This is a genomic window from Bacillus sp. LK2, from assembly GCF_001043575.1.
Lineage (GTDB): Bacteria > Bacillota > Bacilli > Bacillales > Bacillaceae_G > Bacillus_A > Bacillus_A paramycoides.
Genome location: NZ_LDUK01000055.1, coordinates 1 through 40,713, shown reverse-complemented (window position 1 = coordinate 40,713; position 40,713 = coordinate 1). Strand labels below are relative to the sequence as shown.

34 protein-coding genes, 1 pseudogene and 2 other annotated features are annotated in these 40,713 nt (G+C 35.2%); of the genes and pseudogenes, 8 read left to right on the top strand and 27 right to left on the bottom strand.

Annotated elements, in window-relative coordinates:
• Nucleotides 1–36 precede the first annotated feature (36 nt).
• A complete protein-coding gene (trhO, locus tag VK90_RS24540; RefSeq protein ID WP_048375958.1) occupies nucleotides 37–996 on the bottom strand; it encodes an oxygen-dependent tRNA uridine(34) hydroxylase TrhO in 960 nt (319 codons plus the stop codon).
• 488 nt (nucleotides 997–1,484) lie between these two features.
• Here trhO and VK90_RS24535 point away from each other — a divergent pair, with 488 nt between their 5' ends.
• Nucleotides 1,485–2,780 carry an Nramp family divalent metal transporter gene (locus VK90_RS24535; protein ID WP_048375956.1) on the top strand — a complete coding sequence of 432 codons (1,296 nt, stop codon included), beginning with the start codon at nucleotides 1,485–1,487 and terminating at the stop codon, nucleotides 2,778–2,780.
• Nucleotides 2,781–3,017: 237 nt separating this feature from the next.
• The gene (locus VK90_RS24530) at nucleotides 3,018–3,548 is read left to right on the top strand and encodes a GNAT family N-acetyltransferase (protein ID WP_048375955.1); all 531 of its coding nucleotides are present in this window, start codon (nucleotides 3,018–3,020) and stop codon (nucleotides 3,546–3,548) included.
• A 68-nt stretch (nucleotides 3,549–3,616) separates the two neighbouring features.
• Here VK90_RS24530 and VK90_RS24525 read toward each other — a convergent pair whose 3' ends face one another.
• The 6 genes from VK90_RS24525 to VK90_RS24500 all read right to left on the bottom strand — a co-directional run bounded on the left by VK90_RS24525 (nucleotide 3,617) and on the right by VK90_RS24500 (nucleotide 9,381).
• Nucleotides 3,617–5,245, bottom strand: coding sequence for a peptide ABC transporter substrate-binding protein (locus VK90_RS24525; protein WP_048375950.1), 1,629 nt, complete (start codon nucleotides 5,243–5,245; stop codon nucleotides 3,617–3,619).
• A 164-nt stretch (nucleotides 5,246–5,409) separates the two neighbouring features.
• A complete protein-coding gene (locus tag VK90_RS24520) occupies nucleotides 5,410–6,735 on the bottom strand; it encodes a bifunctional S-methyl-5'-thioadenosine deaminase/S-adenosylhomocysteine deaminase (RefSeq protein ID WP_116500481.1) in 1,326 nt (441 codons plus the stop codon).
• A 53-nt stretch (nucleotides 6,736–6,788) separates the two neighbouring features.
• Complete coding sequence (locus tag VK90_RS24515) at nucleotides 6,789–7,148, bottom strand: YunG family protein (RefSeq protein WP_048375942.1); 360 nt, start codon at nucleotides 7,146–7,148, stop codon at nucleotides 6,789–6,791.
• A gap of 27 nt (nucleotides 7,149–7,175) precedes the next feature.
• Nucleotides 7,176–7,619 carry a GNAT family N-acetyltransferase gene (locus tag VK90_RS24510; RefSeq protein WP_048375940.1) on the bottom strand — a complete coding sequence of 148 codons (444 nt, stop codon included), beginning with the start codon at nucleotides 7,617–7,619 and terminating at the stop codon, nucleotides 7,176–7,178.
• 176 nt (nucleotides 7,620–7,795) lie between these two features.
• Nucleotides 7,796–8,401, bottom strand: a complete 606-nt coding sequence (locus VK90_RS24505; protein ID WP_048375939.1) for a pentapeptide repeat-containing protein — start codon at nucleotides 8,399–8,401, stop codon at nucleotides 7,796–7,798.
• A gap of 56 nt (nucleotides 8,402–8,457) precedes the next feature.
• Nucleotides 8,458–9,381 (bottom strand): alpha/beta fold hydrolase, encoded by a 924-nt coding sequence (locus VK90_RS24500; protein ID WP_048375937.1) that lies wholly within the window; start codon nucleotides 9,379–9,381, stop codon nucleotides 8,458–8,460.
• 209 nt (nucleotides 9,382–9,590) lie between these two features.
• Here VK90_RS24500 and VK90_RS24495 point away from each other — a divergent pair, with 209 nt between their 5' ends.
• The gene (locus tag VK90_RS24495; protein WP_048375935.1) at nucleotides 9,591–10,352 is read left to right on the top strand and encodes a DODA-type extradiol aromatic ring-opening family dioxygenase; all 762 of its coding nucleotides are present in this window, start codon (nucleotides 9,591–9,593) and stop codon (nucleotides 10,350–10,352) included.
• Between the two features lie 55 nt (nucleotides 10,353–10,407).
• On the opposite strand, the gene VK90_RS24490 is transcribed toward VK90_RS24495, so the two are convergent.
• The 3 genes and pseudogenes from VK90_RS24490 to VK90_RS24480 form a co-directional block, all read right to left on the bottom strand.
• A complete protein-coding gene (locus tag VK90_RS24490; protein ID WP_002171367.1) occupies nucleotides 10,408–11,622 on the bottom strand; it encodes a multidrug efflux MFS transporter in 1,215 nt (404 codons plus the stop codon).
• A 321-nt stretch (nucleotides 11,623–11,943) separates the two neighbouring features.
• Nucleotides 11,944–12,166: pseudogene (locus VK90_RS24485) on the bottom strand (GNAT family N-acetyltransferase); the annotation flags it as partial.
• A gap of 23 nt (nucleotides 12,167–12,189) precedes the next feature.
• The gene (locus VK90_RS24480; RefSeq protein ID WP_048375929.1) at nucleotides 12,190–12,900 is read right to left on the bottom strand and encodes a DUF554 domain-containing protein; all 711 of its coding nucleotides are present in this window, start codon (nucleotides 12,898–12,900) and stop codon (nucleotides 12,190–12,192) included.
• Nucleotides 12,901–13,198: 298 nt separating this feature from the next.
• Here VK90_RS24480 and VK90_RS24475 point away from each other — a divergent pair, with 298 nt between their 5' ends.
• Complete coding sequence (locus VK90_RS24475) at nucleotides 13,199–14,302, top strand: CapA family protein (protein ID WP_048375926.1); 1,104 nt, start codon at nucleotides 13,199–13,201, stop codon at nucleotides 14,300–14,302.
• Between the two features lie 35 nt (nucleotides 14,303–14,337).
• Here VK90_RS24475 and ilvA read toward each other — a convergent pair whose 3' ends face one another.
• From ilvA to VK90_RS24450, 5 genes are all read right to left on the bottom strand, one after another.
• Nucleotides 14,338–15,600: a threonine ammonia-lyase IlvA gene (gene ilvA / locus VK90_RS24470; protein ID WP_048375923.1), complete on the bottom strand. Its 1,263-nt coding sequence runs from the start codon at nucleotides 15,598–15,600 to the stop codon at nucleotides 14,338–14,340.
• Between the two features lie 33 nt (nucleotides 15,601–15,633).
• Entirely contained in the window at nucleotides 15,634–17,307 is a 1,674-nt protein-coding gene (gene ilvD, locus VK90_RS24465) for a dihydroxy-acid dehydratase (protein WP_048375919.1), read from the bottom strand.
• A gap of 103 nt (nucleotides 17,308–17,410) precedes the next feature.
• Nucleotides 17,411–17,656 (bottom strand) — a binding site (T-box leader).
• Between the two features lie 304 nt (nucleotides 17,657–17,960).
• Nucleotides 17,961–18,596, bottom strand: coding sequence for an ABC transporter ATP-binding protein (locus VK90_RS24460; protein WP_048375917.1), 636 nt, complete (start codon nucleotides 18,594–18,596; stop codon nucleotides 17,961–17,963).
• Nucleotides 18,597–18,598: 2 nt separating this feature from the next.
• Entirely contained in the window at nucleotides 18,599–20,245 is a 1,647-nt protein-coding gene (locus VK90_RS24455; protein WP_156185484.1) for an ABC transporter permease, read from the bottom strand.
• 2 nt (nucleotides 20,246–20,247) lie between these two features.
• On the bottom strand, nucleotides 20,248–21,315 hold the full coding sequence (locus VK90_RS24450) for a Fe(3+) ABC transporter substrate-binding protein (RefSeq protein ID WP_048375912.1): 1,068 nt from the start codon (nucleotides 21,313–21,315) through the stop codon (nucleotides 20,248–20,250).
• A 533-nt stretch (nucleotides 21,316–21,848) separates the two neighbouring features.
• On the opposite strand from VK90_RS24450, the gene msrA reads away from it, so the two are divergent.
• Nucleotides 21,849–22,385 carry a peptide-methionine (S)-S-oxide reductase MsrA gene (gene msrA, locus VK90_RS24445; protein WP_048375910.1) on the top strand — a complete coding sequence of 179 codons (537 nt, stop codon included), beginning with the start codon at nucleotides 21,849–21,851 and terminating at the stop codon, nucleotides 22,383–22,385.
• A gap of 261 nt (nucleotides 22,386–22,646) precedes the next feature.
• On the opposite strand, the gene VK90_RS24440 is transcribed toward msrA, so the two are convergent.
• The 3 genes from VK90_RS24440 to VK90_RS24430 all read right to left on the bottom strand — a co-directional run bounded on the left by VK90_RS24440 (nucleotide 22,647) and on the right by VK90_RS24430 (nucleotide 25,334).
• Complete coding sequence (locus VK90_RS24440; protein ID WP_025148931.1) at nucleotides 22,647–23,288, bottom strand: FusB/FusC family EF-G-binding protein; 642 nt, start codon at nucleotides 23,286–23,288, stop codon at nucleotides 22,647–22,649.
• 136 nt (nucleotides 23,289–23,424) lie between these two features.
• Complete coding sequence (locus tag VK90_RS24435; protein WP_002171359.1) at nucleotides 23,425–23,688, bottom strand: CD3324 family protein; 264 nt, start codon at nucleotides 23,686–23,688, stop codon at nucleotides 23,425–23,427.
• 308 nt (nucleotides 23,689–23,996) lie between these two features.
• Nucleotides 23,997–25,334 (bottom strand): sodium-dependent transporter, encoded by a 1,338-nt coding sequence (locus tag VK90_RS24430; RefSeq protein ID WP_002171358.1) that lies wholly within the window; start codon nucleotides 25,332–25,334, stop codon nucleotides 23,997–23,999.
• Between the two features lie 298 nt (nucleotides 25,335–25,632).
• Nucleotides 25,633–25,856 (bottom strand) — a binding site (T-box leader).
• Between the two features lie 220 nt (nucleotides 25,857–26,076).
• On the opposite strand from VK90_RS24430, the gene VK90_RS24425 reads away from it, so the two are divergent.
• A complete protein-coding gene (locus VK90_RS24425; protein ID WP_048375909.1) occupies nucleotides 26,077–27,711 on the top strand; it encodes a putative polysaccharide biosynthesis protein in 1,635 nt (544 codons plus the stop codon).
• A 40-nt stretch (nucleotides 27,712–27,751) separates the two neighbouring features.
• Here VK90_RS24425 and VK90_RS24420 read toward each other — a convergent pair whose 3' ends face one another.
• The 4 genes from VK90_RS24420 to VK90_RS24405 form a co-directional block, all read right to left on the bottom strand.
• Nucleotides 27,752–28,576, bottom strand: a complete 825-nt coding sequence (locus tag VK90_RS24420; RefSeq protein WP_048375907.1) for a DUF4037 domain-containing protein — start codon at nucleotides 28,574–28,576, stop codon at nucleotides 27,752–27,754.
• A gap of 107 nt (nucleotides 28,577–28,683) precedes the next feature.
• Entirely contained in the window at nucleotides 28,684–29,196 is a 513-nt protein-coding gene (locus tag VK90_RS24415) for a GNAT family N-acetyltransferase (protein WP_048375906.1), read from the bottom strand.
• Between the two features lie 78 nt (nucleotides 29,197–29,274).
• On the bottom strand, nucleotides 29,275–30,192 hold the full coding sequence (gene cysK, locus VK90_RS24410) for a cysteine synthase A (RefSeq protein ID WP_048375904.1): 918 nt from the start codon (nucleotides 30,190–30,192) through the stop codon (nucleotides 29,275–29,277).
• Between the two features lie 10 nt (nucleotides 30,193–30,202).
• On the bottom strand, nucleotides 30,203–31,414 hold the full coding sequence (locus VK90_RS24405; protein WP_048375901.1) for an MFS transporter: 1,212 nt from the start codon (nucleotides 31,412–31,414) through the stop codon (nucleotides 30,203–30,205).
• Nucleotides 31,415–31,636: 222 nt separating this feature from the next.
• Here VK90_RS24405 and VK90_RS24400 point away from each other — a divergent pair, with 222 nt between their 5' ends.
• Nucleotides 31,637–33,277 (top strand): peptide ABC transporter substrate-binding protein, encoded by a 1,641-nt coding sequence (locus VK90_RS24400; RefSeq protein ID WP_048375900.1) that lies wholly within the window; start codon nucleotides 31,637–31,639, stop codon nucleotides 33,275–33,277.
• Between the two features lie 42 nt (nucleotides 33,278–33,319).
• On the opposite strand, the gene hflX is transcribed toward VK90_RS24400, so the two are convergent.
• Both hflX and VK90_RS24390 read right to left on the bottom strand, forming a co-directional pair.
• Nucleotides 33,320–34,579, bottom strand: coding sequence for a GTPase HflX (hflX, locus tag VK90_RS24395; protein ID WP_048375899.1), 1,260 nt, complete (start codon nucleotides 34,577–34,579; stop codon nucleotides 33,320–33,322).
• 484 nt (nucleotides 34,580–35,063) lie between these two features.
• The gene (locus VK90_RS24390) at nucleotides 35,064–35,618 is read right to left on the bottom strand and encodes a cobalamin biosynthesis protein CbiN (protein WP_048375898.1); all 555 of its coding nucleotides are present in this window, start codon (nucleotides 35,616–35,618) and stop codon (nucleotides 35,064–35,066) included.
• Nucleotides 35,619–35,798: 180 nt separating this feature from the next.
• Here VK90_RS24390 and VK90_RS24385 point away from each other — a divergent pair, with 180 nt between their 5' ends.
• Entirely contained in the window at nucleotides 35,799–36,782 is a 984-nt protein-coding gene (locus VK90_RS24385; protein WP_048375896.1) for a ketoacyl-ACP synthase III, read from the top strand.
• Between the two features lie 56 nt (nucleotides 36,783–36,838).
• On the opposite strand, the gene VK90_RS24380 is transcribed toward VK90_RS24385, so the two are convergent.
• The 3 genes from VK90_RS24380 to VK90_RS24365 all read right to left on the bottom strand — a co-directional run bounded on the left by VK90_RS24380 (nucleotide 36,839) and on the right by VK90_RS24365 (nucleotide 40,672).
• Complete coding sequence (locus VK90_RS24380) at nucleotides 36,839–38,107, bottom strand: MFS transporter (protein ID WP_048375894.1); 1,269 nt, start codon at nucleotides 38,105–38,107, stop codon at nucleotides 36,839–36,841.
• Between the two features lie 225 nt (nucleotides 38,108–38,332).
• Nucleotides 38,333–40,096, bottom strand: a complete 1,764-nt coding sequence (locus VK90_RS24370) for an MFS transporter (protein WP_048375891.1) — start codon at nucleotides 40,094–40,096, stop codon at nucleotides 38,333–38,335.
• Between the two features lie 36 nt (nucleotides 40,097–40,132).
• Complete coding sequence (locus VK90_RS24365) at nucleotides 40,133–40,672, bottom strand: PadR family transcriptional regulator (RefSeq protein ID WP_048375889.1); 540 nt, start codon at nucleotides 40,670–40,672, stop codon at nucleotides 40,133–40,135.
• Nucleotides 40,673–40,713 lie beyond the last annotated feature (41 nt).

The following is a 40,713-nucleotide window of genomic DNA, read 5'->3' as shown; positions in this document are numbered from 1 at the left end:
TTGGAATATCCTCTTTTTTTATTACACTAATTCTGCTTACTTCCCTGCTTCGATTTGCTCTAATGCAGCAGCTACTTGCTCTTCTGTTAATTCGTGTTGTGCTACATAACGATTACGTGGGTGCACACGACATTCATGAGAACATGCACGTAAATGTTTTGCTTCATTTTCTTCAGAGCATAAAATTTTCTTGTTACATTCTGGATTTGCACAGTTTACATAGCGCTCACACGGTTCACCCGTAAAGTGATCTTTACCTACAATAACGTGCTCGTTTCGGTTTACTGGTACAGAGATACGCTCATCAAATACGTAACATTGACCATCCCAAAGTTCACCTTGTACTTCTGGATCTTTTCCGTAAGTTACAATTCCGCCGTGAAGCTGACCTACATCTTCATAACCTTCTCGAACTAACCAACCAGAAAACTTCTCACAACGAATTCCGCCTGTACAGTACGTTAAAATCTTTTTACCTTCAAGTGTTTCTTTATTTTCTCTAATCCAATCTGGTAATTCACGGAATGATTCAATATCAGGTTTAATTGCACCTTTGAAGTGTCCTAAATCAAACTCATAATCATTTCGTGCATCAATGATAACTGTATCATCTTGTTTCATTGCCTCATAGAAATCTTTTGGCTCTAAATATTTCCCAGTTATTTCTTTCGGATTAATGTCATCTTCTAGACGAAGTGTAACTAACTCCGGTCGAGGACGCACGTGCATTTTCTTGAATGCATGCTCATCTTCTTCATCTACTTTAAACACGATTCCATCAAAGCGTGGGTCGTTCTTCATTGCTTCCATGTATTTCTCTGTTTGTTCAACAGTTCCCGAACAAGTTCCGTTAATTCCTTCTGTTGCTACAAGAATTCTTCCTTTCAATTCAAGTGAATTACAAAATTCTAAATGCTCAGCAGCGAATTCTTCTGGGTTTTCAATTGTTGTATACATGTAATACAGTAATACTCTATATGGTTTTGTAATTGCCAATGTATTTCTACCACCTATCTAAATTTTAAAATCATGTATAAGTTAACGTTCATATCAAAACATATATAATAAGAAAAAGTTTACAAAGTCAGCACATTTTCTTCAATTTATACTATTTTCTATAAGTTAACAAAAATAAAAACAAGATTACATCACAAAACACTATGGTTATGTTGTAATCCCAATATATTATATATCATACAATTTCATTTCCATCAATTAATATGCTGTAATATAGGCTTTATGTTCACATAAATTTCAAAAACAGCCCTTTAATTTATTATCTTCCCCTTTATTCAGCAACCATAAACTCCCAAAATATTTTTACATCGTCACACCATTCATTGCATGCAGTCATATAATTTGCATTAAGGAAACTTTTATGTTCAAATGAAATTGCCACATAATATATTTAAATGTATTGAAATAATGAGTAAGAATAAATACAATAATTTCATCAAGTTAAGATTTCAAAGGGGAAAACTACTATGAATAAAGATATAACAAAAGATGAACAAGTCCCTTCTCAAAGTACAACAGTTCAATCAGCCCATTTAGTGTTAAGCGGACAAACAAAAGGCTTTAAAAGACTGTTACCATTCTTAGGGCCTGCTTTCATCGCATCAGTTGCTTATATTGATCCCGGGAACTTCGCTACAAATATCGCGGCTGGATCACAATATGGGTATTTATTACTTTGGGTAATACTCGCTTCTAATTTAATGGCTGTATTAATTCAAACATTATCAGCTAAATTAGGAATCGCTACTGGGAGAAACCTTCCTGAAGTAGCTCGCGAAAACTTCCCCAAACCGGTTTCCATTGGTTTATGGATTCAAGGAGAACTCGTTATTATGGCTACAGATTTAGCTGAATTTATCGGGGCAGCACTCGGCTTATACTTACTATTTGGAATTCCGATGTTACCAGCTGCCTTAATTACAGCGGTTGGGTCATTTATTATTCTTGAATTTCAACGCAGAGGGTTTCGTCCATTAGAGGCTATTATTACAGGGATGATTTTCATCGTTGTTATCGCTTTTGGTGTTCAAGTCTTTTATGCAAAACCGGAATTAGGCCCTCTTCTTTCAGGACTATTTACTCCAAAATTCCAAGGTGTGGATAGCATCTTATTAGCGGCTGGAATTTTAGGCGCAACCGTAATGCCGCACGCAATATATTTACACTCGGCCTTAACGCAGCGCCGCGTAGTCGGAACAAATGATGAACAAAAGAAAAAAATTTTCCGCTTCGAATTCATCGACATTATTATTGCAATGGTTATCGCAGGAGCAATTAATGCAAGTATGCTAATTGTTGCTGCTGCACTATTCTTTAAAAACGGTCTACATGTTGAGGATTTAGATGTTGCATTTAATCAATTTAGTCATTTAGTCGGCCCTGCATCCGCTGCTTTATTTGGAATCGGACTCTTATCAGCCGGATTATCTAGCTCTTCGGTCGGTACAATGTCAGGTGATATTATTATGCAAGGATTCATTCGAATGCATATTCCGTTATATTTACGCCGATTTATAACAATGATTCCACCTCTCGCTATTATCGCTTTAGGTGTAAACCCAACTTACGCTCTCGTAATGAGCCAAGTTGTCTTATCGTTCGGTATTGCCTTTGCATTAGTACCACTTATTATGTTTACAAGTAATAAGAAGATTATGGGCGCACTCGTTAACCATCACATTACAACATTCATTGCATGGATAATCGCTGCACTCGTTATTGTTTTAAATATTTTCTTACTGTATCAAACATTTGTAGGTTAATGAAAAAGGGTATTCCGATGAAAATGGAATACCCTTTTTTCATTATATGATTTGTATTAATTCTACAAAGTATTTTTCCAAACCTTTTGATTCCTCCACATCCCAACTTCTTCTCAAAATAAATTCAATAATCTATTTCAAAACAATATCATCCTTACACCTTTAATAATCTTTATTTTCAGATTAAATTATATAATAACAAATACATTCTATTTTCATATGAAAAGGAGCGAAGACATGTTTCCTCTATTAAAAACCGATCGACTCATTTTGCGAGAACTTACTGAAGAAGATGCGCCAGGTATATTACAATGTTTTTCTAATACCGATGTACTGCGCTATTATGGTCAAAAACCATTAGAGAATGTAGATCAAGTAAAACAAATCATTAATAATTTTAAGTTGAGTTACAATGCAAGAAACGGCATAAAATGGGGAATCGAATTAAAGGACAAGAAAGGACTCATTGGAACAATTGGTTTTCACGATTGGTCTTCTGAACATAAACGAGCAAATATAAGTTACGCATTTTTTCCTGAACACTGGGGAAATGGATATGCCACTGAAGCGGTTTCTGAAGTTATATCATACGGTTTCCACACGCTTCATTTAAAACGTATCGGGGCAATTGTATTTCTTGAAAACGAGGCTTCAAATAAAGTGCTATTAAAATTAGGGTTTGAAAACGAAGGGGTTCTAAAAAACTATATGTATCAAAATGATATCCCATATGATACGAATTTTTATTCTTTATTAAAATCGGTTTAATAGAAATTATGTGTAAAAAAAGAAACCTGACTTTTAAAAGTCAGGTTTCTTTTTTAGAATAAATAATTTTACTTATTAGCGATATAAGCATTCTTATAAGTATAAACGCCACCAAATTGATGCTTATCAATCCCTTTTACATAATCCTTTTGTACATAAGCTGAGCCAATATGATAAAGCGGTGCTATCGCAGCGTCTTCTAATACGATACGTTCAGCTTCTCGCAACGCTTCCCATCTTTTTGTCTGATCTAGTACAAAATCATTTTCAGCTTTTTTTATTAGCTCATCGTAATGAGGATTGGAGTAACTCATTTTATTATTTGGATTGCTTGTCGTAAATGGCTCTAAATAACTAATAGGGTCTTTATAATCTGGTCCCCAAATTACCATAGATATATCGTACTCACCTGTTTGTTCTAATTGCAACTTTTGTTTAAATGGCTGTTGTTTAATTTGTATCGTTAATCCTTGCAAGTTCTTTTCTAAATCACCTTTTATATATTCCGCCATACGTTTTGCGTTATCTTGTTCAAACGTTAAGAACTCCATTGTTACCTGTTCTACCCCAAGTTCTTTTTTCGCTTCTTCCCAAATACTTTTTGCTCTTGGTAAATCATATGGAGAAATATCTCCATTTTCTTTTCTGAAATCTTTACCTGTCTCTTCATTTTTGTGACCTTCTGGTACGAGTCCATTCGCAGACTTCGCCCCATTATTAATAAAATGAGCGACAAAATCTTCTTTATTTAACGCTAAGGAAATAGATTGACGAACTTTTTTATTTGCTAACGCTTTATTTTTTTCATTAAATCGAAGCATCGCAATTCCAGGATCGCTCGACATATGCAATTCTTTTTTCCCTTTATACTTGTCTACAAATTGTGAATTAATAGCTACGCGATCAAGATTACTAGCTTCATATAAATTTACAGCTGTCATTGTATCTTTTACAATTTGAAAGTTTATTTCATCTAATTTCACTTTCTTTTTATCCCAATATGTATTATTTTTCTTTAATTGAAATTCTTGTTCATGCTTCCATTTCTCTAACACGAATGGACCATTATATATGAGATTACTAGGCTCAAGTCCATAATTTTGCCCTTGTTCTTTCAAAAATGATTCATGCTGTGGTAAGTATATCGGTAGCGCTAGCAACTGTAAAAAATACGGAGTCGGCTGTTCTAGTTCAACTTCTAGCGTATAATCATCTACTACTTTCACCCCAAGTTCATTAGGAGGAATTGCTCCCTTATTTATCTCTTTCGCATTTTTTATATAAAACAGCATGTACGCATATTGAGACGCTGTTTCATGGCTTACCGCTCGTCTCCACGCAAACATAAAATCATTTGCTGTTACTGGGTCTCCATTTGACCACTTTGCATCTTTACGCAAATCAAATATATATTTTTTACCATCTTCACTTCTTTCAAACGATTTTGCTACAGCGGGAATAGGATTATCTTGATCATCTAGTACATATAACCCTTCAAATATGTTTTGCATAACGTGTGCTGATGTACCATCCATCGTTTTCGCAGTATCAAGAGAAGGAATTTCTTCTGATACTGTTAGATTTAACACTTGTTTTTGAGCCTCTGTATCACTTTTATTAGCTTTATTAGTACAAGCTGTTAAAAATAAAGATGTAACAAGTGCCATTACCATTAAACGGCTCTTTTTTCGCTTCATAAATTGCTCTCCTTAAAAATAAAATATTATAAAACGTTATATATTATAGCAGAAATATCAATAGAAAGATGCGACATTACATTGAATATTTATTCGTTCAACAAAAAAAGCTACCCTATTCTATTTCCTAGAAAGGATAGCTTTCTCAACGTACATTTAAATACCTATCTTTGTAAACCTCGTTTATAACGACTCGCTTCAAATATTATACGCTCTTCATCTAATGTTTTACATTCACCGTTCCAAACGACACGCTTTCCGTTAATTATTACATCACTTATATCTTTTCCACTTGCTGCATATACAAGATGTGATAACACTTCATCTGCTGGTTGTAAATGCGGCTTATTAGATGGATCAATTGTAATAAAATCGGCACACTTTCCAGGCTCAAGTGATCCTGTTTGTTTCATCCCAATTACTTCAGCTGCTCCTTTCGTCGCAAGAGAAAGAGCTGTTTCAACTGGTAATGCCGTTGCATCTTGATGAATACCTTTTTGTAATAAAGTCGCAATACGCATTTCTTCAAACATGTCTAAATTATTGTTAGACGCAACACTATCTGTAGCAATTCCTACTTTAATCCCAGCTTCTAGCATCGCTTTTACATTCGCTATACCAGAGCCTAGTTTTAAATTACTATTCGGATTATGAGCTACCCGAACATCATGTTCTGCCAAGAAAGCACGCTCATTTTCATTTAAAACAACACCGTGTGCAATGACTGTTGGTCGCTTAAATAACCCGCAGCTTGCCGCATATTCTACTGGACGTTTCCCGTATTTTGCTTCAATATCATGTACTTCACGCTCCGTTTCAGAAAGGTGAATATGAACCATAGTTTGATTTTCTACTGCAATACGTGCACACTCTTCTAACATTTCTGTAGAGCATGTATATGGACTATGCGGTGCAACCATCGTAGTTAACATACCACTTTCCTTATAATAGCGCTTCACATATTTCTCAGCTTCTTCAATCGCTTTCTTTTCATCTTCTTTCGTTCCGAAGCTGAACAAAGTTCTTGAAACAGCAGCTCGCATTCCGCTTTTTGATACCGTTTCCATAATTGCATCTTGGTCTACTCCAATTGGGTTAAACATATCAGAGAATGTTGTCGTACCACTTTTCACCATTTCAAGTAACCCTAATTCCGTACTAGCAACGGCAAGTTCCGGAGTAAATTGACTCTCTAAAGGCCAAATTCTCGTCTCTAGCCACGGCTGTAATAACATATCATCTCCGATACCTCTTAAAAGACTCATAACAACATGTGTATGTGTATTTACAAGCCCTGGTAAAATCCACTTTCCTTTCATGTCTATTACTTCATCCACTTCATAATAAGAAGGGATTTCTCCACTATTCACTTCTATAATTCGATCATCTTCTACAATGATATATCCGTTTTCTAACACTTCATTTTGTTCATTTAACGTTACAATCGCAGCGCTTACATAAGCTGTTTTCAAAAGTATTTCCCCTTTCAACTCTATGTAGTTCCCTTTAATTAGTTACCACCATTATAGTAACTTATTAGAGATTAAGAGTCAAAAGATAATTTTAATTCTTTAGCTATCTTTTCCTTCAAAATGTCATATTGTATTTCATTCGTATCTGCAAATGCTTCTTCACGGCTCGACTTAATGTCCATATATTTTAATTTTTCATGAAATTGGCTCCACGTAAAATCATGTCTTTTCTCATCTACCATATTGTAAAAATACCACACTTCTCCTATCTTCGTCTTTTTTATCTCTCCCCCGCATAATTCTTGAACAATAAGGGCCGTTACACCACATTGTCCCTTTGCTGGGTTTTCGCTCGTCCACTTAGAACTCGTTTCTATTGACCAAGATTTTCTTAATGCTTCATATATTTGTTTAATCTTTATGCTATCCATTTTCAGCATCCCCTGACATCGGTAGTTTTACACATCGTATTGTAAAAGAGGTAAAAGACGATTTTTATACACTGTTGATGGTGTCTCACCGATTAACTTTGCCCCCATTTTCAAATAAAACCCTTTCGCATTTGGGTCACTATCAATCGTAAAGCTGTTTAGCCTTAGTTCATTTGCTTTTTCTATAACAAAATTCCAAAGTATTTTTCCGTATCCTTTTCCTTTATAACAAGGGTGGATGTATAGGAAATCGAGAGCATTTTCATTACATAAAAATGAGAAAAATCCAATCTTTGTATTATTATTTTCTAAAACATATACAAAATTTTTTTTTATGTAATCCTCTGAAATCGTTAAATCTTCCTTACAAGCTAAAATAAATTCTTCACTATAATCCCAAGTAGCTTTTGAATGTAGTGCGAGTTTACTTAATTCATTTGCTTCACTTAATAAAGCTTCTCTTATCTTCATGATTCTTTTTCCTCACCTTCGATATGTAAACTACTAAAATGATTCGGAAAGTAATTCAAAAAACCTTTTATTTTCATAGATTAGAAATCAACTTGCTAATCTATGTATCTACACTATTAACATCGACTCTTGCTAATAAAATAGCCTCATATATAGAAAATATTTTTTAAAATTATTTAATTTACCTTCGCTCCATAACATCTCGCAACTGCAACCGCCTGCGCTATATCTAATTTCACGTTTTTTAAATCAAAAGCTTTAAAATCAATTCTATCAACTACAGCTCCTCTTAAATCTGCACCGCTAAGTTTTACTTTGCCTAATTGTGCGCCCGTTAAATCCGCTTCACGCAAATCTGCTTTTTCTAAATTACATTCATATAAGTCAGCTTCAATTAAACGAATACCCTTTAGAATTTGTTTACTTAAGTTCGCAAACCTTAAATTCGTATATGACCAATCGCCTGATATAATTGTTATTCCGTCTAAATTCGCCTCTTCGAAATCAGAACCAGTCATTTTACATTCTTCAAACTTAGATACAAATAGATTCGCACCAAAAAACCTACAATTAGCAAACGTAGTTCCTTGATGGATAGAAGCATTAAAAAGAGTACCGGTAAAATCACATTCTATAAAATTACAATTTTGAGTAAAAACTTCTGATGCATCTATCCCTCTAAAACGGCATTTTATGAAGGTGCAATTTTTCAATTCCTCTTCTTTTATCCAAACATCTTGAAAATCTATTTCTACATATTCCTTATTTACAAATTCACTCATAATCAATCCTCCAATTTCTCAAAAAACCTCACTTCAGCATGAAGTGAGGTTTCTTCTTATACAATATGCTCTTCTAACCATGAAATCAAATCTTGAAATACATCTTCTCTATTCACTTCATGGAACATTTCATGTCTACCATTTTCATATAAACGAAGTGTTACATCTTTCACACCGCATTTTTTATAGTTTTCATATACTTCTTTTACACCTTTCCCCATATCCCCAACAGGATCACGATCTCCAGAGAAAATATGTATTGGAAGATTTTTCGAAGTCTTCTCATATTCTTCTAATCTATTTACTTCAAGTACACCATGAAATAATTCTCGATAAAAGCTCGTCGTACAAATGAATCCACAGAATGGATCAGCAATATATTTATCAACTTGACTTATATCTGAAGATAACCAATCAAATTTCGTACGATTCGGCTTAAAGTGTGAGTTGAAATTTCCGAAAGATAAGAAGTTTAGCATCGGACTTTTCGTTTTTGCTCCGCGTAGTTTCATCTCAATTGTCGCTACTTTATGACCAATGACGCCTAAAAACCCTGGATTCCCCCCAGTTCCTGAAATAAGAAATCCATCATATAGTTCGCCTTTAAGTTGGACAGCTCGTCTTGATAAAAAAGAACCCATACTATGTCCAAGTAAAAACAGTGGACATTTCTGTTCTTTTTTTATCGTTTCCGATACAAAAATCACATCAGACACAGCCTGATTCCAGCCTATATCTGGCTCAAAATGACCATAGTCCTCTTCTCTTATCACTGTTTTCCCATGTCCTTTATGATCATGAGCATAAACACCGTATCCTGCTTCTAATAAAGCATCAATAAATTCTGTATACACACCTGCATGTTCTGTCATACCATGTGCAATTTGAACAATCCCCCGCAGATTGTCTTCTGGTAACCACTTGCGTAAATAAATTTCCGATTCATCCAATGCCGTAACGAAATTTTCCTGTATGTTCATTTCGACACCTCCCAAATCTATTATGTATATTTTCTTTTAATATGAATATGCATTCATTATTCTTATTATGTATTATATGCAATTGCTTTCATTATGACAAATGATCTATTTTTCCGATTACATTCTAAACTATTACCTTGACGAATCAATGATAAAATTATATAGTTACTTACATAAAGTAATTATCATATTTTTAGGAGGTTTCAATTATGATGCCATCATTATTTTTAGCACATGGTTCACCAATGCTTGCTATTCAAGATACAGACTATACACGATTTTTAAAAACACTTGGAGAAACATATAAACCGAAAGCAATTGTTATTTTCACCGCTCACTGGGAAAGTGAAGTATTGACGATTTCTTCTTCAGATGACGAATATGAAACAATTTATGATTTCGGTGGATTCCCTCCCGAGTTATATGAAATACAATATCGAGCTAAAGGTTCTTCTCACATTGCAACTATGCTGGAAGCGAAATTTAAAGACAAAGGAATTCCAGTCCATAAAAATACGACGAGAGGTTTAGATCATGGCTCATGGACACTCCTACATCGTATGTATCCAGAAGCAAATATTCCTGTCGTACAAATATCAGTAAATCCTTTCCTTCCTGCAAAAGAGCAATTTGAAATTGGAGAGGCACTAAAAGGACTTGGACAAGAAGATATTTTAGTAATTGGCAGCGGTGTTACCGTTCATAATTTACGAGCACTCAAATGGAATGAAACAACACCTGAAAAGTGGGCAATTGAATTTGATGATTGGATTATAAATCATATGCAGACTAATGATAAAGATACATTGTTTAATTGGGAAAAGAATGCTCCTCATGCACAATTAGCTGTGCCAAGAGCAGAACATTTCGTTCCTTTATTTATCGCAATGGGAGGCGGTGAAAATAAAGGAACCGTCATTCACCGTAGCTACGAGCTCGGTACGTTAAGCTATCTTTGTCTTCAATTTTAATGAAAAAGGATGAAGCGTATATTGCTTCATCCTTTTCCTTTTTTCATTCACCTTGTTAACTAACTTCCAAATGTTGCTTCTCTGATAATTCCGCGTTCTTACTATGAAAATATACCCAAATACACGCAATAAATAAAAGTGATGATGTAGAGAAGAAAACATATTGGAAGCCTGCATGAGCTGCAATTTGCCCACCAAGTACTGGCCCAATCATATTTCCTAAAAACTGAAACGACTGATTATATCCAAATATTCGTCCCGTTACATGGGTTGGTGTATGTTGTTTTAGTAGAGTTTGTACGGAAGGTAATAATCCTGCTTGTGCAATACCTAATAAAAAACGAAGTATTAATAGTTGCCAAGCTGAGGTTACAAATGCTTGCGGGATAAAAATAATTCCTGCAGCAAACAACGCTACAACTAAAGTTTTTTGAGGACCAATATGATCTGATAATCTTCCTAGCTTAGGAGCTGCCAAAATAACTGCTAATCCTGTCGCAGACATGACTGCACCTGCAATCATTTCAATATGATTTGTTCCTGGTCCTGCCAAATGCTTTACGTACAACGTAATAATAGGTTGAATTGACATATTTGCAAGCTGAATAATAAACGTTGCCACAAATAAACTTATTATTAAATGTTTTGCTGGGACCATCGTCCATACTTTTTTCGGTTGTGCTTTTTTTGCTTTAGCAGAGTGATTCTCTTCATGTAAGAAGAAAAAGACGATGAGAAAGGAAAGGAATAAGAAAGCTCCTGTTACTAGAAAGACATGGCGCATTCCGATTAACTCAGATAAATAACCTCCGAGTATTGGCCCAAGTAATGAACCACTCACGCCTCCAGTTGAAATTGTAGAAATTGCCCAACCTGAATGTTCTTGCGGAGTTTCTGCTGCAATAAATGTCATCGCTGTAGAAAGGAAACCTGATACCGCTCCCATTAAAAACCGAAGTGCGACTAATTGATACACATCTGTCACAAACCCCATAAGCGTCATAATTATCGCCATACCAAGACTCGCACGAATAAGCATCAATTTCCGTCCATGTATATCACCAAGCTTTCCCCATATCGGTGATACGATCGCACCCATTAAAAATGTTACACCAAATGCAAGTCCCGACCACTGTGCAATACTAGAAGTGCCAGTCACTCCTAATTCCTCAATATAAAAAGATAAAAAAGGAATTACTAAACTCATACCGGCTGCAGTGGTAAAACAACCTAGCCAACAAATCATTAAATTTCGTTTCCAGCTGGCCATTTTCACACCTTCTTTCATTCGATACCCATTCTACACCGTTTCCTGGAAAAAGTTTAGTAATTTGCTTTATATATTATAAAACCCTATAACTCGCGCTATTTTTGTATAGAAAACAAGTTTTTGTAACAGAATCAATCTTTTTTCAAAAATACTCCCTGTGTTCCTATACTATTTTCTCCATATAAAACCACCTTCCTTTGCATTGTAGCAAAGGAAGGTGGTTAATTATCCCCTACAGGTATTAAACGTGCATTGCAGCATCGCTCATAAAACGCAATCTGACCTGCTTGTCCTATAATTGCATACTCATATCCGATTTTCTTCATTTACATAATATCGTTGTAGTAATGATATTTCTGCTAAAAAAATCCATACCCATCTTGTGAAATAAATACATATATAACTCGCCACAAACTCCTGTACCTTCCTTACAAGCACCTATGAATAAATGAACAGGATGAATAATACCTTTATTACACCCAGCCTCTCCTACTGCAACCTCCAATATTTTGTGTACACGTTTTGTGAATTTGGTTTCCTCCATATATATCACTTTCCTTAACAATTTTATATCAAACCGTATCCATATATAATAGAAACAATTACTCCAACTACTAATATACCTGGAAGTAAATTTGCTACTTTAATTTTAATAAATCCAAGTAAGTTTAATCCAATTGCAAAAATCATAATACCGCCCGTTGCTGTCATTTCAACTATAAATTGATTCATTAACTTCTCTGGTACAAAACTATTAATTTGCGTTGCGAAGATTGCAATTGCTCCCTCATATAAGATAACTGGAATCGCTGAAAATACTACGCCAATTCCAAGAGTTGTCGTCAATATAATAGAAATGAACCCATCGATAATCGCCTTCGTAAATAAAACATCGTGATTCCCGCGAATACCACTATCCAATGCACCAAGTATCCCCATCGCGCCAATTGCAAAAATCAGAGTAGCTGTTACAAAACCTTCTGATATACTTCCTTTACCTTTCGATCCAACTTTATTTTCTAGCCAATCTCCTAAACATTTTAACCTTTCTTCTAATTGTAGCCATTCCCCCATTACCGCTCCAATCACTAAACATAAAATCACAACGAGAAAATTTTCACTCTTCAATGCCATTTGGAGTCCCAGTACCGTGACCGCTAAACCAATTGCGTGCATAATCGTTCCTTTCATACTTTCTGGAATATTACTAAATAATTTACCAAGTAAAGTACCAACTATAATACAAACCCCATTTACAACTGCTCCTAATATAACCATTTTACATTCTCCACCCTCTGAATTCTTTATTACTACATTCTGGATTACACATTGATTTAAATGTTATCTATATGTTAACTTAATATTATGAATATTAACAAATGATTTTCACTATTAAAAACTCGCTTTTTCACATCTATGAATCTAGTTATAACTTACTTTTACTACATCCATTATGAGCATCATCGTGGAAGTTCATGATTACGGTACAAAGTGAGACTTTAGTCAGTGGGAGGTTTTTCATCTCCTACTATTTACTAATTAAATCAAGTGGGATAACACAAAAGGGACGGTAGCTATGAAAACTTTATTAAAACGACTTATTTTAATAGCCTTTTTCATTACACCAATTGTTTTATTAATCAATTACACTTACATTTCAAAAGCAAAAAATAAACCAGATCTACAAAACGCATCAAGCAAGACAAATTCAACGACCGAAAAGAAAACCGAAGACTCTGAAATTACACTCACCTTCTCTGGTGATACGATGTTCGATTGGCAATTACGTCCCATAATTGAAAAGAACGGGGCTGATTATCCGTTTCAACACGTAAAAGAGGAAATAACGAAAGCTGATATCTCCTTTATTAATTTAGAGTCTGCATTTACAACAAAAGAAAAAAGAGTGCCTGGTCAACAATTTTGGATAAAAAGCGATCCATCTACACTACAAGCAATTAAAAATACTGGATACGATATTGTCAATATTGGCAATAACCATACGCTTGATTATGGACAAGATGGACTACTAGACACCATTTCTCACGTCGAAAAATTAAAACTACCTTACACAGGAGCCGGAAAAAATGCTGAAGATGCCTATACAGCTCGTGAACTAACTGTAAAAGGGAAAAAGTTTAAATTTCTTTCGTTCGTACGCTTTATGCCTAACTTTAATTGGGTAGCTGGTGACAATAAACCAGGCGTTACAAACGGATATGATCTAGATCTTGTCACAAAAACGATTCAAGAGCAAAAGAAAGATGCAGACTATGTAATCGTCTATATGCACTGGGGCGTTGAAAAATCAAATCGCCCGGTAGAGTATCAAAAACAATATGTTCCTAAAATGGTAGAGGCAGGTGCTGACGCTATCGTTGGAAGTCACCCGCATTGGCTACAAGGATTTGAATATCACAATAAGGTTCCTGTAGCTTACTCATTAGGAAACTTTTTATTCCCGAGCTACGTAAACGGAAAAAGTGCCGAAACAGGCGTTTTGACCTTAACGTTTAAAGGGAAAGATGTTCAAATGTCGTTCAATCCTTACATAATACGAAACAATCAAATTTCTCCTGTGAATGAAGAAGAGAAGAAAAAAGCACTTCAATATTTACAAACGGTTTCTACTGATGTAGAAATTGATGAAAGTGGTAAGATAATTAATAAACGAAAATAGAAAGAGAGCTATTATTAGCTCTCTTTCTATTTCTATTAAATAAGTAAATCAAACAACACAGGATTTTTATTAAGCTCCATAAATTGAATGTTATTTTCTTGAAAACGAGTAATTAAAGCCTCATAGTCTTCTCTATGTTTCAATTCTACTCCCACTAATGCAGGCCCATTCTCTTTATTATGTTTCTTAATATACTCAAAGCGGGTAATATCATCTTCCGGTCCTAATCCTTTATCAAGAAATTCTCGTAGTGCCCCTGAGCGTTGTGGAAATTCAATAACGAAGTAATGCTTTAATCCTTCATAAATGAGCGAACGTTCTTTCATTTCTTGCATTCTATCAATATCATTATTCCCACCACTCAACGTACACACAACCGTTTTATCTTTTATTTCATCTCTGTATAGATCAAGCGCCGCTATAGATAGCGCACCAGCTGGCTCTGCTACAATCGCATTTTTCTTATACAATTCTAATATTGTCGTACAAACCTTTCCCTCTGGCACTAAAACAATGTCGTCAATTACATCTTTACAAGTTTCAAATGTTAACTTTCCTACCTTTTTAACAGCTGCGCCATCAACAAAACTATCAATCCTATCTAATGCGACATTTTCATTTTGTAAAAAGGATTCTTTCATAGATGCAGCCCCCATTGGTTCTACACCGATTACTTTTGTAGTTGGGCTTACACCTTTTACGTATGTACCGATTCCTGATGCTAATCCACCACCACCAATTGCTGTAAATATATAATCAACTGGTTTCTCCATATCGTGCATAATTTCAACAGCAACTGTTCCTTGACCAGCAACGACATACGGATCATCAAACGGATGAACAAATGTCATCCTATTCTGCTCACAATAGCGCTGCGCCTCTTGGAAAGAACTATCAAACGTATCTCCAACTAATACAATTTCTGCGAAATCGCCGCCGAAAAATTCAACTTGTGATACTTTTTGTTTAGGCGTCGTTGTCGGCATGAATATTTTAGACGGAATCTTCAATAAATTACACGTATAAGCAACTCCTTGTGCATGATTACCAGCACTTGCACAAACAACACCATTTTGTAATTGTTCTTTCGATAAACTTTGGATTAAATTGTACGCACCACGAATTTTGAAAGAACGGATAACTTGTAAATCTTCTCGCTTCACATATACGTCACATTCGTATTTCTCAGATAAAACTGTATCACGTTGTAGCGGTGTTTTAATAACGATATCTTTCATGCAATTATGAGCCATTAAGATATCTTCAATTTTCACTCTCTCCTTTACATTTTGCACCATTTTATATCATCCTTATCTCTTTTTTATATTGGCTCAATCAAAATTAGGGATTTTCAGAACTGCACCTGTATTCGCTGATGTTACCATTTGTGCATAGCGTCCAAGCCAGCCAGTTTTCACTTTTGGTTCTGGTCGCTTCCATTCTTTTTTACGCTTCTCTAATTCTTCATCACTAACTCTTACTTCTAACAATCGTTCCTCAACATCAATACAAACTATATCCCCTTGTTCCAGAAGTGCAATCGTTCCTCCCGCAGCTGCTTCTGGTGAAATATGCCCTACCGAAATACCACGTGAAGCACCAGAGAAACGACCATCAGTTAAAAGTGCAACATCTGCCCCCAATCCCATACCAGCAATTGCTGACGTTGGTGCTAACATTTCCGGCATACCAGGCCCGCCTCTTGGTCCTTCGTAACGAATAATAACTACATCTCCTTTCTTGACTTTCCCAAGCATAATGCCGGCAAGCGCCTCATCTTGTGAATTAAAAATAACGCAAGGTCCTTCAAATCGTTTTACTTCTGTTGCCCCACTTTTAATAACCGCTCCGTCTTTCGCAAGGTTTCCTTTTAATATACGTAATCCCCCTTCTTCACTATGAGGATTTTCGAGAGAATGGATAACTTCCTTATCTTTAATCTCTGCATGAGCAATATTTTCTCGCAACGTTTGCCCAGTAGCAGTTATACGATCAAGGTGGAGTACCCCTTCTTTTCGGCTCATCTCTTTCAAAATTGCACTAATCCCTCCCGCGCGATCAATATCTTCCATATGCCAATTAGAAGCTGGACTTACTTTACATAAATGCGGTACACGTCTTGAAACTGCATCAATGCGGTTCATATCGTAATCTAAACCCGCTTCTTGTGCGAGAGCTAGCGTGTGTAATACTGTATTCGTTGATCCACCCATCGCCATATCAAGCGCAAACGCATCATCAATTGCTTCTTCTGTTACAATGTCGCGTGGTTTAATATCTCTTTCAATTAAAATTTTTAATTTTTCTGCTGCTTGTTTAATTAACTCTTCACGCCTTGGGTCAATTGCTAAAATACTACCGTTACCAGGCAATGCTAAGCCTAGTACTTCACATAAGCAATTCATAGAGTTCGCTGTAAACATACCGGAACAAGAGCCGCAAGATGGACAGCCATGATCTTCGATATCCTTTAATTCTTCTTCTGAAATTTTCCCAGATTGGTAGGCTCCTACCCCTTCAAACACAGAACTCAAATCGACAACTTTCCCTTTAGAAGTCTTCCCAGCTGCCATCGGTCCACCTGAAACAAATACAGTTGGAATGTTTACACGAAGTGCAGCCATCATCATTCCCGGCGTAATTTTGTCGCAGTTTGGAATACAAATCATCCCATCAAACCAATGCGCATTTACAACTGTTTCTACTGAATCTGCAATGATTTCACGGCTCGGAAGTGAATAACGCATACCGATATGCCCCATCGCAATACCATCATCTACTCCAATTGTATTGAATTCGAATGGAACCATGCCTGCTGCACGCACTGCTTCTTTTACGAGTTTCCCAAACTCATTTAAGTGCTTATGACCTGGAATAATTTCAATAAAAGAATTACAAATTGCTACGAATGGTTTATCAAAATCTTCATCTTTTAAACCAGTTGCTTTTAATAAACTACGATGCGGAGCTTTATCAAAACCTTTTTTAATCATGTCACTTCTCATTTTGTCCAATCCCTTCTTATACATTTCTTCTCTTACTTAATCTATTTTTTTAAATAAAAACTCTCGCCTCAGCAATCAACTACTACTTAATAGTAGCTTTGATTGCTGAGGCGAGAGTTTCGCGTTACCACTCAGCTTCCTTACACTTCTCACGAAATATAAGCTCTGTAGGTCCAATCAGACCCCCGTCCTTTTACCGGAGACGATGCCGCCGCCCTCTACTCAGTTTCCCTTTCGCAAGCGATGCTCCGAGGTGATCTTCAATGATTCGATTGTTACTACTCTCACAGCCTTGGAGCAGCTCTCTGAAACGATCATAATCATCTACTTTCCTCTTCTCTGCATATATAAAATATAAAGTCAGAAGATTCTTAATTAACTTTTATTTATTAAACGTATTATAGGACTTTATTCTTTTCATTGTCAATATATTTTTTGAATTTTTCAATAAACTTAACCTTCATCCAACTAACATTTTGAATCACACCTAAACAAAATTTTATTTACTTTTGATATCAAATGCTTGTTTTCACGTTATTCTTTATTTATCCCCCCCTGATTCCCATTACGTATGAGAAATCAGGGGGATATAAATTTTTCGATACAATTCATCTACATCTTCTTTTCAACGGAAGTATCTTTCCGATCATACTTTACTCCATATTTATTACTCGGTCACAAATAGCATTTACATCCTCTCGATCATGTGTAACAAAAATACATGTCATTCCTTCTTTTTTTAATATATCCTTCAATTCTTGACGAATCTTTCCTCTTAAATCTGCATCTAGATTACTGAATGGTTCATCCATTAAAAGGATGGATGGATTAGGTGCTAGCGCACGCGCTAACGCCACACGCTGCTGCTGTCCACCGCTCAATTCATATGGATAACGCTTTTCAAATCCTTTTAAATCAATAAGCTCTAGCATATGTAGCAATCGATTCTTTTGCTCACTCTTTGAGAAATGATGTAAACCAAACTTAATATTTTTCTCCACCGTTAAATGTGAAAACAATGCATAGTCTTGAAAGACCATTCCCACTTCTCGTTTTTCTGGAACAAGAAAATGTTCATCATCTACAATCGTTTTATTCTTTATTTCAATGCTACCTGATGAAGGATACTCTAATCCTGCAATTAGGCGAAGTAATGTACTTTTCCCACTGCCACTTTTCCCGAGAATCCCAACAATTTCACCTTTTTCAATTGAAATAGACAGCCCATCAATAACATCTTGTTTTGCATTTTTATAACGGAAGCTAAGATTATTCATTTCAAAAAACATTACTACGCCTCCTTCTTCTCTAAACGATAAAAGATATATACTGATACCATACTAATCAAAACAATAATTAACGCTGGAATTGATGCTTCCTGTATTCGCTCATCACTTGCAAATTGATATGTTTTCGTTGCTAACGTATCAAAATTGAATGGGCGTAAAATTAACGTTAACGGAAGTTCTTTCATAATATCTACAAAAGTAAGAATAAAACCGCTAATAATAGTACCTTTCATAAGTGGTAAATCCACTTTGATAAAGGTTTTTGTCATCCCAAACCCTAGCATACGTGATGCTTCATAATACTTCGTCCCCATTTTTTCAAAACCAGCTTCAATAGAATTAAATCCGATTGCTAAGTATCGTATTACATAAGCAAAAATGACCATAACTATCGATAAACTTAAGACAAGTTTTCGATCTGTACCTACCCATTCATATAGTGTAGATAACCCTTTATCTACTGAAATAAATAATGTAAGTACACCAATAGCTAATACGGCACCAGGAATAGAGTAACCAATTGAAACAAACCTTGTTAATACGTTGGAAAATGAATTTTTTTGAACACGACACACATTTGCAATCATAATAGAAAGAACAATAATAATTGTTGTTGCTAGCAATGCTACAAACAATGTATTCTTTATTAATTCAATAAATTGTGTCTGTAACACACTTTCATACGTTAATAACGCCCATGAAATCATTTGTATGAACGGAATAGCAAATGAAAAGGAGAAAATCAATACACAATACGACAACGCTAATAAGCCTTTCCATCCTTTTAATCGAATTGGTGTTAACGCCTTTGTCTTACTCGTTGTAGCACTAAACTTTTTACGGTTTCGTAATAGTTTTTCAATAAATAAGAAAGTAATAACTCCAACCATTAAAATCGCTGCAAGCCTAACCGCCGAATCCACATCATACATTCCAAACCAAGTCTGAAAAATTGCTGTTGAAAAAGTTTGAATCCCAAAATAACTTGCTACTCCGTAATCATTTAGCACCTCTAATATTACTAAACTTACTCCTCCAACGATTGCGACTTGTGAAATAGGTAATACAACCTGATAGAATACTTGCCATTGGTTTTTCCCTAGTAAACGTGCATTTTCTATTAACGAAGCACTTTGATTTTCTAAATACGACTTTGTAATGATATATACATAAGGAAACAAAGTTATCGTAAAAATAAATACGGCACCTTGAATCGACATAATATTGAAATACGATGTATCTACCTTCCATTCTAACGTATTACGAAAGAAACGTTGCACAACTCCTGTATAACTTAGCATTCCACTATATGTATAGGCTGCAATATAAGGCGGAATCGCTAAAGGTAACACAAACATCCATCGAAATAGCTTTTTTAGTGGAAAATCATATGCCGCAACTAGCCAAGCTAGTGTCACACCGACAATAATCGTACATATCCCAGTGAAAAAAGCTAATTGCAAAGTATTCCATATGTAATCACGTAACATATAATCTTTAATGTGCTGCCAATTCTCGTTAACCTTCTGAAACAAACTGACCACAATGAAAAAATTGGGTAGCAAAACAATAGCTACTCCAATGAGGCTAATGGCTACCCAACTGTTCATATTTTGTTTCAGCATTCGTAAGAAATGCTGTTTTTTCATGTTTATTTCCAACCCACTTTATTAAAGATTTGTGTTGCTTTCGCGTTATTTTCACCTAGTACAGCAAAGTCTATTTTTTGCGTTTTAAATGTACCCCATGATTTTAATAGCTCTGGCATTTCTGCTTTTTTATTAACTGGGAATTCAAAGTTTGCTTTTGATAATTCTGTTTGTGCTTTTTCACTTGTGAAGTATTCGATTAATTTCACTGCATTTTCTTTATTTTTACTATGTTTTACTAAACCAGCACCACTAATGTTAACGTGTGTACCTGTTGTATCTTGGTTAGGGAAGAATACACCTAACTTTTCCGCGACCTTTACTTCTTCTGGATCTTGAGAATTCGCTAATAATCCAACGTAATACGTATTCATAATTGCGACATCCGCTTTACCGGCAACAACTGCTTTCGCTTGATCACGATCGCCGCCCTGTGGATCCTGTGCAAAGTTTTCAACAATACCCTTTGCCCATTCCTCTGCCTTTTGCTCACCATTTAATGCAATAAATGAAGCTAATAATGATTGGTTATATAAACTTGTAGAAGATCTTGCTAACACTTTCCCTTTCCAGTTCGCTGTTGCAATATCCTCATATGTAGACAATTGTTCTGGCTTCACACGGTCCTTTGCATAAACAAGAACACGAGCTCGTGTTGCAAGACCAATCCATTCATTATCTTTATCACGTAAATTTTTTGGAACGTTTTTATCAATTTCTTTAGAACTTACTGGTTGTAATACGCCATTTTTCTTAGCTGTATTCAACACACCACCATCCACTGTAATAAATAAATCAGCTTCAGTGCTTTCCCCTTCTCGTTTTAAACGTTCAATTAATTCTTCTGCTTTTCCTTTTACAACATTAACTTTAATACCTGTGTCTGCTGTAAAGGATTCGAATAATTTATCATCCGATTCATAGTGACGCGCTGTATAAACATTTACTATTTTACTCTCTTCTTTTTTCTTTGTTTTAGCCGCTACGTCTTCCTCTTTTTTTGACGCGCATCCTGCCAATGTCCCTAATGCCATCATGGCAGCTAAAGAAACTGATAACAACTTCTTCATGTTTGTAATCCTCCCTATTCTCCCCTAAAGATATTGATAATCTTTATCAATATAAATTATAGAAAACTATAATTCAATTACCAATCTATATTCGGAAGCATTTACATGCAGAATTTTAACATTTTTTCTACAATTGATGACAAAATATTTACTTCTTCTATATCCATATATATAATGTAGAAGAATTCACACAATTACTACATTATATGTATTAATTATTACGTGAATAAAAAACTTGATAAAATATTTCATCAAGTTTTTCACAGGACGCTTTTATCAGTATTCTTTATGCATGCAACAATAAACGCGTAGGCTACTAACATTAAAGCTTTCAATTACCTAGGAGGATTAGAAGCGTACCTATACTACTGATGTTCTTTTCCCTCTGATTGTTACTGAGAAACGGTCAATAAATTGATGTGGGCAGAGAATCTTTCGTATAAAAAACATATATTTTCAAATCTTTTTTATTTCGTAATAAAACCAACTATATAATACTATATAAAACATATATATTTAGGAGGATTACAGCAATGTCTGAAAAAACATACGAACTCGCTACCTTTGCAGGCGGTTGTTTTTGGTGTATGGTAAAACCATTTGATGAACTTCCTGGTATCCAAAAAGTCATTTCTGGATACGCAGGTGGTCACATTGAAAATCCAACATACGAACAAGTAAAATCAGGGATATCAGGACATTTAGAAGTCGTTCAAATTACATTCGATCCTTCTATTTTCCCGTATCAAAAATTACTTGATTTATATTGGCCACAAATTGATCCAACTGATGATGGTGGGCAATTTTTCGATCGTGGTCCCTCTTACCGCACAGCAATTTTTTATCATAATGAAACACAAAAAGAGCTTGCAGAAAAATCGAAGCAAACTCTAGCAGAAAGCGGTATATTTAAAGATCCTATCGTGACTGAAATTCGCTCAGCTGCACCTTTTTATGAAGCAGAGGAATACCACCAACATTTCTATAAAAAGAATCCAGAGAAATATGCTACCGAGCAAAAAGAATCTGGGCGTGAAGAATTTATTAAAGAAAATTGGTCAAAAAAATAACACACTCTCTCCATGTTTTTTCATCTTTTTGAAAAAGCATGGAGTTTTATTATCTTTGGAAGAAATACAAAACGATGATAAGAACGATTACTGTTAATGTCCAAAGCTTTAATTCATTTATCACCCTTCTTTTCTTAGCTGACATTATCTGTCCTCACCTCACTTTTATTTTTCCACAGAAATACCTTTCTCCAATAAACATGAAAAAACCTCCAGTTCATTTCCTGAAGGCTCCATTGTAATGCATACTTATTTCTAGAATTACTTTTTCAATCTCTCAATAAAATCGTTCAACTTATCAAGTGATTTCATATTATGATTACAAGCTACACTATCTTTACAAATATAATTCCCCTTTTTAACGAAAGTTCCCGGTACATCACCCTTTATCTCAACTAAGAACATTCCTACTTCTTCATGCCCATGACATAATGAACAAATACTTTTTTTATTTATACTTTGGAATGTTCCTTGTAGGCCAACAAACTTATTTTTATTGTTTTTCGCTATAATAAATTTCCTGCTCGAGCCTTTATCAATCCAGCCCAAATAAGATATTTCTTTCATATTGATTTCTTCCATATCAGGAAGTTTTAATTTTTTTGCCTTAGGGAATAATTTTTTTAACGTTTGTGCTGTAACTTCCTGAAACGGAATTACATACGGATTTATTTTCAGTAAAAATGATTCTGCATCTTCTCTATTTTCGACTGTTAATACCATATCAATTAACTCTTTTTGTTCGGTAGCCAAATTCTCAAAGACATTTAGCACTTTTTCAATAGCAAGAGATTTCAGTGCCGCAATAACCCCTCGATCATTTGCTGTCGCATGTCCATTTGCTAAAATATAAGCTTGTGATTTTATAAAATTATATTGATCACTTCTAATAAAAGCTTCCATCTTTATCACTCCATACAAATTGTTGATCTAGTATCATTGTATACAATAATCATGTTTTACGGTATGTAAAAGACGATTTACAAAAGAACTTTACATAACAAAACCGCCTCTAGGTTTCCCATTAGAGGCGGCTTCCTTATTTAGAATACACGATTTTCTTAATCGTTTCCCCGGACAGAAAATACTTTTCAGCAAGTTGATGAATAGCAATTCCACTTTTAAACGCATCCTTAATTGCTTTATTTCGTTCATCTAATTGCTTTCTTCCTCCAGATTGTGTACCCCATTTATAATGTTCCGTTTCTTGTTTTGGAATGTAAATTGTTTCACCTTGTACATACTTTTGAATTTCAATAATTAAACTTTCTGGTAAAACAGTCGCAGCTTTTACGTATTTCATTTCTGCTCGCCCCTTATTTTTTATGGTTCATTTCAATAAGGTGCAAAGCCAAATATAAAAAATGATACGAGCTCATTTGGGCGATTGTATATTACTTGTCTACCTCACGCAAAGTATCGCCATTTCCATACTTGGCTTTGCATGAGACGTTGCAGTGTCTGGCAATTGAATTATAATCGCCATATAAACACCTCCTAATATACCTTTTGCATTTTATTATATGACAAATCCTCTCACCTTGCACCTTCCATGCTTTCTTAAAGAAAAAGCGCTAGCCTTTCGTTAAAACGATAGACTAGCGCTTTAGATTAAATGATTCCTAATACATTTAGGAATACGATAATAATCGCAATTGGTGCAATATAGCGAAGTAAGAATAACCATAATACGAATAGTTTATAGCCTTTATTTTTACTTACGCCAAGCTCTTTCATTAATACATCTTTCTTCATTTTTAAAGGAACGAAGATGGAAACCAGTAATACGCCTAGTGGCATTAATACGTTACTAACCGCATAATCTGCTAAATCAAAGACAGTCTTTCCAAAAATCTTGAGATCACTTAAAATCCCGAATGATAATGCTGATGGTACACCAACAACGAAGATTAATAACCCAACTATTAAGGCCATTTTTTCGCGTTTCCCTTTACCTTTTGATGTTAATGACGCAACACTAATTTCTAACATCGAAATTGCTGATGTAATAGTAGCAAAGAAGAATAGTAATAAGAAAACGATGAAGAATAATTTTCCGAACGCCATTTTACTAAAAATAGCTGGCAATACGATAAATAATAGCCCCGGTCCTTGAGATGGTTCCATTCCAAATGCGAACACAACTGGGAAAATTGCAAGTCCTGCAAGTAATGTAATAACAAGCGTCAAAGCTACAATAGAAAATGCTGAACGCGGTAAACTTTCTTCTTTCGGTAAGTATGAGCTATACGTTACCATAACAGCTACACCGACAGATAGCGAGAAGAACGATTGCCCCATTGCATATAAAATAATTTCTGACGTTACGTTTGAGAAATCAGGTTGCAAGAAGAAGCGAACTCCTTCTCCAGCACCGTCTAATGTAAGTGCACGAACAATTAATACAAAGAATAAAACGAATAGTGCTGGCATGAAATATTTATTTACTTTTTCAACACCATTTTGTACACCTTTACTTACGATAAAAATAGTAATAAGGATGAATAATAGCTGTGATCCAACCGCTAAATACGGATTGGAAATGATTTCACCAAACGTCGCTTCGTATGCCCCATTTCCTTCCCATAGTCTACCTGTAATTGCATTCCATAAATATAATATAATCCAACCTCCTACAACACTGTAGAAAGAAAGTAATATGAAACATGTTACAATCCCCAACTTACCTAACCACGGCCATAGCGTTTTAGGCGCAATTTCTCTGTACGCATCAACGGCCTCTTTTTGTGTACTTCTTCCAATAACGAATTCGGCTAATAATAGCGGTAAACCAATTAATAATGTGAAACCAATGAAAATAAGGAAGAACGCGCCGCCTCCTCCGATGCCGGCCATATACGGGAATTTCCAAATCGCCCCAAGACCAATTGCTGAACCTGCTGCAGCTAATATGAAGCCTAATTTCGATGTCCATTGCTGTGAATTCATTTGTTTATCTCCTCTCTTTATCTTTTTTCTGTTTTACAATTCGGTATTTATATTGTTCTATCAATACTATTTTCTAATACACTCCCTTCCTCCCTAATAAAAAAACGCCCCTACGTAAACACGTAGGGACGACAAAAATATCGCGGTACCACCCTAGTTATGAAGATACACCAAAAGTAGGACCTAAATAAAAACGCCCCTACGTAAATACGTAGGGACGATAAAATATCGCGGTACCACCCTAGTTATGAAGACACAACTAAGTAAGACCTAAATAAAAAACGTCCCTACGTAAATACGTAGGGACGATATATATCGCGGTACCACCCTAGTTGTGAAAAAAATCTTCACCACTTTATTTGATAACGGTATGCACTACCGTCTTTCATTTCCTCACAATGTAAGATTTATGAAAGATGCTCCAGGACGAACTTCATGAATAATCTATATACTGATTCACACCAACCATCAGCTCTCTGAAATAGGGAGATTTTCACTACTATACCCTTTCATTGCCCAAATATTATTTTCCGAATTGATTACTATCATTTTTATCATACATTAAAAATAGTGTCAACTCATATTTTGAATTTTTATGTATTACATTCTATTTAAAAATTCAAAATATGACTTTTGTATGAATAGTATTAGAACATTTATGGTTTATACTGTATTAACTTCTCTAGCGGGTTTATAGTAGTATACGATGAATGCAAGACAGCACGAGTAGGAGGAAAGGATTTTGTCTACTTCAAAAGTTTTAAAAGGCACTGCTTTATTAAGTGGTGCAACAATGATTTCACGAACTTTAGGTTTTATATACTTCTTCCCTTTTCAATTATTAGTTGGAACGCAAGGGGTCGCTTTATACGGATATGCATACTCTTGGTACGGTATTTTATTAAGTTTTTCAACAGCTGGTATTCCTATTGCCGTCTCCAAATTTGTTGCAAAACATAATGCGCTTGGTGATTATAGTACAAGTAAAAAATTATACAACTCTAGCGTAAAATTGATGCTGTTTATGGGCTTTTTAGGATTTTTAATTTTATTTATTGGAGCACCATACATATCACAATTTATTATTCGTTCAAAAACGCCAGATCCACAATTTATCGCCGACGTAACGCTTACGATGCGAGCATTAAGTTTCGCGCTTATTATCGTACCAGCTATGAGTGTTACACGTGGTTATTTCCAAGGCTTTCAACATATGAAACCAAGTGCTGTTTCTCAAGTCGTAGAACAAATCGCACGTGTCGTTTTCATTTTAGTTGGTAGTTTTATTGTCTCAAAACTATTAGGAGGTTCAGTAGCCTCTTCTGTTGCAGTTGCTACATTTGGCGCTGTTATCGGGGCACTTGCCAGCGTCTCAATTTTAATGCTGTACTGGAAAAAATATAATGGATTAAAACCTCCTGAAGGCGAGCTAAAGTCAAGAGCATCCGATATTCCGTTAAAAAATATTTATATGGAATTACTTCGATATGCAATTCCAATTGTATTTGTCGGTATTGCGATTCCACTTTATACGCTAGTAGATCAATATACAGTCGCTGATGTCCTTAGAGCGATGGGAGAGCCTTTAGAAACCGCGAATGCAGTCTTCGCTTATATAACGAACTATGCCCAAAAGTTAATTATGATTCCAGCTTCACTTGCAACTGGATTCTCATTAACGATAATTCCAGCTATTACGAAATCTTATACAAGCGGGAAGCTAGATGAATTACAAGAACAAATTTCAAAGATATTCCAAGTATTGTTATTCTTCACTATCCCAGCCGCATTCGGTTTAGCTAGTATCGCTTACGATGCATTCCGCATGGTTTATGTAAATCCTGAAATTGCACTTGGGGGATCGCAATATTTAATTTCATTTGCACCTTCTGCTATATTAAGTGCGATTTTCACAGTTTCCGCAGCTATATTACAAGGAATTGATTATCAAAGAAAAACAATGATTGCATTCTCAGTCGGTATCCTCGTTAAGGTTTTAGTGAATACACCGCTCTTACATTTATTTGGCGGACACGGTGCTGTACTCGGCACAATTCTTGGATATCTCGTTTCAAATATTATTATGTTGTACTGCATCATTAAGTTTGCGAAATTCAAAATTGGTGAAACAACAAAAACAGTATTTCTTATTACGATATACTCCGCAGCAATGTCTGCTGTTGTAATTGCATTAAGAGCATTTATAAGTTGGATTATTCCTGGCCAATCTTATATAGAATCACTGATTATTGTGTTTATATGCGCAGCAGCAGGAGGACTTGTTTATCTTTTATTCGTATTAACGAGCGGACTTGCTTCTCATATTCTCGGTGATCGTATTCAACGTTTACCCGTACTAGGGAAATTAGTAAAATAAATAAACAAGAGATGTAACTCGTTGTTACATCTCTTGTTTTTCACTTCGCATATTGAATACGTTTTTGTTGTTCAGCAATATTTAATTCCGGATTATATTTTTCTACCAAATGTAATACTTCCCCTATTAACACTTCTAACTCCTTCACACTATATTCCGGATTCCCTATTAACGTGTCCGCCATACGCTCATATAAATCTTCAGGTTTAATAGTCATTCGTTCCACATTATATGGCATCCATTTAAATGCAGGATGATGCACATACATTCTATTCAGACCAAATAAGACCCCAAATATATTTCTTTGTACTTCACAAATAATATCATAAAGCATAAGCCAATCTTTCCGCTTCAAAAGTGCCTTGCGATTATGCCAACGATTACTTAACCATAGATTTTCTGAAATCATTCGTTTCGCTAGTTCGTCTGGATATGCCGATACTCTATCTTTTAATTCATTCACTTTCACTTCTCCATACAAACTCACACCATCATGAACCGATGATACAATACATTGTTTCTCATAATTTATATCATACTGCTCTACAACTTCTGAAATAACCTTTTCTACTGTCACTGTTAAAAAATTACTAATCTCTAGTTTAATTCCTTCTTTCGTCAAATATGTTTCCGACCATTCTTCTTCCTCGTAAGGATGATATGATAAAATCGTTCCACCAATATTGTTAATAGGCCCTTGACGATCCTCATCCTCTGGTGGTGATGACCATAATATATGCAATTCAATATCTGAATGTTCATCTTCTAATTTTCTCGCTACAGAGCCTGCTAAAATAATAGCTTCAACTTTCGGATTTTCCCTATAAATCTCCGACATTTCTATCGCTTTCTCTTTTAATCCCATTTCATTTCCCCCTAAAGCTAGATCATTCTCCTTTATTTACATTTATCTATTTAGATATTACATCTTATATTCCCTTTACCACTTTCACCTTTTCAAAATTAACTCAATCATATTTCTATCCAGTAACGCTGCACAATTTCATCAGAATTAGAAGAAACAACTTCATCCTCTAACACACCGCCAACCTTTTGAATTGTTTTAGCCGAACCAACATTCGCTTTATCACAAGTTATTAACACTTTCTTCAAACCTAATTTTTTCGCTTCAGCTAATGAAAGTTGAAGTTGTTTAGTAGCATATCCCTTTCGACGTTCATCGGGATGAATACTATACCCAATATGACCACTTTCCAACAATAACTCTGGATTTAACCTGTGTCGAATATTCACAAAACCTATTAATTTTCCATTCTCAACACTTAAAAACTGACTAGACGGCACTCGATTAGATGGTAAGTTTTCTCCTACTTCTTGTATACTCACTTTTTCAAACCATTCATCAAATGAATCAAAATTTTGTAAAGAACAACTACCGTGTGGTTGTTCTCCTGAATTAGAAAATGCCTGCCTATACTCCATAATTTGTTCTCTATATTCATATTTCGGTTTCAATAGTTTCATCGTCCTTCACCTCTCTTAATAACCTAAAACAAACACCTTAATAGTGGCTATTGCACCATTAAGGTGTTTCTATCGTTTTTATTCAAATAATCCCATACTCAAATAACGTTCACCTGTATCTGGTGCAATACATAAAACTTTTTTGCCAGTGCCTAAACGTTTCGCTATCATTATCGCAGCGTAAACAGAAGCTCCTGAAGATGGTCCTACTAATAAGCCTTCTTGTCTTGCTAAGTTTCTCATAGTAGTTAATGCCTCTTCATCTGCAATTTGAATAATTTCGTTATACACTTCTGTGTTTAAGTTTTTTGGAATAAAACCAGGACTTGTTCCTACTAGTTTATGAGGGCCTGGAACACCACCAGATAAAACTGGTGATCCTTTCGGTTCTACTACTGCAATATATAAGTTGGGTAGTTTCCCTTTTAACGTTTCACCTGTCCCCGTAATTGTTCCACCCGTTCCTGCCGTTGCTACAAATGCATCAAGCTCTCCATCCATTTGTTCATAAATTTCAAGTGCAGTCGTATAACGATGAATATTCGGATTTGCTGGGTTTTCAAATTGCTGTGGAATGAAACTATTCGGTATTTGTTTTTGTAACTCTACCGCCTTCGCAATTGCTCCTGGCATTCTTTGTTCAGCTGGTGTTAAAACTACTTCTGCTCCGTATGCTTTCAATAAATTAATACGCTCTTTTGACATATTATCTGGCATAATTAAAATAGCTTTATATCCTTTAGCAGCTGCATTCATCGCTAAACCAATTCCTGTATTTCCACTTGTCGGTTCAATAATTGTATCACCAGGTTTTATAAGTCCATTTTCCTCAGCAGCATGAAGTAAATTATAAGCAGCACGGTCTTTCACACTCCGCGACGGATTAAACATTTCCAGTTTTACATACACATCCGCTGCGTCTTCTGGAATAAATTTAGATAATCGGACGACAGGTGTATCTCCTATTAATTCTGTAATGTTTTCACATAATTTCATAGCGCATCCCCTATTCTATCGTTTTCTTATCATTTGGCAGTAACCATGAAGTCAGTCCAATTAATGGTAAACAGCTACATAATAGCATAATAAACTGAAGACTATACATATCAGCCAATTTCCCAAGAACTACAGCACCTAATGCTCCAAGACCAAACGCAAGGCCTACAATTAATCCTGATACCATCCCTACTTTTCCAGGAACAAGCTCTTGCGCATAGACAACAATTACACTAAAACTACTTGAACTAATAAAACCGATACATAAAAATAACGGTACAACCCACACGAGCGAAACGTGAGGTAATAAAAGTGCAAGCGGCGCTGAACCGAGCATTGAAAATACAATTATCTTTTTCTTACCGAATCGATCTGCTAACGGACCACCGAAGAAAGTCCCTAACACCCCTGCAATCATAAAAGCAAAGACGAAATACTGTGCATTTTTTATAGATAAACCGTAATGTTCTATTAAATAAAATTGATAGAAATTCCCGATACCAGCACCGTACCAAGAACGTACGAATGTTAGAAAAACAAGAAGCAAAATAACAAATTTAATGTGCGTACTTACAATCGCATTTTCAGCCTCAAGCGCAGCTCGTTTCTTTCTTCTTACAGCGCCATTCATTAATTCATTTTTATACCAATTTGAAACGAAGATTAACAATACAATCCCTACCGCTGCGAAAGCAGTAAAACCAAGAGAACCAATTTGACCGAGCGGAACGAAAATGAGCGCTGTAAAAATAGGTGCTAGAGAGTTCCCTGTATTTCCTCCCACTTGATAAATCGCTTGTGCTAAACCTCGTTTTGTACCTGCTGCCATATAAGCAACTCGGGCACCTTCTGGATGAAAGACTGCAGAACCTAATCCAATAAATAAAACAGAAATAATAACAATAATAAAATTCGGTGCAAATGCGAGTCCAATCATCCCAAGCATACTCGAAAACATACCGAGCGGTAATAAGAATGGTGACGGCTTCTTATCCGAATACATACCAAAAACCGGCTGCATAATCGATGACGTCATATTTAATGCAAACGCAATCCATCCTACTTGCATATAGGATAAATTCATCGTTTTTTCCAAAATAGGAAACAACGCCGGCACAACCGCTTGCATCGAATCATTTAAAAAATGTCCGAAACTAATTGCAAATAGTATACGGTATATTGTCGGTGTTTCTACTGCATTTTTTTGTGAAACTGCCTGCATATATGAATCTCTCCTTCCTGTACAAAATATATATTTATTACAGTAAGTGTAATAAATTCTGAGTTTTGAAACATTTCTATTCTATACTGGTTTCATTTCTTTTTCCAGAAATACAACTTCTCATAAAATATATTTTTTCTATATGTTTTATCGGATTTATTTATAGAAATTTTCTATATTTTCTTTTATACTAAGGCAGAGATGAAGGGAAGGATGTCAACTATGAAGAAAAAAACAAAAGGAATCGTTGCACTCTCAATCACATTATCTATGTTTTTGACAGCATGTGGTCAAAAACATGAGGCAACAACTACTGAAAAAAAGAAAAAGGAATCGTCACAACAAGTATTAAACATTGTAGAATCTGGGGAAATTTCTACACTCGATTCATCTATCGCAACCGATGGGCTTTCTTACGCTGCTTTAAACAACGTAATGGAAGGATTATATATGCCTGGACCTGATAACAAACCTGTTCCTGCGGCTGCTGAATCATACAAACTAAGTGAAGACGGAAAAACATACACATTTAAATTACACGATTCAAAATGGTCAAATGGTGATCCAGTCACCGCTCATGATTTTGAATACGCATGGAAGCGCGCCGTAAATCCGGAAACTGCTTCTGAATATGCACACATCATGTTCGATATTAAAAACGCTGAAAAAATAAATAAAAAAGAATTGCCAATCGATTCATTCGGTGTAAAAGCAATTGACGATAACACGTTAGAAGTACAGTTAGAGCACCCTGTTCCATACTTTTTAGGTTTAATGGGATTTGCAACATTTTATCCTCAAAACAAAAAAGTAGTAGAAGCTCAAGGGAAAAATTACGGACTTGAAGCTGCAAATGTAGTTTATAACGGGCCGTTCCAATTAAGTGAATGGAAACATGATACGAGTTACAAAATGACGAAGAATCCAAATTACTGGGATAATAAAAATGTGAAATTGAATGAAATTAATGTAAATATAGTGAAAGATACTTCAACAGCTGTTAATTTATTCGAAAGTAAACAAGTAGACCGTATCACGATTAATTCAGAGTTTGTCGACAAATACCAAAAGGATCCTAGCTTAAAGAAAATGGAACGCCCTTCCATGACATTTTTCCGTTTTAGTCAGAAGAATCCTTTACTAGCAAATAAAAATGCCCGAAAAGCTATCTCTCTTGCCTTTGATAAACAAGGAATTGCAACAACAATTTTAAATAACGGTTCAATACCTGCGAATGCCTTCGTTCCAAAAGGATTCGTAAAAGGTCCTGACAATAAAGATTTTCGTAGTACAAGTAATGTAAAAGTAGAAACAAATGTAAAAGAAGCAAAAAAACTATGGGAAACTGCGAAAAAAGAAACAAATTTACAAAATGCTTCTCTTTCAATCATAACAACGGATGAGTCTAACGATAAAAAAATTAGCGAGTTTTTAAAGGGTGAACTCGAGAAAAATTTACCGGGATTAAAAATTACGTTACAACCACTTCCAGTAAAAGCATTTTTAGATCGCGAAGGAAATGGTGACTTTGAAATTTCACTTTCTACATGGGGACCAGATTATCCTGATCCTACAACATTTTTAAATATGTTCGTCACAGATGGACCTTTTAATAAAATGAGCTATTCAAACAAACAGTACGACGAATTAATTGAAAAAACGAGCTCTACTTTAGTAACTGATTTACCAGCACGCTGGAAAGCGTTCCAAGATGCTGAGAAAATTTTAATTGAAGACGATGCAGCCATTGCTCCAATTTTCCAATCAGGACTTGTATATTTAGAACGACCAACCGTACAAGGTGTTGTTATTCGTCCATTTGCTGGAATCTACTCTTATAAATGGGCTTATATTGAAGAATAAGAAAAAGGCGATCCTAAAACATATTAGGATCGCCTTTTTCTATTAAATAGCAAAGCGCTTATACTTCTCATAATCACTCGTCTTACATTCTAGTGCAATTTTCGTACCTTCGTTTTCATAACTCGTAGATAAAACGTGCGCATGATTATTGAAATACGAAACTACCTGTCCTTGATCATACGGAATTAACATTTCACACTTTGTATACTCTTTATAAATGTGTGAGCGAATCATTTCTACAAGCTCTTCAATTCCAACATGTTTCTTCGCTGATAAATAAACGCGATCTTCTTGTACTTTTGGAATTTCAACATCTACCATATCTGATTTGTTATATGCATAAATCGTCGGGATATTTTCCACGCCAATTTTCTTTAACGTTTCATTTGTAATATCAATTAATTGTTCATAATTTGGATTTGCGTAATCTACAACGTGAATAAGTAAATCTGCTTCGGCCACTTCTTCTAATGTTGAACGGAATGCTTTCACAAGATGATGTGGTAATTTACTTACAAATCCAACTGTATCCGTTAATAAAAATGATTTATTATCTGGCAAATCAATATTTCGTACAGATGTCTCTAACGTCGCAAATAACATATCTTTTTCAAATACTTGTTTTTCTTCTGTGCCATTATATATTTCAAGCATTGCATTCATCGTCGTTGACTTTCCTGCGTTCGTATAACCTACTAATGCTACAACTGGTATTTCATTTTTCTTACGTTGCTTTCGCTGTGTTTGACGCTGGGCAACAAGTGCTTCTAAATCTTTATTTAAAACTGAAATTTGCTCTTCGATTTTACGACGATCTAACTCTAATTTCTTCTCACCGACACCTTTATTTTTCGTGCCAACTCCGCCGCTTTGTCTTCCTAACGATTCACGAAGACCGATTAAACGAGGCATCATATACTGAAGATGCGCTACTTCTACTTGCAACTGCGCTTCTTTCGTTTTCGCACGTTGCGCAAAAATATCTAAAATTAAGATGGTGCGATCAATAACCTTACAATCTAAATCTTCCTCTAGATTTCGAATTTGTGATGGAGATAATTCATCATTAAAGATGACCATATTCGCGTCTATTTCTTTTACGTAGGCCGCTACTTCTTCAATCTTTCCTTTTCCAATATAATGCGATGGATTTACTCGTTGTAAATTTTGCGTCACTTGCCCAATTACCTCTACATCGCAAGCTTCTGCAAGATTTTCTAACTCTTCCATCGAATATGCAAAATCACTTTCATTACCTAAATTTACACCAACTAAAACTGCTCTTTGTAATAATTCTTCCATATATTTATTCCTCCATTTCGATTACGCAAAATAAAAAACACAGGTCACTGCCTGTGTTTTCGTAAACGGATAAGGGTTCACCAAAGAAATAGAAGAAAGCAATGCTTTCATCCTATTTCATAGTCAATAAGTCCCAAGATAATATACGTATTCACAACAAGTGTTCACCTATACTATCCCATTCTATTTATAAAGGCAAAACAAAAAGAGGGCGTATTCGTCCCTCCCTCTTTTTCACATATAAGCTTAATAAAAGGGTTCCTTTAAAATAGGCAGACCAATCCCGTTCACTCTGTACACAGACAGAGCCTTTGAGCGCTATTCAATTATCGGCACAAAGTATTGAGACGTAATCTGATTAAGATCAAAGGAAGCCCCTCCGTTCATTTTAAGTTACATAAAGTGTAGCATAAGTATTTCGCTTTCACAAGATTAAACCACCTATAGAAACAGAAAGAAAATCTTTGTATTTTTACTTTAATCGTCATTTTTTGCGAACTTTTCTCACAATAAAAATAACAAAAGCAATTATCAATAACACACCTATAGAAATGATAGCAACTTTCCACCAGCTTAAACCGTTAGCCATATCCCCTTTTAAATTCACCTTCTTCGATGGAACAGACTCTTTTGCAATATGACTTAAAACATTTTTCTCCATCTCTGCCTCATCTAATCTCTTCGTTCCACTGCAACTATGTGTGTATAATTGTTTCTCTTCCCCCCTTTGAGAAGAAAACACTAAGTACTCTCCTCCCTCTAAAAAGTGAAATACACAATCACCACCATTTGTATATATAATAATTTGCGAAGAACTTGTTCCTTTCCAAATTTTCTTCACTTCAAATAATACTTCAGTTCCAACTCCCTCTTTCCTTTGAACCTCAACTACTTTCCCCTCAAACACCACATCGTTTTTTTGAAATGCATCCTCTGGAGATTTTTTAATACAGTCACAAGCATAAGATTTCTCTGGAAAAATAATCAGAATAAAGCTACAAATAACGACAACAGGCAACATGTGCAAAATTCTTTTCAAGGAGCTCAACTCCCTTCATTATCAATTTTAGAAGCTTCCCGTATATTATTTTTACGTCACTCGCCAAATTCCTCCATAGTAAATTAAACATTATCGTTTCAATACAATAAAAGTCATTATTGACATTTTTATAACCTAATATTAGTATCAGGTTATAAAAATAAGTTAGGAGATGTTCCTATGAATTCTAAATCTCGCATTACCGCAATTGGCACTTATGTTCCAAATCAAATTTTGTCTAATTACGATTTAGAAAAGATAGTCCATACGAATGATGAATGGATTGTGCAAAGAACAGGAATGAAGGAAAGAAGAATTGCTGGAGAACAAGAATATGCATCTCACTTAGCTTTTAATGCGATTGAAAACTTATGTAAAACATATAAGAAAAATTTAGAAGATGTTGATTGTATCATCGTCGCGACAACAACTGCTGACTATGTCTTTCCTAGCGTTGCTTGTCAAATACAACAACACTTCAATATCCCCCATACACTTGCTTTTGATTTAAACGCTACTTGTGCTGGCTTCACTTATGGGCTACATGTCGGTAACAGCTTAATAACTGCTGGTACCCACAATAAAGTACTAGTCGTAGCAACAGAAACATTATCTAAAGTAACAGACTACACAGATAGAACGACCTGTATTTTGTTCGGTGATGGTGCTGGAGCAATTTTATTAGAAAAAGACAAAAACAAGCCAAGTTTTATCGCTGCTCACATGGGAACAAACGGTGAAGGCGGTATTCATCTGTACAGAACAAATTTATCTACTACTATGAATAGCACGCCACTAGAAACAAATGAAAAGATCGTTCAAAACGGAAGAGAAGTATATAAATGGGCCGTACGAACTGTACCACACGGCATAAAAGAACTATTACATACTGCAAATTTGCAAATAGATGATATAGACTGGTTCATACCACATAGCGCTAACCTGCGAATGATTGAATCCATTTGCGAAAAATCAAAAATATCTATTCAAAAAACATTAACGAGTGTGGAATATATGGGGAATACATCTTCCGTCTCCATTCCACTCGCCTTAGATTTAGCTAGAAAAGAAGGGAAATTAAATAATGGAGATACACTTTTACTGTACGGATTTGGCGGTGGACTTACGCATTTAGGGCTTATTGTAGCGTGGGATTTAAGTTAAATGTATTAAAAGAGGTTCTAGGGAGTAACTAGAACCTCTTTTTAATTTCATGAAATTTATTCACCTTTCCGAGACCATATCACAACAGGAATAAGTAATAAGGCTACAGCCCCTCCAGCTAATGATAATGCCGCATAACTTGAATTAGCTACTATCATACCTGACATCGCTCCACCAGAAGCTCCTGCCAACGCAATAAAAACATCTATCTTCCCTTGTGTTTTTGCACGTGTAGAAGGCTCTGTTGAATCAACGATTTGAGCAGTACCACTTATTAATCCAAGGTTCCATCCTAATCCAAGTAGAGAAAGTGCTACAACTAATAGTATTAAAGAGTCGTTTGGTGCCATCGCAGCTAGTACACCGGCAGCTAGTAATATAACTCCACCAGCTATACTCATCGCTGTTCTGCCAACTTTATCAATAAGAACTCCTGTAACAAGAGATGGTAGGTACATTGCCCCTACATGGAATCCAATGACAAGCCCTACTTCACTTAGTCCATGACCATGGTGTCCCATATGTACTGGGGTCATAGTCATAATCGCAACCATAACTACTTGAGTAAGTATCATAACAATTGCTCCAACGGCAATGCCCCGTTTATTTTCTACCATTTCATTTGTTACCGAATGCCCTTTATATGTATGTTCTTGTTTATATTTTTCTATTATGTTAGCAATAATTAATGGATCTGGACGAAGCATAACGAAAAGTACAAGACCCGCAAGCATGAAAGCTGCTGCTGATAAGATGAACGGACCTGCAAGTTCAGGAATTCCAATCGAATGAGCAAAACTCCCCATTACACCTACTAAATTCGGGCCTGCAACAGCACCGAAAGTCGTCATAACCATCGTAATACTAACAGCAGTTGCTCGTTGCTTCTTATCTGCTAAATCTGTACCAGCATAACGAGCTTGTAGATTTGTAGCTGTACCCGCACCATAAATGAGCAAAGAAGCAAGTAAGAGAATAATACTATTAGTTACAGCTGCCATTACAACTCCAATAGCACCAAGTCCACCTACCATAAAACCTGTTGCAAGTCCTACTCGGCGTCCATATCGTTGCGAAAGCTTTCCTACTATGAAAGCCGCTACCGCAGACCCCAAAGTAAACATAGCAGCCGGTAATCCTGCAAATGCATCTGTTCCAAGCATCTGCTGTGCAAGAAGTGCACCTACTGTAATTCCAGCAGCTAACCCCGCCCCGCCAAACATTTGTGAAATGCTTACGATAATTAACGTTCGTTTATATAATTTTTGTTGCTCTTCTGTTGTATACATACGATTACTTATTAAAGCATCTGCTGTATCTATCATTTCCTCAACCTCCCTATGAAACTAATATCTCTTGTTAATGTACTATAAAACAACAAAATCCCAAAATTTAAAACATTTGAATTTATCCATATTTCATCACTCCTACATTTTAAATATTTTTTTAAGTTTGCCATTTTTAACACTGCCATTTCTCTCCTATTAGTAAAGCCAAATAATGCTAAGTTTCTTTCGTGAAGAAACTTAGCATTAAAATACAATTCATATTTAGCCTATTTCCCTTACAATTCCCCTACTACCCTTTTCCCCTTTTCTCTTACTGAAAGCTTTTCCTTCCCAAAATAACAAACTTACTAAAGCACAAACTAAAATAATTGGCACACTCGCTTTATATAAATCAGTAAAACTCGTAGCCATCTGATTCTGAGCATAATGATTCACATCATTTGAAAATACGACTATTTCTTTCTTTATATTCTCCTCTTGTTTTTCAACTTCTTTTGTTACTTGACTCGTAATTTCTTCTCTTTTTATATCTCTATATTCTACTGGAACTCCAATTAATACCTCATTCACTTTTTGGTGAATTAATTCGTCTTTTTTCTCTTTACTTAACCCCACCATTGTTTCATTTTGTTTCTTTTCTACATTTGTTTCTATACTTTGATTCTCTATTTTTTCTTTTGTTACTTGTAATATCTCGGCTTGCTGAGCACTATCCACATGAATATTACGTACTTTTTCTTCCGCATAATGATATACATTCTCTTTATTTATAGATAAATTGTGAGTTAAGTTAGATACGAATATCGCTACCGCTAAGACAATACCTACTTGCCGTAACATCGATACGACACTTTGAGAAGCTGTTAATAACTCTCCTTCAAATGAAGATGCGCTTAAAACTGTAATTGGTCCCACTACTAAACCATATCCAACACCTAATATCATACATGGAATAATAATTTCGATATTTGTTGAATTTACTCCAATCATCTGTAGCCAATAATATGCTAGGCTCATAACAAGAAACCCTGACAAAATAATAGTTACTTTTCCAAGTTTTCTCATTAATAGTGAAGCAAATGGTGAAACAAGAAATATCATCGCTGAAATAGGTGTCACCAGAAAAGCAGCTTCAATTTCCGTTCGGTGCTGTATTTTTGTCAAAAAAGTTGGAAGCAATACAGTAACGCCAATTAAAAATAAATTACTTAATACAACAACAATAGATGCTCCTACAAACATCCTATCTTTAAATAGTTTTAAGTTCACCATCGGATTATGAATCTTTCTTTCGACTAAAACAAATAGAACAAGAGAAATAATACTAATTATATAACAATACCAAGCGATATTACTTTGCCATCCCCACGCATTCCCTTTCACTAATACGAGAGTAAAAGAGAAAATTGCTGAACTACTTAATATAAGTCCAATCCAATCAATTTTTGAGATAATACGTTCTTCATTTTTTATTTGTAGCATAATGCAGCATAAAATGATTCCAATTATACAAATTGGAACATTGACGAAGAACACCCATCTCCATCCTAAATTTTGCGTAATAATCCCGCCTATTACTGGACCAATTGCAGCTGACAACCCCTGTGTTACTCCTAAAATACCAAGTGCAACATGCCTCTTTGCTAAAGGTATAGCTGATACACCAATTACCATACTTGTCGGAAATAAAATTGCTGCTCCAACACTTTGTATAAAACGAGAAAAAATGAGGAAGTCACCTGTATTAGCAAAAGCACAAAGCATTGAGCCGCCACCAAATATTACTAGACCGAGAATATACATCTTTGCTTTCCCAAAAATATCAGCTATTCGCCCTAGTGGAATTGCAAGTACTGCAATCGTCATTGTATAAACATTTAATACCCAAGACATTTTTTCTAATGAAGTATTCACACTTGATTGTATAGCTGGTAAGGCTATATTCATAATCGTCGTATCAATCATACAAAGAAAAATACCTAAGCACATTAAAAAAACAATCTTAATACCTTTTGATTGCTCCATGTTCATTTACCCCTTTATTTATTGTGAACGTGTTTTTCATTCTTCTGTTTTATTGTTTTCTTTCGCTTCTAACTGCTCTAATTTTCTCTTCAATGTCTCTACTTGCGCACTATACGATGCGATACCTACATCGAGTGAAATTTCCTCGACAAAAGTAATACCTTCTCTCCACTTTTCATATTTCAAACGAAGATCCGTAATATACGCTTCTTTCCTCTCAATTTCGTCTTCAATCCATTTTTTTATCGTCGCACCATCACTATAATTACCAAAATACATCCTCATTAAAAAATCTGAACGTAAAACATCTTTCTCTACATCCATTTGCATGTATTGATAAAATTCTTCACGCCCTTCATCTGTAATAAAGTACATTTTCTTATTCGGTTTCCCTTCTTGCATAACAACCTCTTTTTTTATTTTCCCCTCTTTTTCCAATTGTCTTAAAGTTGGATAAATCATTCCAAAGCTTCCATCAAAAAAGTGAGTAAATACATCCTCGAACACAATTTTAATATCATAACCAGACAATTCTTTTTCCATCAATAAACCTAAAACAACATCTCTTCCCTTCAAAATAAGACCCCCACATAGTATATAATCAATAATCATATTAA

What these genes read in the sequence shown, in the direction of transcription:
- VK90_RS24455 (WP_156185484.1), bottom strand. Translation starts at nt 20,245, where the DNA reads ATGAAAAAACAGCATTTCTTACGAATGCTGAAACAAAATATGAACAGT.
- VK90_RS24505 (WP_048375939.1), bottom strand. Translation starts at nt 8,401, where the DNA reads ATGAGTGAATTTGTAAATAAGGAATATGTAGAAATAGATTTTCAAGAT.
- VK90_RS24415 (WP_048375906.1), bottom strand. Translation starts at nt 29,196, where the DNA reads ATGAAACTATTGAAACCGAAATATGAATATAGAGAACAAATTATGGAG.
- VK90_RS24475 (WP_048375926.1), top strand. Translation starts at nt 13,199, where the DNA reads ATGAAAACTTTATTAAAACGACTTATTTTAATAGCCTTTTTCATTACA.
- VK90_RS24400 (WP_048375900.1), top strand. Translation starts at nt 31,637, where the DNA reads ATGAAGAAAAAAACAAAAGGAATCGTTGCACTCTCAATCACATTATCT.
- VK90_RS24420 (WP_048375907.1), bottom strand. Translation starts at nt 28,576, where the DNA reads ATGGGATTAAAAGAGAAAGCGATAGAAATGTCGGAGATTTATAGGGAA.
- VK90_RS24385 (WP_048375896.1), top strand. Translation starts at nt 35,799, where the DNA reads ATGAATTCTAAATCTCGCATTACCGCAATTGGCACTTATGTTCCAAAT.
- VK90_RS24525 (WP_048375950.1), bottom strand. Translation starts at nt 5,245, where the DNA reads ATGAAGCGAAAAAAGAGCCGTTTAATGGTAATGGCACTTGTTACATCT.
- VK90_RS24480 (WP_048375929.1), bottom strand. Translation starts at nt 12,900, where the DNA reads ATGGTTATATTAGGAGCAGTTGTAAATGGGGTTTGTATTATAGTTGGT.
- VK90_RS24495 (WP_048375935.1), top strand. Translation starts at nt 9,591, where the DNA reads ATGATGCCATCATTATTTTTAGCACATGGTTCACCAATGCTTGCTATT.
- VK90_RS24515 (WP_048375942.1), bottom strand. Translation starts at nt 7,148, where the DNA reads ATGGATAGCATAAAGATTAAACAAATATATGAAGCATTAAGAAAATCT.
- hflX (WP_048375899.1), bottom strand. Translation starts at nt 34,579, where the DNA reads ATGGAAGAATTATTACAAAGAGCAGTTTTAGTTGGTGTAAATTTAGGT.
- VK90_RS24430 (WP_002171358.1), bottom strand. Translation starts at nt 25,334, where the DNA reads ATGAATTCACAGCAATGGACATCGAAATTAGGCTTCATATTAGCTGCA.
- ilvD (WP_048375919.1), bottom strand. Translation starts at nt 17,307, where the DNA reads ATGAGAAGTGACATGATTAAAAAAGGTTTTGATAAAGCTCCGCATCGT.
- VK90_RS24370 (WP_048375891.1), bottom strand. Translation starts at nt 40,096, where the DNA reads ATGGAGCAATCAAAAGGTATTAAGATTGTTTTTTTAATGTGCTTAGGT.
- VK90_RS24510 (WP_048375940.1), bottom strand. Translation starts at nt 7,619, where the DNA reads ATGAAGATAAGAGAAGCTTTATTAAGTGAAGCAAATGAATTAAGTAAA.
- VK90_RS24530 (WP_048375955.1), top strand. Translation starts at nt 3,018, where the DNA reads ATGTTTCCTCTATTAAAAACCGATCGACTCATTTTGCGAGAACTTACT.
- msrA (WP_048375910.1), top strand. Translation starts at nt 21,849, where the DNA reads ATGTCTGAAAAAACATACGAACTCGCTACCTTTGCAGGCGGTTGTTTT.
- VK90_RS24405 (WP_048375901.1), bottom strand. Translation starts at nt 31,414, where the DNA reads ATGCAGGCAGTTTCACAAAAAAATGCAGTAGAAACACCGACAATATAC.
- VK90_RS24440 (WP_025148931.1), bottom strand. Translation starts at nt 23,288, where the DNA reads ATGGAAGCTTTTATTAGAAGTGATCAATATAATTTTATAAAATCACAA.
- VK90_RS24380 (WP_048375894.1), bottom strand. Translation starts at nt 38,107, where the DNA reads ATGATAGATACAGCAGATGCTTTAATAAGTAATCGTATGTATACAACA.
- VK90_RS24500 (WP_048375937.1), bottom strand. Translation starts at nt 9,381, where the DNA reads ATGAACATACAGGAAAATTTCGTTACGGCATTGGATGAATCGGAAATT.
- VK90_RS24490 (WP_002171367.1), bottom strand. Translation starts at nt 11,622, where the DNA reads ATGGCCAGCTGGAAACGAAATTTAATGATTTGTTGGCTAGGTTGTTTT.
- cysK (WP_048375904.1), bottom strand. Translation starts at nt 30,192, where the DNA reads ATGAAATTATGTGAAAACATTACAGAATTAATAGGAGATACACCTGTC.
- VK90_RS24435 (WP_002171359.1), bottom strand. Translation starts at nt 23,688, where the DNA reads ATGAAATACGTAAAAGCTGCGACTGTTTTACCAGAAAGTTTAATTATT.
- VK90_RS24450 (WP_048375912.1), bottom strand. Translation starts at nt 21,315, where the DNA reads ATGAAGAAGTTGTTATCAGTTTCTTTAGCTGCCATGATGGCATTAGGG.
- VK90_RS24460 (WP_048375917.1), bottom strand. Translation starts at nt 18,596, where the DNA reads ATGTTTTTTGAAATGAATAATCTTAGCTTCCGTTATAAAAATGCAAAA.
- ilvA (WP_048375923.1), bottom strand. Translation starts at nt 15,600, where the DNA reads ATGGTGCAAAATGTAAAGGAGAGAGTGAAAATTGAAGATATCTTAATG.
- VK90_RS24535 (WP_048375956.1), top strand. Translation starts at nt 1,485, where the DNA reads ATGAATAAAGATATAACAAAAGATGAACAAGTCCCTTCTCAAAGTACA.